Source organism: Hungatella sp. SB206 (genome assembly GCF_051132295.1).
GTDB lineage: Bacteria > Bacillota > Clostridia > Lachnospirales > Lachnospiraceae > Hungatella > Hungatella effluvii.
Genome location: NZ_CP096603.1, coordinates 6,745,387 through 6,803,057, shown reverse-complemented (window position 1 = coordinate 6,803,057; position 57,671 = coordinate 6,745,387). Strand labels below are relative to the sequence as shown.

Genomic DNA, 57,671 nt, shown 5'->3' with positions numbered 1-57,671 from the left:
ATAACACCGAACAGGTTAAAAATGAATATGTGACGCTTCATGTTCAATATGTGCTGGATTCATTTATGGAAACCTACAAGACGCGCAGTGGAATCAGGACGAAGTCCGATACCTATTATCTCATCCTGGATGAGGAGCTGGGAGCCATACCGGTGCGTTCCTCCGTTTCGAGGAGTGAAGAACTGGAACGGATTATGGATGAAACCTGGGATTATTTGAATGGGGTCCGCGAGGCGCCGCCTCAGGGAAGCACTATTACCGGAACCATGAAACGAATGAAGGATGAAGGCGAAAAGTATTACCAGAAAGCTCTGGATTACTACGGGCTGGAGGGCAGCGGCGGGAATTACTACCTGTGGGATGGACTGCTGGACAACCAGACGCCAAGCAGCGCCATGATGACGACTGCTTTGGGCACTGTCCTTATGTGCCTGGGACTCTTCATTTTGTCCAGGCTGTTCAAAAAAGGCCACATAAAGAGTATCCAGTCATTTTTAGACAGCCATCCGGAGGTAACCATGGATTATCTGGAATCTGATTTCCAGAGCGCGGAAAAACTGGCCGGCCGCTTCTGGGTCGGGAGGTATTTTACCTACGGGGCATACGATAAACCGGAGATACTGTCTAATGAGGAGATAACCAGGGCGTGGTATCAGGTGAGAAGTGTTGGGAGAAGTTCCGTCCAGGAACTGGTATGTCTTACCAGAGACGGCAGGGAACACAGCTTCTCCATGAACCAGAAGACAGCGAATCAGGTAATTTCGCAGTATCAGACTATTAATCCTGAACTTGCAAAGAAGATGGGACTCCGCGACAAGGCCGTAATGAGCGGCGGCCTGGAGGATAATTCATGACAATATACGGTATTTCCGTGGGTAAAGCCATCGGCGGGAGATAAGGAGGCAAAAAAATGGAAGATTATTTTAAGCGTATGAATGAGGAATACATAAAGAAGAATTACCCGGAGAGATCCGTTTTTAAAGCATACAAGAAAAGCATGGGAAGCCGCGGCAGGACCAGCTGTATTATTATGGGGCTTTTTATGGCAGGAGGCCTCGCAGGGCTGATCTGGTCCGTCAGGAAGACTCTGGAATTTATGCAGACCGGGGATGATGAGACCATGAAGGTTGGGATTGTGATTGGAATCTTCTTCCTGATCGTGACGCTGTTTTTCGGAGGAATCCTCTTTCTTGTGACAAAGGATATGAGAAGAAGCATGGAAGAATGGATCAGCAGAATTGCCGCGGCAGGTGGCTGCAGCGAGGGAGAGATGCGTGAGTTTGATAACCAGGCTGTAGAGCCGGACAGTCTGATCGTAAATCTTCTGGGAAAGATAAAGGCAGTAACAACAGGTCAGAAAAGCGGCATACTTACCAGGGATTATATTGCGCTTTACAACAGCACCAGCCTTGGCGTATTAAAAGTCAGCCGGATCACAGGCGCGTACTTAACGGACAATGTCTATGATGTGAAAGTAGGCAATTCCATAAAACAGGCCCATTATCTGACGATAAATCTCATCACTGCGGATAAAAAGAATATTTGGGCGGAAACCTCCAAGGAAGCAGGACGGGCACTGCAGGCCATTCTGATGGAACGCTGCCCGGAGATCGATACCGCCGGCGGGGCAGTGCTGCCGGAGTCAGAGATTGCGATGATGAAGAGATAGTGTTTGATAATCCACTTGCATTTCCGGCCTTTGTCTGCTATACTGTTACCCGGGAATGAGGTCTCCCATGGTAGTGTAATATTTACCAGAACCGCTTATGACAGCTGATGGCTTCTGCATTGTGCAGGAGTCACCAGCTTTTTTTGTGTCTGTCCTGCAGGTCAAACACGCCCTGAGAGGCAGCCATTTAGCGGTGCTGCGGGCGGAAACAAAATACAGGAATTCGGAGGTTGCAACGTATGCTTACAAGTTTATCACTGGTTTTTCTTCTGGGAATGCTGCTCAGCCGGGCATTTCAGAAAATCAGACTTCCCGGGCTGCTGGGAATGCTGCTGACGGGCATGATATTGGGGCCATATGCCTTAAACATGCTGGATGGATCTATTCTGGGTATTTCGGCGGATTTGCGCCAGATTGCGCTGATCATTATCCTGACGCGCGCCGGTCTGTCCCTGGACATTCAGGATTTAAAAAAGGTAGGGCGCCCGGCCGTGCTCATGTGCTTTGTGCCGGCCTGTTTTGAAATAATGGGAATGATCCTTTTGGCGCCGCGGCTTCTGGGAATCTCCGTATTGGACGCGGCCATCATGGGAGCTGTGGTGGGAGCAGTGTCTCCGGCCGTGATCGTTCCCAAAATGCTGAATCTGATGGAGAAAGGATATGGAGTTAAAAAGAGCATCCCGCAGTTGATTCTTGCCGGAGCATCGGTAGATGATGTGTTTGTCATTGTTCTGTTTACGGCGTTCACCGGGCTGGCGCAGGGCGGAACATTTTCACCGGCCAGCATCCTGTCGATTCCGGTTTCCATTGGAACGGGTATCGTGGCCGGCGGACTGGCCGGGATCCTTCTGGCACTGTTCTTCCAAAAGGTTCATATCCGGGATTCTGCCAAGGTGGTGATTCTCTTAAGCATCTCATTTCTGATGATTGAACTGGAGAACCGTTTGAAGGGATATGTGCCTTTTTCAGGTCTGCTGGCAGTTATGAGCATCGGCATTGCCCTGCAGAAAAAACGGTATGAGGCGGCGGCCCGTCTTTCCGTCAAATACTCCAAGCTGTGGGTAGCCACTGAAGTATTGCTGTTTGTTCTGGTGGGAGCAACCGTAGACATCAGCTATGCGCTGAAGGCAGGAGCCGCGGCCGTAATTTTGATTTTCGGCGTTTTGATTTTCCGTATGGCGGGCGTTTTTTTCTGTCTGCTGGGGACGGATATAAACCGGAAGGAACGGCTTTTCTGCATGATTGCTTATATGCCGAAGGCGACAGTCCAGGCTGCGATCGGCGGGGTGCCTCTGGCAATGGGACTGGGCTGCGGCAAGATTGTTCTTACGGTGGCGGTGCTTGCGATTCTGATCACTGCGCCGCTGGGAGCGTTTGGAGTCGAACAGACGTATAAGCGGCTGCTAAAGGCTGACTAAATGAGGATTTGAAAGGCAAAACCGGTATGAAGGGCAGGATTAGAGGAAATGTGGCCGGGATAGGATAAAGTAAATAGAAAGAAAAAATGGAATTGTGATGCTTTGCGGTAAATCGAAAGATTTCCGCAAAGCATTTTTTGTTTTTATGGAAGTTTTAAATCTGTGAAATCATAATTCCCAACATCCACCCCTCTGTTTTTCCAGTATACAAATTTTATTCTAAGAAAATGTATTAATTAGAAGTAAAATATTTAAAAGTAATATTTACTTATAAATATAGTGTAATCAGATAAAATATATAATATATGAGATGTTGACACAAAATTGAAAAGCTGATATTCTGAGAATACATTGAAAGATCTATATTTATACAGGGGTATATTTATGAAGAGAATATTGGGGTTTTATATTCCGGATAAGGAAGAACGAAGAAAACGGGATGATGAAGTGCTGCATCGTTATTTCCGCTACGGAGCAAGGCACAGGGACAGGGTAGGAGAGCTTTTGGAAGAACTGATTCCGGGAGAGAAGCGTGAACATCTGATTCTGTATTATATGCAGATCAAAGACCGGCTGGAAACAAACGAGGCGCGGACATTTGAGGAGGCGGTAAAGCAGATCAGGCGTAAGTATATTATTATTTCAGCGAATGATTCAGTAAACCGATATTACAAGGCGGTCATGGAAGCGGATGCGGCGATACATGAGGATCTGTGCTTTCCATGTGCAGACGAGATACGAAAGATGGTTGAACAGGATGGGAAAAATTATACTGTATGATCCGGAAAAACGGCTCGCTGGACTGGGGGATTCGTTTCCGGCCGGAGAAATGGCGGAGCACAGGACCTTACATACGTTTACGGCAGAAGACCAGCTGCTCTTTTACTTAGAAGAAGTGGACGAGGATGTGGATATTCTGATTGTAAATCTGGTGCGGCAGAAGGATAAGGGAGCAGGGCTTGCAAGAGCATGCAAAAATAGAATTCATCATTTAAAGCTTGTTCTTGTGATTGACCGGCTGGAATGGCCGGAGCATTTATTCGAACTGCAGCCGGACTCTCTGCTTTTCTTTCCCTTGGATCAGGATGATTTCCAAAGAACCATTCTCCGCCTGGAACAGATGGCAAAGCAGGAGTACAAGCGGTGCCTGACACTGGTGACGAAAGGGAAGATATACCGGATTCCATACCAGAATATTCTGTATGTGGAGAGCAGGGGGCATCAGCTTAGCGTAAAGACATGGGAAGAAGAGATACGGGCTTATGGGAAGCTGGATGATCTGCTGAAGCGGCTGCCGCCGTATTTTCTTCACTGTCATAAGAGCTACCTGATTAATTCGAACTACGTCCGTCAGCTGGAGATGTACCGGATACGTCTGGAGGGGAAAGAGGAATGGATCCCCGTCAGTCAAAAATATTATAAGATAATCAAAAATACCCTTCTTGCCGAGGCAGAATGATAAAAATGATGTTTCCGCCCTCGATTTTGCAAAACCCCCCATATAAAAATAACAGGATATATAATGACAACAGAATATAGTTTACCGAGGTTAGTAAATAAAGTTTACTTACTAAAAAGCGAGGAACGCCATGAAAGGGCTGAATCTGTACCTGATCAACGGGATGTATTGGATTACAGCATCTCTGTATCTGCCTTTTATTACGATGTATTTTTCACAGAAAGGGATGGATTCCATGCAGATCGGGATTCTGTCAGCACTCCTTCCGATTGCGTCTCTGACAGTACAGCCTCTATGGGCTGCACTGGCTGACCGGACAGGAAGACGGCGCCGTGTCCTGATTCTGCTGAATCTTTGCTGTGCGGCGGCAGTTCTGCTCTTTCCCGGAACGGGTTCCTTTGGTGAAGTCCTGGGAGCGGTATCCTGCTATGCTTTATTTAACAGTGCTGTGCTTCCGATCTGTGACGCATTGGTGGTGAGTCAGGCGGAAGAGAAAGGAATCAACTTTGCATGGGTCAGAATGTGTGGGACGGTCAGTTATGCAGCTATCGTTTTGGGTACGGGATTTTACTTGAAAAAACATATGAACCTCATGTTTTATGGAAACAGTGTATGCTTTCTGTTATTTACACTGCTCTGCCTGACGCTGCCAAAGGACAGAAAAACTTTGAAAGCGCAGGAGCAGGAGAGACGAGACCCGGAAGCTGATCAAACCGTAAAAAAGGCAGGGAAAGGTCCAACCTTCCAATCGAAGGAAATTTATCTGATCCTTCTCTTCGCCTTTGCCATGCAGTTTGGAATCAACTACTATTCGGCTTTTCTTGGGGTATACCTGCTGGAGCTGGGATACAGCCAGTCGCTTCTGGGCGTGCTGAACTGTATTTCGGCGCTCAGTGAGATTCCCGTGTTGCTGCTGATTCACCGGCTGTCACGCCGGTATAAGGAGACCGTGCTGCTGACGGCGGCTGTAGGCTGCATGGCCTTAAGACTTGTATTGCTGTCCGCCGGGAACGTAGCGCTTATGGCGGCGGCGCAGCTTTTGCAGGGGCCTTCGTATATGGTGTGCTACTTTGTCTGCGTCACTTATATCAACCGCATGGTGGTGCCGGGAAAGATATCCCAGGGGCAGAGCACGCTGGCATTCGTCCAGATGGGGCTGGGCAGTCTGAGCGGCAGCCTGCTGGGCGGAGTCCTGGCCAGTGTGTACGGGATAAAAGAAGGATTTTTGATTATAGCTTTTTTACTGCTGGCCATAACGGCCGCGGCAGGCATAACGGCAGGATGGAGAAGAACGTGAAATGAAGATCAGGAGAATGGGAACACTTCCGGATTGTACCGATGTTCAGGAAGTGGTGATTGCGAACGAATCCGGAATGGCGGCCCATATCATTACTTACGGTGCTGTCATTAAGAATCTGAAGGTTCCGGATGAGAATGGGAATATGGCTGACCTGGTGCTGGGACAGGATACGCTGGAAGAATACAGAAGGAATCCATCCTGCAGCGCGGCTGTTATAGGCCGGGTGGCGAACCGGATCAAGGGCGGTGAATTCCATGTGAACGGACGGGGTTACTGGCTTGAACGCAACGACCGGGGCAATTGTCTTCACAGCGGAAGCGCGGGCTACGCATCGAAGAATTTTAATATAGCAGCTGGCGGAGACGACTGGATTACGCTGTACTGGAAGGATTCCGCAGCAGATGGGTTTCCGGGGAGTGTCTCACTTGAAGTCACCTACCGTGTGACGGCCGATGATGCACTCGATATTCGTTACCGGCTCATACCGGAAGAGGATACGCCGGTAAACCTGACCAATCATGTTTATTTTAACCTGTCTGGCGGGGAGGATGCAACTGTTTTTAACCATGAGATGAGAATAATGGCTGATTTCTTTACGCCGGTAACCTCAGACAGGATTCCAACCGGAGAGATCCTGAAGGTAGCCGGAACGAACCTGGACTTCACCAATCGGAGAACGTTAGGCGAGGTGCTGAACGAAACGTTAGGCCTTGATGATAACTATGTGCTGCGCGGCTGGGGCTACCGGAAAGCAGCGGAGCTGTGGCATGAAAAGAGCGGAAGATGGATGGAGGTCTATACAGACCAGCCGGGGATTCAGATATATACGGGGAATCACTTTGACGGCAGCCTCGCCTGTAAAGGCGGAGTACGCTATGAAAAATATGCGGGTATCTGTTTCGAAACACAGGGATTCCCCAATGCAGTCAACTGCAGCCATTTTCCGGGCTGTATTGTAAAAAAGAACACGGTGTTTGCCTCAAGGACGACATACCGGTTTCATATCGGACCGCAGCCGGAAGGGAATGGAAAATAAAGTGAGGATGATTCACCATGCTGGATGCAAGAAAGGTGAAGGCAGAAAAGCCCAGGAATATCAAGCGAAGAAACCAGAAGGCGATTGTCGCACTGCTTCAGAACAATACGGAGATGACAATACCGGAGATCGCTGAGCGGCTGGAACTGAGCAGGACATCGGCCACTCAGATTGTAAATGAACTGTGCAAAGAAAAGGTATTGAAAAAGGTGGGTATCAGGGACGCGACGACCGCCGGGGGAAAGCCCCCCAGAGTTTTTTCCATGAATGCATCATTCCGTTACACCATTATTGTAACTATAGGGAACGATTTTATCAGTTGTAATATTTCCAATATGAAGTGCCGCGTCATTCAGAAAAGAGTGCAGGATATTGCTGATATCAGCAAGTGGAACGGCTGGAATCTGGCGATGGAGGTTACTGTGGCTGAAGTAAGGCTTCTGCTGAAAGAAAGCGGTATCCGCAAGGAACAGATTTGTATGATGGTAGTGGCATGCGGGGGCGTTGTTGACAGAAAAAGAGGAGTATGTTTGTTTCCTATTGGAACAAAGCGCAGGAACGATTTTCCCGTTTGCGAATTTCTTCGGACAGAACTTCAATTTTCATTTCCAATTATTATTGACAATGTGGGGCGTTTTCTGGGGTATGCAGAGTTGTTAGAGGACCCATCCCTGAATCACAAGACAGTGGCTGCATTATTTATGCACTCTGCGGGCAGCGTGGGAGGCTGTGTGATTGAGAAGGGGGAACTTTTGTATGGCAGGCACGGTTATCAGGGTGAATTTGGCCACCTTCTGGTAGAGACACATCAGGGAAGAGCGTGTGTCTGCGGAAACGACGGATGCCTGGAGAGTATGATGTCACCGGAATCCTTAAGAGCGATCTGGAAAAAGCATGAGGCGGCGTATCCGTCTGTCATCCTGGACCGGCGGAAAGCAGGGGATATACGGGAAGTCTTCCGGGAGGCCAATGGCGGTAATCCGCTGGCCAGGGTCATGGTGGATGAGTTTGCCGTATATGTGGCGAGAGCGATTTATAATATTGTTTTGATGTATGATCCGCAGCAGATTATTTTACAGGGGCTGCTGGCTTACGGGGGAGAATATTTTGAAAAGAAACTGAATGATCTGGTAAGGATTTTTCCTTCCTATGGCAACGCAGAGACAGGGATAGTCACATATTCGAAGATAAGCGATTCAGACGGAGGATTTATAACCGGGGCGGCACTATACGCGCTGAATACCTGTCTGTTTGGTGACAAATACCTTTTTGATATAGAGCAGTAAAGAAACTTTGGGGATTATTAAAATTCACATATAAGAAAAAGGAGGAGGCAGTTATGAGGTACAAGCATTTTAAAAACGCCGATGTATCCGTCTCGGCACTGGCGGTGGGCACCTGGGCGATCGGCGGCCAGAATTATGGCCAGGTTGACCGGAGTGATTCGGTAAGAGCGATCCGGACCATGATTGACCAGGGAGTCAACCTCGTAGACACGGCGCCGTGCTATGGAAACGGTGCGTCCGAGAAGATTGTGGGGGAGGCGCTTCGGGGGATTCCGAGAGATCAGATTCTTATTTCCACGAAATTTGGTCTGATCACAGACGTCTATTCCGGCGAATACATAAAACACGCCAGCTATAAGAGCGTCATGCGCGAGGTGGAAAGCTCTCTGATGAATCTGGAGACGGATTACATCGATTTTTACTACGTCCACTGGCCGGATGTGAACACGCCCATTGATGAAACCATGGCGGCATTAAACACACTGAAAAAACAAGGAAAGATACGGTTCATCGGCGTATCCAATTTCAGTGAGGAACAGATTCTGGCAGCAGAGGAATACGCCGATATCGATGTTCAGCAGCCCCCGTATTCCATGGTAAACCAGAAGTTTACCGGTCTGATGAAGTGGGGATATGAAAGAGGAATCGATTCTATGACCTATGGATCTCTCGGCTCCGGAATACTGACGGGTGCGATCCGTACCATGCCTGATTTCGAACCGGGTGATATGAGATTGACATTTTATGATTTCTTCAGAGAGCCGGTATTTTCTAAAATCATGGAATTTTTAAAGACCATGGACCGAATCGCCGAAGGTCACGGCGTCCCCGTGGCGCAGGTGGCGCTTAACTGGAGTACCCAGAAGGATTTCGTGGGAACGGCGCTCTGCGGTGTCAGAAATGAGCAGGAGGCAGCCCAGAACTGTAAGGCGTTTGAGTGGAAACTGGCCGAGGATGAGATCGCGGCTTTGGATCAGGAACTGGTAAGATTAAATATAGGTTTTTAAAATGGGAGGAAGCATATGAAAAAAACAGTTAAAAAGGCACTTGCATTATCCATGACAGCAGCATTATTTATGACAGCATGTTCCCAGAAGGCGGCGGAGACGCCTCCAGCCACGGCAGGAGGGGATACAGGGACGGCGGCTACAGAAGCGGCAGCCGCGGCCACGGAAGGCAAATCAAAGGCAGAGCGTCCGGTTGCAGGCATGACATGCTATATGTATTCCGATACCCATATTGCCAACGTACGCAATACTGTGTTAAAAGCAGCGGAAACAGGCACTGTTTCTGTCGAGACTTCCGATTCCCAGTTTGATGTGGGCCTTCAGATGAACGCCATGGACGCGTTTGTGACAAAAGGCTGTGAATATCTGGTGATTAATAATATCAATACCAATGCGAAGGATCAGGTTATCGATGTAGCACGCAAGGCGGATCTTCCGATTATTTTCTGGAACACAGATTCTCCTTCGGACGAGGAGATGGATTCTTACGGCCCCTGCTATTTTGTCAGCTCTGCGGCCGAGCAGTCCGGTGTGGTGCAGGGAGAGGCTGCAGCTAAATACTGGAAAGAGCATCCGGAGGCTGACCGCAATGGAAACGGCAAGATGGATTACGTCATGCTGATGGGACAGATCGGAAACTATGATACGGAGATGAGAACCAAGTATTCCATCGATACCGTCAAGGAAGCCGGAGTGGAAACCAACTGCCTGCTGGAGGTTGTCTGCGAATGGCAGAGAGCGAAGGCGCAGGATCAGATGGCATCCGTAATTTCCGCTAATGCGGATGATATTGACATTGTATTTGCCAATAACGATGACATGGCCCTTGGAGCAATTGAGGCGCTGAAGGCAGCCGGATACTTTACTGACGAAAGTAATTACATTCCGGTACTTGGCGTTGACGCGACCAAAGTGGGACTTCAGGCACTGGAGGACGGAACGATGCTGGCAACCTCATTAAACAATCCGGTAACCATGGGGAAATGTATCTATAAGATCCTGGAACTTCTGGAAGCAGGAGAAGAAATCACATCAGAAAATCTGGGATACGATATCGACGAACATAAACGGGTATGGCTGGATTATGTGGCGATAACCAAGGATAATCTTGAAGACGCGGATCTTTCAAAATACGAATAGTCGCCAGTCCTTTTTTGGTGGACCGGTATGATACATACCGGTCCACGCTCATTGTCACGGCTATTTCTGCGGACCGTATTCCGGACGGATGTGCCTGCAGGCCTGTCTGGCGGCTGCCGCAAAGGGATGACCGTATAAACAGAAGCAGGAGAAGACAGTATGGAAGATAAGAGTATCATATTGGAAATGAAAAACATCAGCAAAAGCTTTCCGGGTGTAAAGGCATTGAACGGCGTTTCTTTTACGCTGAGGCCAGGAACGGTACATGCTCTGATGGGAGAAAACGGCGCGGGAAAATCGACTCTGATGAAATGTGCTTTCGGCCTGTATGATCCGGATGAGGGAGAGGTGTATTTTAAAGGAGAAAAAGTACACTTTGATAATCCCCGCCAGGGTTTGGAAGCAGGAATATCCATGATTCATCAGGAACTGAATCCAATCCGCAGAAGGAGCATAGCGGAAAATATATGGGTAGGGCGGATGCCGGAGAAGAAGATCGCGGGACTCTCTTTTATAGACCATAAGAAGATGTATGAGGAGACGAAACGGCTTTTTGACCAGCTTCATATGAACGTAGACCCCAGAACACAGGCGATCGAACTTTCGTCATCTGTGCTGCAGCTTGGTGAGATTGCGCGCTCGATCTCTTATGGGGCGAAGGTCATTATCATGGATGAGCCCACATCATCTCTTACAGAGACGGAGACCGCTACGCTTTTTGAAGTAATCCGTAAGCTGACCTCGGAAGGAATTGCTATTGTATACATATCTCATAAAATTGATGAAATTCTCAAGATATCCGATGAAGTGACAATTATGCGTGACGGCTGCAAGATCGGAACGTGGCCGGCGGAAGAACTGACAGAGGAACTGATTGTTAACCGGATGGTGGGCCGTCAGATGGATAACTGGTTTCCGGAACTTGACAACAAGCCGGGAGACGTGGTTCTGGAGGTCAAAAATTTCACCTCCCCCAATCCAATGTCGTTTCAGGACTGCTCGTTTCAGCTGCGCCGCGGGGAGATTCTGGGGCTGGGCGGACTGGTGGGAGCACAGAGAACCGAGCTGATGGAGGCGCTGTTTGGAATCCGCGGCGTTCAGTCGGGCGAGGTCTATAAGGACGGAAAAAAGATTTCCATCAAATCATCGGCGGATGCCATTGCCAATAAAATTGGACTTCTGACGGAAGAACGAAGGGCGACGGGAATCATACCGGGGGCAAGTGTGCTGGACAATACAGTAATTGCAAAGCTTGGAGAATACAGCAATGTCATGGGAATGCTGGATTTGAAAAAATGCCGCCAGGATACGGACGAGTATATTAAAACCATGAATATAAAAACACCGACCAGGGACACGAGAATTGCCGATTTATCGGGTGGAAACCAGCAGAAGGTACTTCTTGCCAGGTGGCTGTTGACAAACCCGGATATTTTAATTCTCGATGAGCCGACTCGAGGAATCGATGTCGGTGCCAAATACGAAATTTATACCATCATGCTGAATCTGGCAAAGGAGGGAAAGTCCATTATTATGATTTCCTCAGAGATGCCGGAACTAATGGGAATGTCAAACCGGGTGATGATCATGTGCGAAGGGCATGTGACCGGTTTCCTGGAAGGACCGGACATTGATGATTCCAAGATTATGCAGTTTGCCAGCAAGGTGAGTTAAATATGCCGGGGACCGGCGGTGGGTACGTCCGGGCCCGGATAAGGAGAAAGGATTGGTTAATATCATGCAGACGAAGCAGTTTGATATAAAGAAATGGGCGCAGAACAATGCGATCTATCTTGTCTTAATCGCAATTATTATATTGATAACAGTAAAGAATCCGGCATTTCTGTCCCTCCGTGTATTTCGGGATATTTTAATGCAGTCTTCAACGAGACTGATTATGGCAATGGGGTGTATGTTTGTTATTCTGTCCGGTGGTGCGGATCTGTCCGGAGGCCGTATGCTCGGCGCGGCGGCTGTCCTGGCGGGGTCACTGGCACAGATGTCCACTTACGCCAATAAGTTTTTCCCAAATCTGCAGGAACTTCCGATTATCGTTCCTATCATTGCCTGTCTTCTGATGGGGATGGCTATGGGGCTGTTAAACGGAATCGTAGTGGCGAAGCTAAATGTTCCCGCTTTTATTGGCACGTTGGGCGTTCAGCTTATCATTTACGGCGGAATCTCCATTTACTATAACATGGAGCCAAACCGTTCCCAGCCGTTAGGCGGTTTTTTAAAGACATACTCAAAGCTGGGTACCGGTTCCTTCTTCGGTATACCATACATATTAATCATTGCGGTCGTTCTGATGATCGCCTGTCATATCGTACTGAATTATCACCGGTTTGGAAAGACGCTGTTTGCCGTGGGCGGCAATCAGGAGGCAGCCAGAGTCTCAGGAATCAACGTCCAGAGAATTATTATGATCGTCTATATTATCGCCGGAGCATTTTATGGACTTACAGGAGCGTTGGAAGCGGCCAGAACCGGCGGTGCTACGAACAATTATGGGCAGGGCTATGAACTGGATGCCATCGCTGCCTGTGTGGTTGGCGGCTGTTCCGTGGCCGGAGGTGTCGGCGCGGTTCCTGGTGTAGCGATTGGTGTTACGGTATTTACCGTAATTCAGTACGGAATGACCTTCGTAGGAATCAATCCATACTGGCAGAATGTTGTAAAAGGAGCAATCATCGTAATTGCAGTAGCTATTGACGTTCGTAAATATGCAAAGAAACGGTAAGCGTTTCTTCGCGGAGAGGATAACTTATGATTCGATATACACAGGACAGAACGATCGTACTCGGTATGGTTCCGGTCCGCAGGGATATGTTCCCGCCGGAACCGGCAATTGCTTTAAAGGACCGGGTGGTAAAGCGGTTTGAAGAGATGGCGGAAAGTAATGGAGATATCCGTCTGGTAACCATAGATGCGGTGGTCGACGGCGGTATGCTTTGGGATCTTCGTGATGTGGAAAAGGTCGTGGCTTTATTCCGGGCGGAGAAGGTAGATGCGATCGTCTTTCCGCACTGTAATTTCGGACAGGAGGAAGTGGTAGCAAAGACTGCTGCGGAGATCGGAAAGCCGGTTCTCTTATGGGGGCCTAGAGATCCTTCTCCGGAGACGGATCAGTCCGGCAAGACCGGCCCGAGAGATTTCGACACACAGTGCGGAATGTTTGCAACCTCCAGAGCTCTCAAGCGTTACCATGTTCCGTTTACCTACGTAGAAAACTGCTGGCTGGACAGCCAGGTGCTGGACCGTGGTTTTGAAGAATTCCTGCGGGTGGCTTCCGTTGTAAAGGCATTCCGTGGCATGCGGATCGGTCAGATCGGAGTGCGGCCGCGGCAGTTTTTATCTGTCAAGATTAATGAATCGGAGCTGCTTTCCAAATTCGGCATTGAGATTGTCCCGATATGGCCGGAGGAGGTAAAACGTACCGTTGAGAAATTAAAGAGAAACATGCCTCTTTCACCGGAAGGCTGTGAGCTACCTATGGGACAGCAGCCTCTTCCGTTAGAAGAGGGAATGTTACCGGATCCCCGGATTGCCAATATCGTGAAAGAGATTGAGGAAGCCGTGGACTGGTCTTCGATCGGCCACGAGGCAGTGGAGAAGATGGCATATTTAGAAGCTGCCATTATGGATCTTGCCTCAGTGAACCGATGTCAGGCGGTAGCGGTGGACTGTTGGGGCTTCTCCCAGGATTCCTATGGAATTCCAAGCTGTTTTGTGCTGGCGGAGTTGTTTGACCGGGGACTGCCTGCGGCATGTGAGACGGATATTCATGCGGCAGTTGGTGCGGTTCTGCTGCAGGCAGCAGCTAGATACGCCACTCCGGCGTTTATCGCTGATGTCACCATACGCCATCCGGAGGATGATAATGCGGAACTTCTCTGGCACTGCGGGCCTTTTGCAAAGTCACTTGTGAGGAAAGGAACGGTTCCGGCTGTCAGAGAGTGCAAGGGAATGTATGAGATCGAAGGCGGACCGCTTACTGTGGTACGGTTCGACCAGGATGATGGAAACTACATGCTTCTGGCTGATGAAGGCGAGGGAACAGAAGGTCCAAAGACGACTGGAAATTACGTCTGGTTCAAAGTGAAGAACTGGGTGAAATGGGAGAAAAAGCTTATGTATGGACCGTATATTCATCATGTAAGCGGAATTCACGGCAGCTTTGCAAAAGTATTAAAGGAAGCCTGTAAGTATCTGGGCCCGGTCGCACATGACAGCGTCGAGCCCGTGGAAGAGATGTAGGAGGGATATGGAATGCCGTACGTAAAAGTAAAAGAACTGCTGGCAATGGGAAAAAAGAACAATGCATGTGTGCTTGCGTTTGACGCCGCGGATGTCAATATGATTAAATCCGTGATTAAGGGTGCGGAGACCGCCGGAAGACCGGTGATTGTCATGTTGTATCCTGGTATGAGAAATATCATGCCCTTCGGTGTGTTTGCGGAAGTGACCAGATATTACGCAGAACGTGCATCTGTCCCGGTAGGGCTGCATCTGGATCACTGCAGCGATTTTGACATGATTCTTGAGGCGGTTCATGAGGGCTTCCCATCGGTAATGGCAGATGGCTCCGTACTTCCGTTTGAGGAGAACGCTGCATTTACAAAAAAGGTGGTGGAAGTCGCCCGGAATTTCGATGTTGATGTGGAAGGTGAGCTGGGACATGTGGGAACGGCAGCTGATTCCGATGAATTCAGCCGGAAGGAGTTTTTTACCAGACCGGACGAGGTCAGGGAGTTTGTGGAGAAGACGGGAGTCACCTCTCTTGCCGTGTCTTTCGGCAGCGCGCATGGGGTATATAAGAGCACACCGAAACTGGATATCGAACATTTAAAGACCTTGAGCGCCGCTACGGATATTCCTCTGGTTCTTCATGGCGGTACTGGTATTCCGGATGACCAGCTGGCGCAGGCCTTTTCCAATGGAATCAACAAGATCAACATCGGAACGGAATTTTTCAATTTAAATACGAGGTTGAATCAGGAATTCTATGCACAGGACTTTTCGAAGGCGGATCCCTTTGGTTTTCCGGAATATATACAGCCAAGGCTGACCGAATATATTGCGGGCAGGCTGGAACTTTCGAAAATCGTATTGTAAAAGGAGTCTGTCATGGAGAAGGTTTATGATGTAATTGGGGTGGAAAATCCAATCATGGATTTTGCAGTGAGCATTGACCGGCTGCCAAAAACGGATTCCATGAGTGTCATGCACGATTATTTATGGCAGTCCGGAGGAAACGCCTCTTCCGCCATTGCGGCGCTGGCCCGTCTGGGGGCGAAGTGCAGTATGCTGGGAGTGGTGGGTACCGACGAATTCGGTACATTCTGCCGTGATGATATGATCCGCCACGGTGTGGATGTCTCTCATTTGTATACACAGGAGGGAGGGACGACCTTTACTATCTGTCTGGCGGAGGAAGAGACAAAAGGCAGGAGCTTTCTGGGGAAAATGGGCGTAAACGGACCTCTGACCGACGTACAGGTTGATGAGTCCTACATCGCAGGAGCAAGGTATATACATACCAGCATGATTGAATGCTCTGCAAAGAAAAAAGCTGTTGAGTTAGCAAGAAAGAACGGGGTTCTCGTATCGGTAGACGGTGGGGCGTATACGGCCGAAGCGGACTTCCTGGTGACAAACTCTGATATATTGATTATATCGGAGGAATTCTACGGCGCGCTGTTTGACGACGGGAATTACGTGGAGAACTGCAGACGGCTGGTTGAGAAAGGGCCGCAGATCGTCATAGTGACGCTGGGATCCAAAGGCTGCGCAGGAGCGGACCGGTCAGGGAATACATTCAGGCTCCCTCCGTTTTCAGGACACAAAATCGTCGATACGACAGGAGCCGGAGATGTATTTCACGGAGGCTTCCTATACGCACACAGTCAGGGCTGGGAGCTGGAATACTGCGCAAAATTTGCAAGTGCGGTATCGTACATCAACTGTACCAGTCTGGGCGGCAGAGTGGGAATTCCTGACCGTGCCATGGTGGAACAGTTTTTAGAGGACAACACGATCGACTACTCCGGTATTGAACCGAGAAAGGCATTCTACCGGAGTGTGATGAAATTTAATAGGGGAAGAGATTTATGAATCGGATTTCTCGAGCTGCCGGAGGTTACAGGCAAAAGGCATTATCTTTGAGACGGAAAAGCTGTTTAGAAAGGAATTCTGGGAACACGGCATGAAGTTCGCATTCTTCCGCGGACCGGATGGGGAACGCCTGGAGATTGCAGAATATTAGGAGGGGCTTCAACATGGACAGAAACTTGTATCAGAAACTATTGGTAAGCTTGAAAGCCGGGGAAAGGCGGATCTGTGCAGACGGAGCAGAGATTGCGGTCCGCAGCTGTTATGACCGGGAGGAAGGCTGTCTCGATCCGAGGACGGAGGCTGCTGCGACGCTGACAAAGGAAGATTTCGAGACGCGGGCTGGCGAGATTGACCCGGAGCTGTTAAGAAATCAGGACAAGCTGCTTGGAATGGATAATCCGGAGGGGCATACCCTGCTGGAACAGCTGCGATATCAGTTCGGCTGGAGGACTCTGGACCGAAGTTCCGGAGTCAGAACCAGATTTGTCTCTATGGATCAGGATGGATACAGAGGTGTGAGGTGGATCTATACACCGGAGAACGGGAAAGCAGAAAAACCATGTCTGATATTTATCCACGGAGGAGGCTTCTTCGGAGGCGATACACTGACCGTGGAGAATCAGTGTAAGCGTTTTGCCGAACTGGCAGATGCCGTTGTTATCTCTGTAGATTATCCGCTGTCGCCGGAAGTGAAGTATCCGGTTTCATTTCACATGTGCTGTGAGACGGTCCGATGGGTATGGGAAAACGCGGGTATGCTCGGCGTGGACAGGACGAAGATCGGGATTTCCGGAGACAGTGCGGGCGGAACCATGGCTGTTACGGTAACTCTCTGGGACCGACAGGAAGGGATTAGCTGCATTTCCTATGCAGGCCTTATCTACCCGTCTGTCGTGTGGGACCCGGATATGAGTAATCCGTACTATGTCTGGAAGAGAGAAATGTTTGACAATCCTGGCGGTAACCGGATTATTGAGGAACAGATTGAGACGACCGGGGCGATGAAAAGAGAAGTATGCGGCTGGTATTTAGAGGATAATGAAGATATCCACACTCCGTATATCAATCCGGTCGAGGGTGATTTTAAGGGATTCCCGAAGACGTTAATTATGACTGCGGAATACGATTACTTAAGACCGGAGTGTGAGCTGTTCACGAAGATTCTGCAGGATGCGGGAGTGAGCGTACGCCATATCCGCTATGGAGGAATTGTTCATGGCACCTTTGACCGTCTGGGCTACGCCCCTCAGGTTGAAGATATGCTGATGGAGATGGCGGCGGATTTCGCCTGCCTGTGAAGGAGGGTACGTAATGAAAGAGATTAAGGTGCGGTGTCTGAGCGATGAGGCGTTTAGAAAATATGGTGTATATCAGAAACTGACAGCCGATGATGAAATGAAGAACAGAGTAATTCCGTGCGGAGATTTTTATCCCGATTTACTGACACTGGATTTTGGAAAAACTACCCTGCCTACGGTCTCCTGCTGTCATGTCTATAAACAGGATCGGATGGTCGTGGACTTTCTGGAATACCATAAATATACGTGTGAAGGCCTGATCCCCCTTGACGATGAGGTGATTATCTATGTGGGCGTACCGGAAATGGGAGAACTGAGGATTGAGAATCTGGAAGGATTTTATGTTCCCAAACACACCTTTGTAAAACTGAATCCCATGATCGTCCATGGAGGACAGTATCCGGTGAATGAACCGGAGGCTCATTTAATCTGTATGCTTCCAGGAAGGACATTTCAGAATGATATGGTGTACTTAAGGATTGAGGAAGAGGACAAAAAGGGCGTACTGATTATGTAGGAGGGAAATGCTCATGTATAAACAGAAGGTTATACTGGGGGTAGCTCCGGTTAAGAGAAGCTTTCTAAGCATGGAGGAAGCTGTTCGCCAAAAGAATCGTTTTATGGCGGTGATCAGAAGAACACTGTCCGAATCAGTGGATATCATTGATATCGATGATATCAGTGAGAACGGAATCTGCTGGAGGACGGAGGAGACACCCAAAATCGTGGAGAAATTTAAGACTGCCGGGATTGATGCGCTTTTCCTCCCGTTCTGTGATTTCGGAGAGGAACAGGCAGCGGCACAGATTGCGGCATCGTTTCATCTGCCGGTGCTGATCTGGGGAGCCAGGGACGAGAGGCCGAATACGGACGTAAGCCGGGGACGGGATACCCAGTGCGGAATGTTCGCTGCGACTAAGGTGCTCAGGCGCCATGGTGTGAAGTACAGCTACATTTATAACTGTGAGACGGAGAGCGATGCATTTGCACAGGGATATGACCGGTTTATCCGAACGGCGGCTGTGCTGAAGGCACTTCGGAACCTGCGTCTGGCAAAAATAGGCGACCGCCCGGTTCCGTTTATGAGCGTCATGACGAATGAAGCCGATTTGATCCGCCGCATGGGGGTTACTGTGATCCCCATCTCCCCTGCTGAGGTAAGCAGACGGGCAAAGGAGATCATGGAAAAGAAAACGGAGGATTTTCTTTCCTACTACAATGATCTGACTGAGCGTATGAACACAGTTGCGATGAGAGAGGAACTGGTGGAAATGGCAGCGGCCACGAAGCTGGCGCTTTCAGAGCTTATGCGGGAAAATGACTGTTCCGTGGGTGCGTTTGAATGCTGGTCCGCCTTTCCTTCCCTGATCGGTGTATGTCCGTGTGTGGCGCTGGGGGAGATGGCGGATGAAGGGTATCCTCTCGCATGTGAGGCGGATGTTAATGGAGCAATTACCCTTGCGATTCTGCGGGCATGCAGTCTGTATGAGAAGCCGCCGTTCCTGGCTGATTTGACAATCCGCAATCCGATTCATGACAATTCAGAACTGCTGTGGCATTGCGGCCCATTCCCCTATTCTTTAAAGGCGGAGGACAGCCCGGCCGCACTGGTGGACGGACAGGAGCGCTTTCGGATGAGGCCGGGTCATATGACCACATGCCGGTTCGATGACGCGGAGGGAAAGTACTATCTGTTTGCCGGGGAAGGCGATACGACGGAAGGGCCGGAAACCAACGGAACCTACGTCTATCTGAAAGTAGACGACTGGAAACGGTGGGAAGAGAAGCTGATGTTTGGTCCATACATTCACCATCTCGGCTGTGCATACGGCTCTTATAAGCCAGTATTAAGAGAGGTGGCCAGATATCTCGATATCATATTTGATGATGCGGATATCCGGGAAATTTATAGCCTGTAAAGGAAATGGTATTATGAAATCTATATAGGATGTCAATTAAATAATTCCCAAAACACAGAAAAGTTCCACTCTTCTCCAAAAAGAGCGGGGCTTTTCTTTATTTACAGAATATTTATAGCAATCACTGGAATCGCCTTGGAATGTTTATACGGAGTGATGATAGAATAAGAATCTGTTACAGAACAGATTAAGGAGGTAAAGGGCATGATGGACATTTGCATGATCGGAACTATTTTAGTCAGCTGTATTCTCATGAAATTGTTCGTAAACTGGTGCGATTCCCAGGTGGATCCGAAGCCAAAGAAATAAGGCGTGTAAGCGAATAAAAGGGAACACGCCCTAAAGATTTACGAATAGACAATTCAGCAGACAAGGAGTGAGCGGTATGGTGATTTTAGGCGTTATCATTGCGGGATTGGCGGCATATCTGGTGTATGCCCTGGTTAATCCTGAGAGACTGTAGGGCAGAAGATATGAGGAGGAATAACTGAAATGTTTCAGATTATGATGACATTGCTTATCTATATGATACTGGTAATCCCCATTGGAATTTATCTGTATCATGTGGCAGCGAAGCAAAAGACGTTTGCAGATCCGGTATTTGACAGGATTGACAATTTGATTTACAGGGTTTGCCGGATCAACCGTGAGAGTATGAACTGGAAGGTCTATGCACTGAACCTTATTATGGCCAACGCGGTAATGATTTTAATCGGATATGTGGTACTTAGAGCGCAGGGGCTGCTGATGCTGAACCCCAACGGAATCGGAGCCATGGAACCAACGCTCTCCTATAATACGATTATATCCTTTATGACCAATACGAATCTCCAGCATTATTCCGGTGAGTCGGGACTATCCTACTTAAGTCAGGTGGCCGTTATAATATTTATGATGTTTACTTCGGCTGCAACCGGTTACTCAGCCTGCATGGCATTTTGCCGCGGTCTGTCGGGGCGGCCTATGGGGAATTTTTATGAGGATATGGTCAGAAATACCACCCGTATTCTGATTCCACTCTCCTTTATTGTCGGCCTGATCCTGATCTGGCAGGGGACGCCGCAGAACTTCCAGACGAATTTCACCGTACATACGCTGGAAGGAAAATGGCAGGATATTGCTACCGGTCCGATCGCGGCTTTGGAATCCATTAAGCACGTCGGTACCAACGGCGGTGGATTTTTAGGGGCAAACTCTTCCACGCCGCTGGAGAATCCGACAATTATTACCAATCTGGCAGAGCTGTATTCCATGATGATACTGCCCGGAGCCTGTGTGATTGCTTTTGGACATATGATAGCTGACAGACCCCGGGGAACCGGTAAAAAAACTGTTTTTGGCAGTCAGGGCAGAACGGTATTTGCAGCAATGGCAATTATTTTCCTGATCGGCATCACCGTTTGCTATACAGCAGAGAAGGCAGGGAATCCCATTCTGGCAGGAGTCGGATTGAATCAGAGTATGGGCTCCTACGAGGGAAAGGAAGTCCGGTTCGGTATCGCCCAGTCAGCTCTTTTTACCACAACGACTACCTCGTTTACCACGGGAACAGTCAACAATATGCACGACACGCTGACCCCGCTGGGGGGCATGGTGCCGCTTCTGCACATGATGCTGAACTGTGTATTTGGAGGTAAGGGCGTAGGTCTTATGAACATGATCATGTACGTAATCCTTGCGGTTTTCCTGTGCGGATTGATGATCGGCCGTACGCCGGAATATTTAGGAAAGAAGATCGAAGGAAAGGAAATGAAGCTGGTTGCCATCTGTCTGATCGTGCATCCGCTCCTGATTCTTGGCTTCTCCGCACTGGCCGTTGCAACGCCGGGCGGATTGGCCGGTATCACAAACCCCGGATTCCATGGGCTGACACAGGTCTTGTATGAGTATGGTTCCTCCGCCGCCAATAATGGCTCCGGATTTGAAGGGCTCGCTGACAATACCGCATTCTGGAACATTACGGCAGGACTGGCCATGTATTTCGGACGTTTTCCGGCAATTATCATTCAACTGGCAATCGCAGGCAGTATCCTTGCAAAACGCAGGGTAAATGAGACAATCGGCACACTCAGAACGGATAATGTGATATTTACACTGATACTCGTATTTATCGTATATATTTTCGCGGCATTGACGTTCTTCCCGGCACTTGCCCTTGGACCGGTCGCAGAACATCTGACGAACTGGTTCCCGTTATAGAGTTGAGTTTAGGAGGCAATTTCAAATGTCAAAAAAGAGACAACAGTCAACAAAGTTTATAACGCGTGACATATTAAAGAGCTCCGTAATCGGAGCGTTTCAGAAGCTTGATCCCAGATATATGCTTAAAAACCCGGTGATGTTTGTGGTGGAAGCCGGATTTCTTATTACTCTGGTTCTCTGCTTCGTCCCCAACCTGTTTGGAGATGTGCAGGCACTTGCCGGTAAGCTTCCAGCAGCGTCCTTAAGAACCTATAATGTGATTGTGACGCTGATCCTTTTTATTACGGTCTTATTTGCTAACTTTGCCGAGTCGGTGGCTGAGGGACGTGGAAAGGCCCAGGCGGAGACGCTGAAGAAGACGAAGAAGGATACGGTCGCCCATTTACTCAGGGACGACGGCTCTGAAACGGAGGTTTCCGCTTCTGAGTTAAAGAAGGGGGACGTGGTCATTGTAAGAATCAATGAGCTGATTCCCAATGACGGAGAGGTAATCGAAGGAATTGCCTCCGTTGATGAGTCGGCCATTACCGGTGAATCCGCTCCGGTTACTCGTGAAGCAGGCGGCGATTTCTCATCAGTAACCGGCGGCACCACGGTGGTGTCCGACTGGCTGAAGATCAGGATAGCAGCGGAGCCGGGCGGCTCCTTTCTCGATAAGATGATTGCTCTGGTCGAGGGGGCATCCAGGCAGAAGACGCCCAATGAGATAGCTCTTAACACCTTGCTGGTCGGCCTGACCATCATATTTCTGATTGTCATAGTCTGCCTCTATCCATTTGCGGTTTACTCCGGTGTTCAAATTCCGGTTGCAACCCTTGTGGCGCTCATGGTCTGCCTGATCCCCACTACCATTGGCGGCCTGCTCTCCGCAATAGGCATCGCCGGGATGGACCGGGTGACGAGGTTTAATGTCATTGCCATGTCGGGAAAAGCGGTGGAAGCCTGCGGTGACGTAGACACCATGATTCTCGATAAAACGGGTACCATCACCTTTGGAAACCGTCTGGCTGCGGATTTTTATCCCGTGGAAGGCATAGACAAAATGGATTTAATCGACCTTTCCGTTCTCGCTTCCTTAGAAGATGCCACTCCGGAGGGAAAATCCATTACGGATCTGGGTTATAAAATGGGCAGCCGCGTTGAAAAATCGATGGCGGGAAAAATGAACTTTATTGAATTTACAGCTCAGTCAAAAATGTCCGGGGTGGACTTATCTGACGGCACCAGGATCCGTAAAGGTGCGGGAGAAGCCGTAAAAGAGCTGGTTTTGGCCGAAGGCGGCAGAATCCCGAAGGACCTGGATAAAATTGTGGAAGAGATCTCGAAACTGGGCGGAACACCGCTTACCGTCTGTGCCGATCATAAAATTTACGGCGTCGTCTATTTAAAGGATACGGTCAAACCTGGTCTGGCGGAACGTTTTGCCAGGTTAAGGGAGATCGGAATCAAGACGGTCATGTGTACAGGAGATAATCCCCTGACTGCGGCCACCATTGCGAAAGAAGCCGGCGTGGACGGATTCATCGCAGAGTGCAGGCCGGAAGACAAGATAACCGAGATTAAGAAGGAACAGGCAGAAGGAAAGATCGTAGCCATGACGGGAGACGGAACCAATGATGCGCCGGCCCTGGCTCAGGCGGACGTGGGGCTGGCAATGAACTCGGGCACACAGGCCGCCAAAGAGGCCGCCAACATGGTAGACTTAGATTCGGATCCGACGAAGATTCTGGAGGTGGTCGAGATTGGAAAACAGCTTCTGATCACGAGAGGTTCCTTAACGACTTTCTCTGTTGCAAATGACGTTGCGAAGTATTTTGCAATCATACCCGCCATGTTCCAGCTGGTGATTCCGCAGATGAACATGCTGAATATTATGAAGCTGACAACCCCGTACAGCGCAATATTGTCGGCTCTGATCTTTAACGCAGTCATTATCCCGAGCCTGATCCCCATCGCCATGCGCGGCGTGAAGTATAAACCGATGCGTTCGGAAAAAATGCTGTTGAAAAATATGGGAATCTACGGTGTCGGCGGAGTGATCGTGCCGTTTATCGGCATTAAACTGATTGATATGATTGTGGCCCCGCTGCTGGCCGTGCTGGGCCTGTAGACTAATGGGCAGAGAACGTATGGAAGGAGATTTGGATGAAATCATTTATGAATTATTTAAAAAATGCATTGATATGCACCATCGTCCTGGGTGTCCTGTGCAGCGTTGTCTATCCGGCGGCGCTGACACTGGCCGGGCAGGCATTTTTCCCGAAACAGGCAAACGGCAGCCTGATTACGGTCCAGGTGGGCGGACAGGAGCAGGTGGTAGGCTCAGAGTTTGTAGGACAGCAGTTCGAGGATTCCCGTTTTTTCCATGGGAGAGTGTCCTCTGTAAACTATAACTGCTACACGGACGAGGAGAAAGAGGACGGCAGCTACGGCGGCGTATCTTCCGGATCGTTTAACTACGCAAACTCCAACCCGGAATTAAAGGCACGTGTGGAAGAAGATATGGCAGCCTGGATGGAGGCGCACCCGGATGTGAAGCAGGAAGACATTCCTTCAGACCTCCTGACCGCTTCCGGTTCCGGACTGGACCCACATATAACGGTTCAGGGCGCGCAGGTACAGGTTGGGGCAGTGGCGAAGGCATCCGGCCTGACGGAAGAGGCGCTTAATAATATCATCGACCGAAACACAACAGGAAAGGTTTTGGGCATATTTGGGGAAGAGACAGTCAACGTGCTGGGATGCAACCTGGACATTGCGGAAGCATTGGGCATGATTACGAGAGAGCAGGGATAGGGTAATGCAGGAAAATGACACGCGCCCTGATCCGGAAGTGCTGCTGGCCAGGCTTAAGGAGGAAGAGCGGGAAGAAGGCGGCCGCGGAAAGCTCAGAATTTATCTGGGCTACGCGGCCGGTGTCGGAAAGACATATACCATGCTGCAGGCCGCCCATGAGGCTGCCGACAGCGGAGAAGACGTGGCAGCAGGTTACATAGAGCCTCATGTCCGCCGGGATACTCAGAAGATGGCCGAGAAACTTGAGACGATTCCGCCGCTGATGGTATCATACAGAGGAACAAAGCTGAGAGAATTCGATTTGGACGCCGCTTTAAAACGCCATCCCCGGATCTGCCTGGTGGATGAGCTGGCTCACACTAACGCTCCCGGTCTGAGACATATGAAACGCTACCAGGATATCGAGGAACTGCTGGACGCGGGAATCCATGTGTGGACGACCGTAAATATTCAGCATCTCGAAAGCTTAAACGACATTGTGGGAAGTATTACCGGAATTACCGTGCGGGAAAAGTTCCCGGACAGCGTGTTTGACTACGCCGATCAGGTTAAGGTCGTGGATATAGAGCCGGAGGAGCTGTTAATCAGGCTCTCAGAGGGAAAGATTTACAAAAAAGAGCAGGCGGAGCGGGCCGTAAACCATTTCTTTACGAGGGAAAAGCTGGCGGCCTTAAGAGAGATCGCACTCCGGCGCACGGCTGACCGGGTGAATCATCTGGCGGTGGAAGAGAAGAAAAATCATCAAAAGACGGGAGACTATTATACAGGAGAGCACATACTCACCTGTATTTCTCCATCCCCGACCTGCGCGAAGGTGATTCGGTCGGCGTCGAGGCTGGCATACGCATTTCACGCGGAATTTACGGCTCTCTATGTCGAAACGCCGCTGACGTCAGGGGCGTCTCTGAAAAATAAGAAGGCTCTGGAAGACAACATACAGCTGGCTAAGGCTTTGGGGGCGAAGATTGCCACGGTATACGGGGAAGACGTCGCATACCAGATCGCCGCCTACGCCAGGATGTCAAACGTATCAAAAATCGTCCTGGGAAGAACGAATCACCGGATCATCCTGGGGCAGACCAAGGGTACCCCGGCGGAACGGGTGGCGCAGTACGTCCCCAACCTGGATATTTACATCATACCAGATGCGACGGCGGCTGGAAAACGGCGTGCGCTGACGATGAGTGACTTCGGGCAGAAAATGACCGCGTATAAACATATTTACATGGATACGCTTAAGATTACGGCGTTTACCTGCCTGGCCACCTTTCTTGTGTTCCGGATATTTGGAATATGGATGGCGCGGGAACATGTGATCATGCTTTTGATTACGGCATTTATCATTGCAACGCTGCTCACAACCGTCAAGCGCCAGTCCCAGGAACTGATAAAAAAGTCTCATCGTCTGGAGATCCTCCTGGAAAATTCTTCCCGGCTCAGAAGGTGCGTCACGATCAGGGATGTAGAGAATGAGGTGGCGGAGCGAATCGTCCAGCTGATGGATTTATCGGTCATCTTTTATTTGCGGGGAGAAGGAGATCATACGCTTTCCTTCAATGGGCCTGATTTTTATCCGAAAAAGGGTGTGGCGGCGTCGGAACTGGATTTTTTTAAGGAGCAGCAGGAGACAGCCACAGCCGGATGGGTGATGAGCAATGGCAAACGGGCCGGATGCAGTACGAGCGCCCTGCCCAGCGCGAAAGCAATCTATCTTCCCGTGAGACTGGATGAGACCGTCTACGCGGTGGTGGGAATCTATCTGGAAGAGGGAAGGGGAATCGCTGAATTTGAGTATGGAATCATCAGTGCTATGCTGAATGAGGCAGCGCTGGCATTCTCGAAACGGTACGGTGATTTCTGGGGACATAATCCCGGTATGTAGGTGAAGCCGAAGAACGGGCAGGCGTCAGCCCCGCTCCGCAGAATGTGAAAAACTCCCGTTATAAAGCGGGAGTTTTCCTCTTATCTATATCAAAGCCTTCATGGAAGTCGGAAGTAAATCACGTTCTCTGTTTATTTGGAGGAACAAAAAACAGCACTTCATGATCTTACACTCTCTTACCGCTCCTGCGGCAGCAGGATAACAGCATACATGGAAAGCTAAGGCAGCAGTCACCCTGCGGAAAGCAGAGTCCGCGCCGGCAAGGAGGATCAAACCGGTAATGCTGTTGTGGCGGCTGTTGCGGAATCACTCACGATAAATCTTCTATAATGATCGGGAAGAAGATCCGCAGGGATTTGTCCTGCTGATATATAGTATGACAGGCTGTACCGTTTGGTTACGGTCGTTCTAAAGAAGCCTGTCCTTCGTCTGCCGCGCGCCGTGAGCCTCCCTCAATTGCCCCTGTTTTGGAGTGAGTATGGTGATTACCAGAAAAAATACTGTCAAATGCCTGCGTGATGTGCTATAATAGAAGTAAATCAAAATTGATGCCTTCGGATGCATTCACTTCTGAAGCATCTTTTTTTTATTCTCAGATGAGGTTTTGTCTCGGAATGATCGATTTGGCAGTATCTGTTGGTTGGTTTCAAAGGAGGTAATAATGTATCAGGTAAATGACCGTGTTGTCTATGGAAATTATGGGATCTGTGAGGTAAAGGCGATTGGAAAGCTGGAGATGGATTCAGCAACGAAAGACCGGCTTTACTATACGCTGGAACCGCTGTATTCGGAGAAAAATAAAATCTATACCCCGGTGGATAAAAAGGACGCTTCCATGCGTTGTGCGATAACGGAACAGGAGGCATGGAAACTGATTGACGGAATTCAGGGACAGGAGATGATACAGGTCGCTGATGAGAAGAGAGCGGAACACGAGTACAGAGAAATTATGAAGACAAATGAGTGCACGGGATGGAGCCGGATTATCAAGACCATCTATTTGAAAAACCGGAAACGCCTGGAGACCGGAAAACGGTACACGGCGAAGGACGACGTCTATTTACGTCTGGCCGAAGACTTTTTGTACCGGGAACTGGCTGCCGCTCTTAACGTAAATAGGGAAGATGTGGAATCAATCATATCGGACAGAGTAAAGCAGCTGAACTGATGTGATAAGACTCCCCCGCAGAAAAATATTTTTCTGTCAACTTTTTTGATGGCAAAAAAGCAAAATGCATGGTAAAATAAGAATAATTATGTGCAGTTAAATCCCCCGCAGCGAACTACGGGGGATTTGCCCCGTGAACGGCAGTGCCCGATAAAAAGGGGCATGCTGCCATCAGACGGAACGACAGGCTCGTTGCTCACGGGAATCAACAAAAGTCGAAACAGAGGGACAAGAACAATGAGGTTTATCGGAAGCAAGACATTGCTGCTGGATCATATCAGAGCGGTTGCAGAAGAAAAGGCGCCGGATGCCCGGAGCTTCTGCGATATTTTTTCGGGAACAGCGGCTGTGGCGAGACATTTTAAGCAGTGGTATGAGGTGTATTCCAACGATCTGCTGTATTTTTCATACGTACTGCAGCGCGCTACCATAGAGAATGACAGTGTGCCGGAGTTTGGACGGCTGAAGGAAGAACTGGGCATTACGGACCCAGTGGAGTACTTTAACGGAAAAGAGACCCGGGACATGGAGGACCTGGTGCAGGAGAGACGTTTCTTTCAGAATACGTACGCCCCAACAGGCGGCCGTATGTATTTAAACGATGACAACGCCCTGCGCATTGACTATGCCAGATGTACCGTGGAGGACTGGAAGAACGCGGGACTGCTGGATGAGAATGAATACTACTATCTTGTGGCCTGCATCGTGGAGGGAATCCCGTTTGTATCCAATACTTCCGGTACGTACGGTGCGTATCACAAAAGCTGGGAACGGCGCAGCTATAAGAAATATGAGCTGTTCCGGCTGGATGTGACGACGAATCACAGGGAGAACCGCTGTTACAACGAGGACGGGGCCGAGCTGTTAAAACGGCTGCAGGGCGATATTCTCTACGTTGACCCGCCCTACAATGAGCGCCAGTATCTTCCGAATTACCATGTTCTGGAGACGGCGGCCAGATATGACTACCCGGAGGTTACCGGCGTCACGGGTCAGAGGCCTTATGAGAATCAGAAATCGGAATTCTGCATGAAGAAGAATGTGACCGACGCCTTCGAACGGCTCATCAGCAACGCCCGTTTTCAGCACATCATTTTAAGCTACAGCACGGATGGTCTGATGACGACGGAGGACATCGAGAGAATCATGAAGACGTATGGAAAACCGGAGACATTTCACATTTATGAGATTCCATACAGGAGATATAAGAGCAGAAAGGTGAAAGAGACCGAACGCTTAAAGGAACTGCTCGTTTACGTAGAAAAGCAGGTGGAACCATGTATATAAAGAGCCCGCTGAACTATACCGGGGGCAAATATAAGATCTTAAAGCCGGTTCTGGGCGCATTTCCGCGGCAGATCGGCAGTTTTGTGGATCTGTTTGCCGGGGGCTTTAACGTGGGGATCAACGTGGAGGCGGACCGCATCTTCTGCAACGATCAGATCACGTATTTGATCGGGATGTTTGGCCTGTTCCGGGAGATGGAGACGGAGGTGCTTCTTACGCGCATCCGGGGCCTGATCGCTGCGTACCAGCTGACCCAGCAGAATAAGGAAGGCTACCTTGAACTGAGACGCCACTATAATGAGAGCAAAGATTTGACTGAGTTATTCGTTCTGACCTGCTATGCGTTTAACCATCAGATCCGATTTAATAACAGCCATGAATTTAACTCTCCCTTTGGGACGAACAGGAGCTCCTTCAACGGAAACATCGAGAAGAATTTAACCGCCTTCTGCCGGGCCTTAAAGGAGAAGGATATCGTATTTTCCACTACGGATTTCCGGGAGATGGATTTGGGATTCCTGGGAGAAAACGACCTGATTTACTGTGATCCGCCGTATCTTATATCTACCGGCTCCTATAACGATGGGAACCGCGGATTCCGGGACTGGCACGAGGAGGAGGAGGCGGCGCTCTTAGGGCTGCTGGACCGGCTGAACGGTCAGGGAACGAGGTTTGCGCTCTCCAATGTCCTGTATCACAAGGGACTCTCCAACGATCTTCTCATCGAATGGAGCCAAAATTACCATATCACCTACATCGATAAGAGCTACGCCAACTGCAACTATCATTTTAAGGATAGGGACGCGGTGACGGTGGAGGTTCTGATTACCAATTACGTGCCGGAGGGGGCAGGGGAATAGAAAGCGTCATGCTATGTGACGCTTTTTTTTTATTGACTTTTCGGAGGCCGTCTTCTATAATTACATTAACGATAACATTAACGTTAATGTAAAGGAGCGGAAATGAGAGAAGGAGTGGTTTTCGATGTGGAGGAGTTTAACGTTTTCGATGGTCCGGGCCTTCGGCAGACCGTATTTTTAAAGGGCTGTCCCTTGAGGTGCAGCTGGTGCCACAATCCGGAGGGGTTAAGCGGCGTTCCCCAGCTGATGGTCAGCACCGCCTCCTGCACTGGCTGCGGGAAGTGCAGGGAGGTGTGCCGCCATGAGACGTGTATCAGCTGCGGGGAATGTATTCCTGTATGTCCGCTGCATTTAAGGCGGATTGCGGGTGAAAGGATGACCTCGGGGGAATTAATCCGGCGGATCCGAAAGAGCAGTGATTACTACGCCCGGTATGGCGGCGGAGTGACATTTTCGGGAGGTGAACCGCTTATGCAGGCGGACTTTTTGACGGAAGTTTTATACGGTATTCCGGATGTGCACCGCGCCATAGAGACCTCCGGCTACTGTGAGGAGGACGTCTTTCGGCGTGTGACCGCCCATCTGGATTATGTGATGATGGACATCAAGCTGTTTGATGCCGTCCTTCACAAAAAGTATACAGGAGTGGACAATGAAAGGATCTTAAGAAATGCCCGGATACTCTGTGAGGGGGAGATTCCGTTTGTTATCCGCATCCCGCTGATTCCGGGCGTGAATGACAACGAGGAGAATTTTAGGAGTACTGCAAAATGGATCGCAGGGGCCAGGGCACTGATCAAGGTAGAGCTTCTGCCCTACCATAAGACGGCGGGGGCCAAGTATGCCATGGTGGAGAAGGAGTACAGGCCGGTCTTTGACCCGGAACAGGCCGTATGGGTGTCACAGAAAATATTTGAAGAATATGGAATAAGGAGCGAGGTATTATGACAGAGAGAATTGAGAGGATGCGTCAGTTTTTTGTGGTGGATAAGGGGCAGAAGGCCATGTGGCAGAAAGAGGAGAACCCTTACGTGCTGGCGGAGCAGTTTGCAGCGGAAAATACTCCGGATGTGGACCGGGCGGCCAGGCGGCTGATCTATGTACTGGATAAGGAAGAGCCGGTTTTATTCGAGGATGAGCGGATTGCATTTACCAGGACGGTGACAACGATTCCGGAGATTTTTACGGAAGCGGAGATGGAAGAACTTCGAAAGGAACACTGGATTCACGAAAAGGGAGACGTGTGTAATATCAGTGTCGATTATACGAAGCTGCTGAATCAGGGCTTTGATGCGAAAAAGGCGGAGCTGGAAGCGCTCAGACAGCAGTTTTCCCAAGTGGGGGAGGCAGCAAAGGCACATTATATAAAGCTACAGATCGATATTCTGGATCATGTGCTTTCCCTTGCTGCCAGATATCAGGAATTAGCCGAAAAGAAAGGGAATGATGTGATCGCCAGGACATTGAAAGCCGTACCGGCGCACGCGCCGCAGAGTTTTCTGGAGGCGCTTTCTATGTTTCGGATCATCCATTTTACGATGTGGTGCGGGCGGAACTACCACAATACGGTGGGGCGGTTCGACCAGTATATCTATCCCTACTTAAAGGCCGATCTGGATAAAGGACTGTATACGGAAGAGAGCGCGCTGGAGCTGCTGGAAGAATTCTTCTTAACCTTTAACCGGGACAGCGACTTATACCCGGGCATGCAGCAGGGAGACAACGGCCAGAGCCTGGTGCTCGGGGGCTTGAATGAAGATGGTTCGGACAGCTATAACCTTCTGTCAGAGCTGTGCTTAAAAGCCAGCCTTGAGCTGAAGGTGATCGATCCCAAGATCAATCTCCGCGTGCATGAGAAGACGCCGCTTGGCACCTACATACTGGGGACACAGCTGACCAGGCAGGGCCTTGGCTTCCCCCAGTATTCCAATGACGACGTGGTGATTCCGGGCCTCATGGAACTGGGGTATAAGAAAGAAGATGCTTACCGCTACGTGGTAGCCGCCTGCTGGGAATTCATCATTCCGGGCGCCGCCATGGATATACCCAATATCGAGGCGCTTTCCTTCACGAAGGCCGTCTCCGACGCGGCTATGGAAAAACTGGAGCAGTGCCGGTCCTATGATGAATTCGAGAAAGCGGTCCGGGATAAAATCGATGCACAGGCCGATGAATTATGTAAACGGGTAAACGGAGTCTACCTTTTTCCCGCTCCGTTTTTATCCCTGATGATGGATGGCTGCTGTGAAAATGGAACCGATGTGTCCCTGGGATGCAAATACAACAATTACGGTTTTCATGGAACGGGTATTGCCACGGCGGCGGATTCTTTGGCGGCTGTAAAGAAGTTTGTCTTTGAGGAAAAGAGCATGGATGCCTCTTCGCTGGTGAAAGCCCTTGGGAATGACTTTGAGGGCGAGGAACTTCTCTGCAACCGTCTGCGTTATGAGTCCCCCAAGATGGGCAACAACGACGATTATGTGGATGAGATCGCGGCCCGGCTGCTGAATGATTTTGCCGATTCCCTAAAGGGGCGGGTCAATGACAGAGGCGGCATTTACCGGGCGGGAACGGGTTCCGCCATGTATTACATCCGCCATGCCGAGAACCTGCCGGCGACGCCTGACGGAAGGCGAAAGGGGGAGGGCTTTGGCGCCAATTACTCTCCCAGCCTGTTTTCCAGATGCAGGGGTCCTGTTTCCATTATCCAGTCCTTCACCAAACCGGATTTAAAACGGGTGATTAACGGCGGCCCGCTGACGCTGGAGCTTCATGACACCGTGTTCCGGACAGAGGAGAGCTGTGCCAAGGTTGCGGTGCTGGTAAAGTCCTTCATGGATCTGGGCGGCCACCAGCTTCAGCTGAATTCCGTAAACCGGGATACCATGCTGGAAGCACAGAAGCACCCTGAAAATTATAAGAATCTGATCGTGCGTGTGTGGGGGTGGAGCGGTTATTTTGTGGAACTGGATAAGGAGTATCAGGATCATATTATTCAGAGGATGGAGCTGATGCTGGCTGTATAAATGACCGGCCATTTTGTTGGAGCAGCCCCCTCCGGCTGACTGCCGCGCCGAAGGGGGCAGTCAACCGGAGGGGCAAGTTAATTCCATTCCGCCATTAAAAGAAATTCTCTGATATTTTTATGCTTAATTCCATTCCGGCCAAAATCAAATTCATCCATGGAAACGACATATTTCGGATAGTTGTCACGGATCAGATCATATACTCCAAATTCCCGGCTTATGGTATCATCCGAAGCCAGCAGATAGGAAACCTGGATATATAATTTTTCTTTTTGCCGGGTGCCGATAAAGTCTACTTCCCGTTCTCCGGATTTCCCGACAGTTACCTGATAACCGCGTCTAAGTAATTCCATATATACAATATTTTCCAGAATCAGGTTAATGTCTTTCAGATTCTCACCGAAGATAGCTTCACGAATGCCGTGGTCTGCTAAATAATATTTTTCATTTACTGTAAGTATTTTTTTTCCCTGGAGATCCTGCCGGCGGACACGATAGAGGAGAAAGGCCTCCTCACAGGCTTTTATATAGTTTAAAATGGTTTCTGTTGATACGGTACGATACTCGCTTTTCAGATATTTTGATATGGCATTGGCAGAAAAGGTATTTCCCACATTAGCGGAAATGTATGCAATAATACGCTCGAGCATGTCTATGTCGCGTATGTTATTTCTCTTTACAACATCCTTCAGAACAACGGAATTGTAAATGTCTGTCAGATATTGCCGGCAGGGTTCCGCTTCAAAACGCAGATTGCTTAGATACGGCATTCCGCCCAGGGTCAGATAACTGGAAAATACTTTCTGCTCCGTCGCCTCCGGGTATATTTCCCGATAAAGCATTAAAAATTCACGATAGGAAAATGGATAAATAACAAATTCCACATACCGGCCAGCCAGGTATGTGGCCAGTTCACCTGAAAGGAGTTTTGCATTAGAACCGGTAATGTATATATCGCATTCTAATTCAATCCGGAGTGAATTGATGCAGCGCTCCCAGTCCCGGACTTCCTGTATTTCATCGAAAAAAAGATAGCTTTTTCCATCGACAGCGGATACTCTTTTTTTGATCTCATCGTGTAGCGCTTCGGCAGTACAATACGGAATATTATTCATATCCTCAAAATTGAATGATAGAAACTGCGCAGATGTCACCCCCTGCCGCAGCAGTTCCTCTTTAATTAATTCGAGCATAACAGACTTTCCGGACCGTCTCAGGCCAGTCAGCACTTTTATAATATCCAGCCCTATAAAGGGGCGGATACGACTCATATATAATTCTCTGTTGATCATAGGGCGAGAACCTCCTGGTAACATGATATTTCATTTTATCAGTTATAGTGAACAAAATCAATATAATTATATAGTATGGCCAGTATAAAAATAAAATACACTACAGTTCACAGCCTCCTACGGGAATTCTGACAAACGCCGTCGTCCCCCGGTCCGGCTCGCTGTCAATCGTAAGCATATAATTATCCCCATAGAGCAGCCGCAGCCTGTCGTTGACATTTTTCATGCCGTAGCCGCTCGTCTGTACGGAAAACAGATGGTCCACAGCGTCCTTTTCCATGCCGCAGCCGTTGTCCTCAATCCAGATGGAGATGAAGTCCATCGTCATGTACACCTCCTTTTTCACGGTGACAGTCAGTTTTTTATCTTTCTTCATACTGTTCTTTAAGCCGTGATCCAGCGCATTTTCCACCAGAGGCTGAAGGATGAAGTTGGGAAACGGGGCGCCGGATAAGGAAGTCTCAATGTTGTATACAACGTCTATGGACTCACTGTAGGAGAAAAGCTGAATTTTTACGTAGGCCTGGATATTCATCAGTTCATTTCCCAGTGTGGTGATATCTTTTCCCTTATTCAGAGCGGTTCGGTAAAAGGTGGACAGGAGTATGACCATCTCGCTGATATCGTTCTGCCCGGAAAGGATCGCCCGGCTGTTGATAAGTGATAAAGAGTTATAGAGGAAATGTGGATTAATCTGTGCGTACAGGATTTTCTGTTGATAATTCTTTTTTTCCAGCTCATGTTTTAAGTTCACCATAATATAATGGTTGATTTCCCCCATCATGCGTGAAAAGGTGTGAAAGAGCGTGCCGATCTCGTCGTGGCGTTCGCTCACCAGGGAAACCGACAGATCGTTCATATCCCCGGAACGCACCTCGTCGATCTTCTCGGTCAGGTTCTCAATCGGAGTGACGATGGAGACGGAGATGATTAAGACCATGACTCCGAGGAACAGCAGGATAATCCAGCCAAAGGCGTAGGTGCCGCGTGTGATCGCATTTACAGCTCTGTGGATCGAGGTATACGTCTTATAGTAGCAGATGTTCCAGCCGGTCTCCGGTATGGAGGAAGTCAGCTTTAGATACTGGGTATCGGACATTTCGGCCAGAAACGGAGTCAGCTCCTCCTCCGGCAGATCGGAGGTGGAAAAGATCAGGCCTCCATCCCGGGCTGTGACCACCACATCGTACTTATCCTCCGAGAGAGATAAAAATGGTTCGAAGAACAGGTCATAGTTGATTCGGAAGGAGAGATAGTTGGAGCTTTTGTACTGTCTGATATCCCCGATCAGTCTGGTGGAATAAAGATACGGCTTGCCGTCCTCCACGGCGGAGACCCAGGTGGGAATATACTGGTTATGCACCTGGGGAAACCAGTCCTTCTGATACAGGCTGTCCAGGTCCAGAATATAGTTGTTATAGGGATGAATATCGCCGGAAGAGTAGATCGTAATCGCCTCCAGATCAGGATACAGGGCGTAGTAGGTGAGAAAAAGGGGCTCGATGGTGTCGGAATACGCCTTGTACATTTTGAAGTAATCGTCATGGTAGCTGGTGTTTAATACCTTCATAATCGCGTTGTTGTTAAACATGAAATTAGAAAGGTTGTTATACGTGACAAGCTTATTGTCAACGGAGCTGACCGCCTGCTCCAGGGCGAGTTCGGTCAGGGAACGCTCTCTTTCCAGGATAATGCGGTTGGTGTAGCGGTTGGAAAGGATGATGTAGCACAGGAACGGAAGCGCGCCCATCAGAAGGAATATGATCAGGACTTTTCTGCGGATCCCCATGTCCAGAAAGCCCCTTCGGATTTGTTTCAGTGTATTTGTCATCAGTAAGTCTCCTTCTGGCGGTAGTTCTCCGGGCTTTCCCCATAGTAATCGCGGAAACGCTGGGAAAAGTAGGACGGATTGGGAAAACCGACGGACTCGGCGATTTTGTTGACTTTCATCTCCGTCTCCAAGAGCAGCCTGGCGGCCTGCTCCAGCCGGTATTCATTGATGAATTTCATCAGGTTGCACCCGGTCTCTTTCTTAAATACGGAACAGAGATAATTGGGGCTTATGTAAAAATGGCTGGAGATGTCGTTTAAGGACAGCGGCTGGGCGTAATTCTGGTAGATATACTGCCGGATCTTATCCGACTTCAGGCAGGTTCCCTGGCTCCTCTGGGCCTGGCTGCGGAGTCTTCCGGCCAGATCGTAGGTCATATCCATCAGCTCCACGATGTTGGTGGAGCCATAGATCTTTTCCGCTACTTTATTTAAATCCGGCTGCTGGTCATCCGGCAGATAGTGGATAATCTCCTTCATCAGCTCCGTAAAACAGTATTTGACGAAAATAAGGGAACGGGTCTTCTCGTGTTTTAAGGATTCGAAGAGATCCTCCAAATGAAGCATCAGGGAATCGTAGTCCTTCAGCCGCAGATCGTCGGACACAATATCAATGGAAATATGACCGGAGGAGGCGTAGGGGTGGTCCGGCCCATCCGGCAGGAAGATATTCTGTTCCGGGAAAAAAAAGTGGTTTTCCAGCCGTTCCTCCAGCTGCGTGTAAACCTGGCTGATGGAGCCGTTGTCAGGAAGCGTCTGAAACGCCACGCAGCATTTCTGATGAAATTCCTTTTCGGCACACAGGCAGACCGACTGCGCACTGGGAAAGAGAAAGGCCCCATCCTTGAAAAAAAGAATGCTGCGGGACGGATCAAGATTCAGATAGTCGAAGGGGGTGCTGAGAAGGTCTGCCAGCTTTTCCTGAAAGGAGATGCCTTCCAGACTGAAAAATTCATTGTCACATTCGACTAACATGAGGCCGGTATAGCGGTCCTTAAAGAAGGGCGCGCTGTCCGCAAGCATACTGGATTTACCGTTGACAGCCAGCCAAAGCATGTGATTTTTCAAAAGCTTTGTCTCACTGCGGCGCGTCCTGATCTGGCGGTTGGTCTCCTCCACACCGTTTATGACGCGGGTCATGACGGAGACGAATTCGTCCGGGATCACCGGTTTCATCAGATAGTCCTCCACTCCAATAGTGATGGCGGTTTTGGCATACTCAAAATCATTGAAGCCGCTGAAAATGATGATTCTCGTATTTGGTGAAAGCTTTCTCACCTCTTTGGACAGCCCCAGACCGTCGAGAAAGGGCATGCGGATATCCGTAAAGAGGATATCATAATGATTTTCAGGTTTTCTAAAAAGCTCCAGAGCCTCCTGACCGTTTACTGCCGTGGCAACCTCGAGAGGCAGTTCGTATTTTTTTATAAGAAATGTGATGCAGTCAACATCGAGAACAGAATCATCGACAACTAAAATCTGATACATGGCTAACACTCCTTCCATTCGTGTAATTCTACAATTTATTCTAGCAGATTTGCCGGAAGGAAAATAGTGGAAGGACATAAATGGATAATTTTGTGATAGGAATGCGAAAAACCTTGTATATACAGGGAAAATGAGAGGGGATATAATAAATACATGAAACAAAACACTGCTTAAGGCGCCGTAAGCAGCCGGGGTTGAAGACTAATAAAAACGGAGGTTACCATGAAAAGAAGGAATCAATTAGTATCATTGTTACTGACCGCATGTATGGCGGGGGGCTGTCTGGCAGGCTGCGGGGGCAATACGAAGGCGCCGGAAGAATCTTCTGTAAAAAATGAAACTACAGCGAAGGAAGTTCAAAATGAGACGGCCGGAGGGGCGGCCGCAGGCACGGAGGAGGTAGATCCCTACGGTCCGGTCAGCGAGGAGAAGACCGTAATCCATGTGGGAAGAGCGGAATCGGCCAACGTTACGTACCCGGACGGTGAAGATTCCCACAACAACTACATCGTAAAATATCTTCAGGATCAATTGAATACCGAATACATATATGATTTCTCCGTTGACGACGCTTCTTATCCGACGAAGGTCGCCATGGCCATTGCATCGGGAGATATGCCGGATGTTATGAACGTAACGTATACCCAGTTGGTTCAGTTAGTGAATGCCGGCGCAGTGGAGGACATGACGGACGCATTTGCAACGTACCGTTCCGACGCACTAAAGAAATGCTTTGATTCGACCAACGGCATGTCGGAAGGTCTTGCAACCTTTGACGGAAGGCTGATGGCGATTCCTGATATCCAGCCTGGTATGGACAGCGTTCCCCTCGTCTATATCCGCGGCGACTGGATGGAAGAGCTGGGACTGGAAGAGCCGAAATCACTGGACGACATTGTGAACATTGCCAGGACCTTTATGGAGAAGAATCCTGGCGGCAACGTCACGGATGGAATCGCTGTGGGCCTCTCCTCCGATAAGAAGCTGGTTCAGAAGAACGGCGGTACGTGGCATGTAAACGGACTGTTTACCTTATTTGATGCCTATCCGAAGATGTGGATCAAACAGGATGACGGCTCCGTGGTATACGGTTCCATCACGGAAGAGGCCAAGACGGCTCTCGGAGAGATCAGAACGCTGGTAGAAGAGGGCGTTATCGATCCTTCTTTCGCAGTCAGAGATTCTGAGCAGTGCGTGGAGATGATCAGCAACGGCCAGGCAGGTATCTTCTTCGGCGCATGGTGGTCAAACCAGTGGCCGGTAGTATCCATGCTGGAAGGCGCGGCTGACTCCGTAAAATGGAATTCCTATGTAGCGCCATTGAACACGGAAGGCAAACTGAATGTCCCGATGAAGAGCCCGACTACCACTTATATTGTCGTGAAAAAAGGCTGTTCGGAAGAGATCAAGGAAGCAGTTGTAAAGACCGTGAATTATCAGTATGATTTAGACCAGTCCCAGGCTGAGAATGTCCGTCCAAACGGTATGGATTCCCCATTCTCCTGGCACTATTATCCCATCAATGTCCTTCACTGCGACTATGATGCCAAGGAAAAACAGATCCAGTCAGTGATGGACTGCATCGACGGAAAAGTGGCTTACGACGATTTAAGCGGCGACGGAAAGACCTGGTACAACGGTTATACCGCGGTTTTAAAAGACGGCTTCAGAAAGACCGTGGAGAAAAATATTTCCACTGCCAACGGCTGGGGCTGGGCCAACGGCGCCTGGACCGTGCAGAGTCAGGCCGACAAGCTGAATCTTCAGTATGCCGCAAGCTACGCGGATTCACCTTCCATGGAATCCTTATGGGCGACTCTGGAGACACAGGAGGATGAATTCTATTTACAGGTACTCACCGGAAATACCTCTGTTGATGAATTCGACAAATTCGTCAGCCAGTGGAAGGCTCTGGGCGGTGATACGATTACACAGGAAATGACGGAACTGTCTGGTGCCAATTAACGACGCCGGGTAAAGGAGAATCAGAAAACCGGAGGCCCAAAACCTCCGGTTTTCAAAATCGGGATGAACAGGAAGGAAGTTTCGTATGGGAAAAGTAGCAGGAAGGAAGAGAAGAAGAAAGGAAGGGAGACACGTAACCATAAGGCAGACATACCAATACCATCTGCTGATGCTGCCGGGCTTTATCATATTGTTTATTTATACGATTATTCCGTTTTTCGGAAATATCATGGCATTTCAGAATTATCAGCCGATTATGGGATTTTTAAAGTCCAAATGGGTGGGGCTTGCCAATTTCAAGCACATGCTGCTGCTGCCCGATACAGCCAGAATATTCCGGAACTCGTTCACCATAGCGGTGGGGAAACTGGTGCTCACGATGGTGCTGTCCATATTCTTCGCCATTCTTTTAAATGAGATCACCAGCGTGAAGTTTAAGAAATCGGTCCAGACCATCTGTTTCCTGCCGCATTTCCTGTCATGGGTGATCCTGGCAACCATATTCAAGAATCTCCTGGACACGGGAGGAATCTTAAATCAGGGGCTTATGAGTCTCGGAATCTTAAAAGAACCGTTAATGTTCCTCGGCTCCAATAAGCTGTTTCAGGGCGTGGTGATCAGCACAGATGTGTGGAAGGAGTTCGGCTACGGGGCCATTATCTTCATTGCGGCCCTCATGGGCATCAATCCGGAACTCTATGAAGCGGCCTCGGTGGACGGCGCAGGCAGACTGGCGAAAATATGGCATATTACGCTGCCCAGCATCCGCGTCACCATCGTCATGGTAGCTACCTTAAATATCGCTAATATCCTAAACGCAGGCTTCGACCAGATCTATAACTTGTACAGTCCGGTTGTGTACCAGAGCGGAGATATTATCGATACATACGTATACCGGTTGAGCTTCGTCAACGCCCAGTACTCACTGGCCACCGCCATCGGGCTCTTAAAGTCGGCGATCAGCTTCATTATGATTGTCACGGCGCATAAGATGGCTAAGAAATTTGCCAATTATCAGATCTTTTAGGGGGGGATAAACCATGAAAAAATATAATACATGGCAGAACCGGGTGTTTGACTTTTGTGTCTTTCTGCTTCTGCTTACCCTGGGACTCAGCTGTTTAATCCCTCTTTTGCATGTCATTGCGCTGTCGCTCAGCAGCAAGACGGCCGCCCTGTCCGGGAAGGTGACGCTCTGGCCGGTGGAACTGACCTTTACACCGTACAAGGTCTTAATGACCGATCAGAAGTTCATGCAGGCCATGTGGATATCCGTACAGCGGGTGGTCTTAGGCGGCGCGATCAATCTGGTTCTTACGGTAATTACTGCATTTGCCCTGTCCCAGGACGAATCGGATTTCCCGGCCAGAAAGGTGTATATGTGGTTCATGATCTTCGCCATGCTGTTCGGCGCGAGCCTCGTCCCGTGGTACTTCGTCATAAAGGCGACCGGGCTTATGGATACCATATGGGCGCTGGTGATTCCCGGAGCACTTCCGGTTTACAACACCATTCTCCTGATGAATTTTTTCAGAAATCTTCCGAAGGAGATCAAGGAGTCGGCCATGCTGGACGGAATCACCCCGTTCCAGATGATGATGCGTATCTTCGTGCCGTTAGCCAAGCCGGCAATCGCCACTGTGACCGTATTTTCCGTGGTGTTCCACTGGAACAACTTCTTCGACGGCCTTCTGCTGATGAATACGCCCAGCAACATGCCTTTACAGACCTATATCCAGACCCTGACCAATACGACAGTCAGCGTCATGAGCTCTTCTTTAACTCCGGCGGAAATCGAAGCGCTCACCTCGCTTAAGACGTTCAACGCGGCGAAGATCGTCGTGGCGTCCCTGCCGATCGTAATATTCTATCCATTTATGCAGAAATTCTTCGTCTCCGGCCTGACGCTGGGGTCGGTGAAAGAGTAGGCGCATCAAATATAAGGAGATTTCATCGTATGAGAATCAATCGTATGGCAAGCGTGCCCCTGCTGGTGCACGATCCCTATTATTCCATCTGGTCGCCGGCTGACTGTCTCTATGACACGGACACCGCTCACTGGAGCGGAAAGGAAAAACGGCTTTACGGCCACGTCACTGCGGATGGAGAACGCTTCCGCTTCCTGGGCGGAGAGGACGGCTGTCCGGTCATCCCCCAGACGAGCCTGGAGGTTACTCCGACCGCGACCACCTGTACCTTTGAAAATGAGAAGCTGAGGCTTTCCGTCCGTTTCCTGTCACCGCTTCTGCCGGAGGATCCGGTTCTGGTCTCCAGACCGTGTACCTACATCGATTTTACCGTAGAGAGGAAGCAGGAGGTCTCCGTGAAGATCAATTTTACCGTCACCGGCGACCTGGTCTTCGATACACCGGGGAAAATCATCGGCGGAAGCCATGAAAATGAGATGTATCATTTCCATTATGGTACTATGAGAAAGGCGTTTCAGACACCTTTAGGCCACAGCGGGGACCGGATTACCATAGACTGGGGTGATATGATTCTGGCTTCGGAGGACGAGGCCGTCACGATCATCTTCGATCCGGAGCACAGCCTGCTGAATGCGTCTGCGGAGCTGGGGACCGATCAGACGGCGTGTACGGTGATCGCCGCCTATGACGATCTGCTCTCCATCTTTTACTTCGGTTCCTGGCAGAAGGCCTATTGGACAACGAGGTATGAGACCATTTTCGACGCGGTTGGAGAGAGCTTCCGCGATCGGGAAGAGGTGACCGAAAAGGCGGAGGCATTTGACCGGAGTCTGGAGGAGCAGGCCAGGAATACAGGCGGGGCCGACTACATGTTTCTCTGCAGTATTTCTTACCGCCAGGTCATGGCAGCCCATAAGCTGATCGCGGACCAGGAGGGGAATCTAATCTTCCTTTCCAAGGAAAATGACTCCAACGGGTGTACGGGGACCGTCGATATCAGCTATCCATCCGCCCCCATGTTCCTGCTCTTTAATCCGGAATACGTGAAGGCCATGCTGCGTCCGGTCTTCCGTTTTGCCGGCTGTCCGGTGTGGAAGTACGACTTTGCGCCGCATGACGTGGGCCGGTATCCGTACGCGGCGGGCCAGGTCTATGGACTTAGAAAAGAAGGGGAGAACCGGGAATTCTGCTATGATAACGGCGCCATTTTCCCGTTTTACTACGAGTATCCCGCGGGGCTGTCCGTCTACGATGTGAGGGACCAGATGCCGGTGGAGGAATCCGGAAATATGATGATTTTGACGGCGGCGGTGTGTGAACTGGAACGCTCGGGGGCCTTTGCTGCGCCGTATTACGAGGTGCTGAAAACATGGGCCGGATATCTGCTCGCATACGGTGAAGATCCGGGAGAACAGCTCTGTACCGATGATTTTGCCGGCCATCTGGCTCACAACGTTAATCTGTCGGCCAAGGCGGTTATGGGAATCGAGGCATTCAGCAGAATCGCCGCCTGTCTCGGAGAGGAAGAGGAGGCGAAGCGGTACCATGAGGAAGCCGTGAGGATGGCACAGAGCTGGGAGACCCGCAGCGCCGCCGGCGATCACTACCGTCTGACCTTTGACTGTGAAGAGTCCTGGAGCCTGAAATACAATCTGGTGTGGGACCATTTCTTTGGAAGTGGCCTCTTCAAACCAGAGGTATTTGAGACAGAGACGGCGTTTTATCTGAAGAAACTCAGCACCTTCGGCGTGCCGTTAGACAGCCGGAAGACGTACACGAAGAGCGACTGGATTCTCTGGTGCGCCTCGTTTGCACCCGATCGGGAGGCATTTTACCGTCTGACAGCTCCGGTAGCGGAGTATGCCAGGTCCACAGAAGACCGGGTACCGTTTTCCGACTGGTACGATGCGGAGAGCGGGAGATACTGTCATTTTATAGGAAGAAGCGTTCAGGGCGGCTTATATATGCCGATGCTGATAGAGAAGAGGAAGAAAAAACAGGAGGCTTAAAGCATGAAAAAAGCGGTAATTAAGATTGACAGGGATTATAAAATCGGCCCGGTCGACAACCGGATCTACGGTAATTTCATCGAGCATATTGGCAGAGCGGTCTATGGCGGAATCTATGATCCGGGCCATCCGCTGGCGGATGATATGGGATTTCGAAAGGATGTGATCGCACTCACAAAGGAACTGAAGGTTCCCATTGTGCGGTATCCGGGCGGCAACTTCGTCTCCGGCTACAACTGGGAGGACGGAATCGGGCCGAAGGAGCTGCGGCCGAGAAGAACGGAGCTGGCATGGTTTGCCATCGAAGACAATCAGGTGGGGACGGATGAGTTCTGTGAGTGGAGCCGCCGTGCAGATACGGATGTGATGATGGCCGTGAACCTGGGGACGAGAGGCGCGGACGCCGCCCGCAATCTGGTGGAATACTGCAACTTCCCGGGAGGCACCTACTGGAGCGATCTGCGAATCAAAAACGGTTATTGCGATCCCCACGGTGTGAAGCTCTGGAATCTGGGAAATGAAATGGACGGCCCGTGGCAGATCGGCCACAAAACGGCAGAAGAGTACGGACGCGCGGCCTGCGAGACAGCCAAGGTCATGAAATGGGTGGACCCGTCAATTGAGCTGGTGGCCTGCGGAAGCTCCAACTCGGGTATGAACACGTGCTATGAGTGGGAGGCCACAGTGCTGGATCATACCTATGACTTTGTGGATTACGTTTCCATGCATCAGTACTACGGAAATGAAAAAAACGATACGCCCAGCTTCCTGGCCAATACCATGGATATGGACCGTTTTATCAACCACATCGTCTCTGTCTGCGACTACATACAGGCGAAGAAGCGCTCCAAAAAGGTTCTGAACATCTCCTTTGACGAGTGGAATGTCTGGTATCACGCATTTGAGGAGAATGCCAAAGCGGAGAAATGGAGAGAGAAACCGGCTTACAATGAGGATCAGTATAACTTCGAGGACGCCCTTTTAGTGGGCGGCATGATGATTACGCTCCTAAAGCACGCCGACAGGGTAAAGGTTGCCTGCATGGCTCAGCTGGTCAATGTCATCGCGCCGATCATGACGGAAAACGGCGGAAGAATCTGGAAACAGACCATCTACTACCCATACCTTCACACTTCTCTCTACGGCAGAGGAACAGCCTTAAATGTGCTGGTGGACGCTCCTAAGTACGACTGTAAGGAGTACACCGATGTGCCGGCTCTCGAGAGCATTGCAGTGGAGAGCGGGGATGGAGCATATGTGACCATATTCGCCATGAACCGCGGCGAGGATGACCTGGAAGTGACCTGCTGTCTGCGGGATTATCCGGGCTGCCGTGTGGAAGAGTTTATCACCATGGCGGGATACGATTTGAAGCAGTATAATACGGCGGACCAGCCGGACCGCGTGATTCCGCAGTCCTCCAGTGCCTATGAGATGGAGGGAGACTGCCTTACGGTTACGTTCTCGTCTTATTCCTGGAATGTTGTGAGGGTGAGAGTGGGGAAATAGATTTAATGAATTGAAGAAGTATCATAATTTACAAAGGCGGCAGCACCATATTCATATAATTGGTTCTGCCGTCTTTTAATCTTATCCTTTCTATTAAATGGTAAAAAATGGATATACCGGCAAAACGAAAAAAGCGGTCTTCTGTATGGTATAGTTATGATACCGGAATACAGAAAACTGCTTTTTATATCTTCGTCTGAATTCTGTCCATCACACATTTATGCTCTTTGTATATCTGTTGAATAATATGAATACTGCTGGATAATGGTTTGCTCAGATACTTATTTTTGTGATAGAGCAGGAGTGTTTTTCTGGTTCCCTGAAATTCCATGACAGGAAACACATGCAGTGATTCAAAACATTTTGGCTGAGTATCATACAAGTGCTTTAAAAGCATGGGGGTACTGAAAAATACACCATATCCTTCCGCGCAGAGAGATACAAGAGAGCTGGTCAGTGATGTTTTTATGCGCATAAACGGCGGTGTGCCATTCTGGACGAGCTTTGATACGATCGCCTCGTGCAGGCGGCTGGAGGCAGGATGTAAAAACATTGGAACATGGGAAAAATCGGATAAAGACACACCCTCCATAAAGGCTGTTTTACAGGCTGGATATTGATCACTGAAATATTTGCGGAGCAGCCCATCCGAGATAATCAGATATAGATCTTCCGTTTCCAAAGGGACGATTTCACATAAATCTGAATCAAAATACTCATATTTTGAGACGAGTGGGAGTGCAAGGTCAATCTCGTTATTTTTAACAGCCGCAGATAAATCAGGAGATGTTTTTTCAACCAGATGTATGGTCATGTTCGGATATTCGCTGGAAAAATGCGGAGTAAATTCGCAGACAAATGCTGTCGACCTGTTTGGCGGCAGTCCAATGGTAATTTCGCCAACAAATTCGTCCTGCATGGTAATAAACTGGTTCAGCAGCTGATTCTCCCGGTCTATAATATCTCGTGCTGCCTCCAAAAGCATCTGTCCGGAGGGCGTCAGCTTCAGAGATGGTTTGCGTTCAAAAAGTTGTACCTTATAGGTACTTTCGAGATGCTTGATGTGAAGACTTACAGCCTGCTGAGAAGTATAAAGAGCTTCAGCGGCCTTTGTAAAGCTCATTAGTTCCGTCACCTTGATAAAGCATTGAATATCGGTCATATTCATAATTAGGTTCTCCTTGCATAAAGACAAGTTTTTTGTTGTGACTTTGACAAAAAAAACAATATTTTCTTTTAATTTTAAACGAATTATAATGGAAATACAATAAAAATTTTTGTTGATAACAGAGAATGAGAAGGAGAAGATTATGATAGTCGGTTTTATCGGTTTTGGCGAAGCGGCATCGTCCATCGCGCTGGGGCTGCGCGGAGAAGGTATCGACAGAATGGTGTGCTATGATGCCATGCAGGATGATGAACGTATGAGTGAAATCATGAAGGAGAGGGTAGCAGCCTGTCAGGGAGAAAAAGTGGAGAGTGCTGCAGCGGTATGCCGGAAATCGGATGTGGTGATTTCAGCGGTTCCTTCCAACTATGCGGTATCCGCTGCTGAAGATGCAGCGGCGGGAATTAAAGAAGGACAGCTCTTTCTGGATGTGTCTACAGCGACACCTATAGAAAAGAAAACGATCAGTGAGATGGTAAAGGCCAGGGGAGGCCGGCTTATTGACGGAGCGATGATGGGGGCATTGCTAAAGAGTAAGCATCAGGTGCCGATGTTGTTGAGCGGCGATGGTGCGAAAGCCTTTCGGGATAAAATGGAGCCATACCATATGTGCCTGGAAGTCGTGGAGGGGGAGGCCGGGACTGCGACGAGTATTAAGTTCATACGCAGCATTACAGCAAAAGGACTTAGCTGTTTGCTGATTGAATCACTGCAGGCGGCACAGCGGTTTGGCGTGGAGCAGACGATTGTAGACTCGTTTGTGGATACTTTTGGGCCAGAATTCATTGGAATTATCAACGGATATGTCTCGGGGGCGATTATTCATGCGGAACGGCGTGAACATGAGCTGAAAAATGTTGTTGATTTCTTACAGAGTGAAATGCTGCCATATACAATGGCCGAAGCTACTCGGACAAAGCTGCAGTGGCTGGCCGATCATCATGTAAAGGATAACTTTGAATCCGGTGTTGCCCGTGATTGGAAAAAGGTATTGGAGGGATGGAAGCTGTAGCACATACCGGTAAACGTGTTCAAAAGGAGAAGTGAGTGATTTGATAAAGATTAATGTTCCGTTTAGAGACAAAGAATGCAGTCTCAAAGCTGGTGATCTGATTGAGATGAGCGGAAAAATATATTGCGGCTGTGATGCGGTACTTCCACATGTCGTGGAGCTGGCGAAGAGAGGGGGGCTATCGGAGCGCGGTATTGACCTGGAGGGGGCTGTAATTTTTCATACTGCTGTAAGCTGTGCCGGCATAGCGCCAACTACTACGAGTAAGCCGGAAATTGAGGGATCGATTATACCATTATCAGAAAAAGGAGCTAAGTTCCATCTTGGAAAAGGCAGGCTCCTTCCTGAGACCATTGAGGGTTTAAAAAAAAATAGGGCGTATTTTCTGATTACTCCGCCGGTATCTGCATTACTGACTGCTTCGATGAGTGAATGCCGCGCGGTACTGCATCCGGAATTTGGGATGGAAGCATTCTATGAGATCACGGTAAAAGATTTTCCGGCAATTGTTGCAGTGGCTGACGGAGAAAGTGTTTTTTCGAATTAGGGGGGCATATGGTATTTTTAAATAAAGTGACAGATGATGTCGCTCGGATGGTGGTAGATGCAAGCTCTCACTGGCGAGACGATCAGGTTGCCTGCTGGAAACAGGCATGTGCAGAGGAAGAGATTCCACATGCAAAATGGGCAATGGAAAATTTTATTAAAAATGCAGCTGTTGCAGATAAAAAACATTGTGCATTATGTGATGACACAGGGACGCCGCACCCGTTTCTGGAAATTGGAGATGAAGCCGTCCTTCCGGCTGGATTTTTGGCGGCAATGGAAGAGGGGATTAGAAAGGGATTAAATGACCTGCCGGCGCGTCCGATGGGAGTATGCGGAGACGAATTAGAGCGCATTTCACAGTGCAAAGGCCTATATGACGAGCCTGGTATGTTAAAACCCGCTCCTACACAAATCCGCCGTATGGCGGGAAGTAAAATTCGTTTCACCGTCCTGATGCTTGGAGGAGGACCAGAGATCAGGAGCAGAACCCAGGCTTTATTTCACATGCATTCTCTGGATCATGTAGTTGAGGAGATGATTGCATGGGCGGTTCCGCAGGTAGCAGCGCTTGGATGCCAGCCGTGTACACTGTCATTTGGCCTTGGGCGTACGGCTGTGGAAGCCTCTTCACTCTCTCTTGAGGCAATGAAAGACGGACGCTATGATATGCAGAGTGAGATAGAGAAACGCATCACGGACGCAGTCAACGGAAAGGGGATTGGACCGATCGGTTTGGGTGGTGCCAGTTCGGTGCTTGCTACATTTATTAAAATTGGAGACATGCGTGCGAGCGGCTTCCGGGTGGTTTCGATGCGCCCGAACTGCTGTATGGAGATTCGTAAAGCATCCTGTGAATGGGAGACTTTATGATAACGGAAACAAAGTCACTGCACTAAGCTCGTGAAAGACCTCACTAAGTGCCAGTGACATGTATCGCACGTAAGCGGCTAAAAGACAGCCGCTAAGTGCTCATAACAAGGAGGAGAGTATGAGAGAACTAATTCAAGGGGCATATGATCTTCATGTGCATACAGCCCCGGATGTGCTGCCAAGAAGACTCGACGATTTCGAGATGGCACAGCGGGTAATGGACAGTGGGATGGCTGGATTTGCAATGAAGTCTCATTACTTTTGTACGGGAGAACGCGCTGCAATGACCAGGAAGCTTTATCCCGCATGCGATGCAGTGGGGACAATTACACTAAATGGTTCGGTAGGGGGAATCAATCCTGCAGCTGTGGAGATGGCAGCACGCGCTGGTACGAAGCTTGTCTGGTTTCCAACCAGTGATTCTGCGCATGAGCAAAATCTTACATTGGGTGGAGACCGGAATCCGGATAAAAAACTTCCGTACTGGGCGCAGGTAGTTCTGCAGATGCGTGAAGAGGGAATTGACAATCCTGTTATCCGCGTGGTCGGTGAAGACGGGAGGCTGACAGAAGCGACGCATCAGGTTCTGGAGGTGATTGCAAGACATCAAATGATCCTGGCAACGTCGCATCTTTCACATGAGGAGACATTTGCTCTTGTAAGGGCGGCGAAAGAACACCGGGTAGAGCATATTATTATTACACATGTGGACTTCCCAACCACATTTTACACGGTAGAAGAACAAATGGAACTGCTGCGCTGCGGTGCTTATATGGAACATTGTTTTGTTACATACAATTCTGGAAAAGTAGCCTTTGAAGTAGTGTTGGAACAGATACGTGCGATTGGAGCCAGCCATATCATTCTCTCTACGGATTTAGGACAGAAAACAGGAATATATCCGGATGAGGGTCTGGAGCAGTTTGTGACATGCCTGTATGATCGGGGTATTTCAGAAGGGGATATAAAGAAAATGACAAGTCATAATCAGCGGATACTGCTAGGAAAAGCATAACTGACATCACACGCAGTATTTATTACAGAGAGAACAGGGGGTTTCAAATGAAGAGAAAAAATACAGGTTTGGCGATGCTGGTGTTGGCAGCTGTTTTCATGACTGCGGCATGCAGCCCGACAGGTGTAAACAGTACAACGGGGAAATCCGGCAGTACGGCGGCCGAAGGTGCTTCAAGTGGCGGAACACATTATGACCTGACACTGGGAACCGCGGCCAGTACTGGTACTTATTATGTTGTCGGCGCTGCAATTGCTAATGAAGTCAATACAAAGAATCCCGACTTAACGGTTGTGGCACAGACTACAAATGGAGGGGTGGAGAATGTAAACCTTTGTATGTCAGGAGAGATGGATCTTGGCATGACAAATGCAGATGCTGCCTACTGGTCATCGCATGGCGGCGGCAGTGGTTTTTATGAAATCTATGCAGAACCAGGCAATGTAAAAGGCGTTATGCGTCTGTATGAGAGCCAGGGGCATATGATTACAACGGCAAATTCAGGCATAGAGACGTATGAGGATTTAAGGGGCAAGACAGTTTGTCTTGGACCGCCAAGCAGTACGATTCCCGCTATGTCTATCGCAATTTTGGAAGCCTACGGTATCAATACTGATTCGGATATCAAAGCGGTTTACTACTCCATTGACGAGGGGCTCGAGAAACTGACGGATGGTGTGATTGATGCTACATTTTTTGTCGCCTCGGCACCAGCATCTGGTCTTACGAGTGCTTCTGCTACCTCTGATTTAAAGTTTGTTGACGCAGGAGAGGAGATCCTTAAGCAGGTAGTAGAGAAGTACCCATACTATACCGCTGCGACTACAAAAGAGGGGGCATATCCAAATATGAATTCCGTGAGTACACTGAAAATATATACGGAAATCATTGCATCCGGAGATGTTCCTGAAGAGGCGGTCTATCAATTTGTGAAAGGGGCACTGGAAGGACAGCCTGATTATGTAGACGCACATGTGGCATGTCAGGAAATAAATGCGGAGACTGCAGCTTCTGCGGCGGCCAAACTGCATCCTGGTGCGGCGCGTTACTACAGGGAGCTGGGATTGATTGACTAGAGCGTTAACTTGTGAAAGGAATTGTTTATGACAGAAAAATTAAAACACCAGAAGATGGTAGATATGATCGCACTTGGCATGTCTGTAGTACTTTGCCTGTTCCATATGTTTTCTGCCTCCTACGGAACTTGGACCTCCTACGTCCTGGCGGCGGTTCACTGGGGCTTTATTGGAAGTTATATTGTGCTCAGGAAGCCCACAAAACTTAAGTATATCGGACCAGTGTACGATGCCGTTATTATTATGCTGACGATTTATACCTGTTATCATCAGGTTGCCATGCAGGAGCGTCTGGTCACGCAGGCAGGACTTTATACCACAGAGGATATCATTGTAGCGGTAATAGCTGTACTGCTTGTGCTGGAAGTCGGACGGCGGGCTGTAGGGAAGATTCTCCCTTTAATCGGGGTTGCGTTTCTTCTGTACTGCTATTTTGGGAATATGGTACCAGGGCTGATGAAGACAACCAGGTTTACAGTGAACCGAATTGCGATTTTTATCTATACCTCCAGTGATGGAATCTTTGGACAGACCCTGTACGTGAGTGCGAAGTATATATTCCTGTTCATTTTGTTCGGGAGCATTCTGGAACTTACAGGCGCCGGCGCATTTTTCGTGGATCTGGCATTTGCGTTTGTGGGTAAGGCGAGGGGAGGCCCGGCACAGGCTGCGGTTTATTCCAGTATGCTGATGGGAACTATCAATGGTTCAGGGGCCGCAAATGTAGTAACGACAGGTACCTTTACCATACCACTGATGAAAAAAATTGGCATTCGGCCGAGTACTGCGGGCGCCATAGAGGCAGTTGCATCGTCTGGCGGCCAGATTATGCCGCCGGTTATGGGGGCTGTGGCATTTCTGATGGCTGAGATGACAGGGATCGACTATGCCAAGATTGCATTGGCGGCGTTGGTTCCGGCAATTCTTTATTATATGACATTGTCATTGTCAGTATATTTGATTGCCCGCAGAGATAATATTGCGGCCGGCAATCCTGAGGATATTAAAAAACCGTGCGAGGTATTGAAAGAGGGCTGGTTGTTTATTGTTCCTTTGTTTGTACTGGTGGCACTTATCATTTCAGGCATGAGTGTTCAATTATCTGCGTTTTACAGTATTATCGTAACATTAATTGTTGGTTTTATTAAAAACCGCAGGAATATGACTGTTGGAAATATATTAGGAGCCTGCGAGAATTCGGTGAAAAGTATCGCCCCGGTAGCGGCTGCATGTATATTGGCAGGTATCATCATGGGCTCCATGAGTCTTACCGGTTTTGGACTTAAGATCAGCAGCCTGATCGAAATGATATCCGGAGGAAATTTATTGTTTGCACTATTGCTTTCCATGGCAGCCAGCCTTCTGCTTGGTATGGGACTTCCGACATCGGCGGCATATATGGTATTGGCGGTATTGGTTGCTCCTGTATTGCTGAACCTTGGAGTGAGTAAAATGGCGGCACATTTGTTCTTGCTGTATTTCGGCGCGATTTCTACAATTACACCTCCTGTTGCACTGTCGGTATTTGCTGCTTCCGGAATATCAGGGGCGGGGGTATGGGAAACTGGCTGGGATGCGCTGAAGCTTGCATCAACCGGATTTATTATTCCATTTATCTTTGCCTTTGATAATAGTCTGCTGCTGATGGGAAATCCGGGAATGATTGTGATTGCAGTAGTCACCGCAGTCATAGGCTGCATGATTTTGTCAGTGGCAGTGTCGGGATGGCTGGTACATAATTTGAATGTAGGTACAAGACTGCTTTTGCTGGTTGCGGGTGTGTGTATGATTATTTCAAATCCGTTATGGATTAATGCGGCAGGTTTGGCGCTTGCCGTTATCGTAATAGTTACGGTTTTAAGAGCAAATCAAAAGAATACAAAAACTGAGGGGGTATGTTAATTATGAAAAATTATTATGAGTTACCGGAATTAATTTCTGAAGATCTTATTGAGCGCGCATCTAAGCTGAGCTCAGCAAATATTTGTGATGGTCTAAGCAAGCTTGGACTTCTTGCGGGCCGTTGTATGAGCGGACAGATTAAACCGGTTTCAGATAAAATGAGTGTTGTCGGGACCGCTTGTACTGTGGAAACAAAAGATGGTGACAATCTGCCGCTGCATGTTGCAATTTATAACTGCAGGCCCGGATACGTAATTGTTGTAAGTGGAAAGGCCTTTGAAGAGAGGGCTTATATGGGTGACTTGATGGGCGGCGCGGCAGAGGCAATCGGTGTGTCAGGTATTATCGTCGACGGATATATACGTGACAAGACAGGTCTTGATGAAATCGGAATGCCGATGTTCAGCAGAGGTTATAAGCCGGCGAGTCCGGCAAAAAAAGGACCAGGAGGATTAAATATCCCGGTCGAATGTGGCTCTGTCCTGGTAAACCCGGGAGATTTAATTGTTGGAGATTATGACGGAGTGGTGGTTGTACCGAGAGAAAAAATAAAAGAAGTTTTAGAGGCGGCAGAAGTAAAAGTTGCTTACGAGGAAAAAAGGATGGCCGCTATCAATGAGTACAGGAGATGCAAGACAGAAGGTTCTGATTTGCCGGATTTGACACCTGCATGGGTTAAAGAAATGATGGAACAGAAACGGGAGGCGTAATTATGCCGCGAATTCAGATTCAAATGCTTAAGGGACGAACAGCAGAGCAAAAACGGCGACTTGCTAAAGGTGTAACAGAAGCGGCGTCGGAAGCGCTTGGAATATCACAGGAGCGCATTTCACTCATTATGCTGGAGGTGGAAGAAGACCAACTGGCACACGGTGGCCTGTTATGGTGCGACAGAGAGGTGAAGCCTCCGATTTAATGATGGGGATAATACCTGTTTTCCTTTTTTATGGGGAGTGCAATTAAATTTGTCCGTTTCGGCTGGAATAATGACTCTGCCCTTGTGTTTCCACATGGAACAGGATATAATTTTTATATCGTATGTGGTGTGTAAGGAGGATTTCAATGCAGAAAAAGCCTTTGCCTGTAGGAATTGATGATTTTGAAAAGTTAATTAGAAATAATTACTACTATGTAGATAAAACTCTTTTTATCAAGGACCTGCTTGATAAAAAGGGGGAGGTAAATTTGTTTACCCGGCCGAGAAGGTTTGGCAAGACCTTAAATCAAAGCATGATCCGCTTCTTTTTTGAGAATACCGGAAGCCTGGAAGGAAATGAAGCGAATCAGGCCCTTTTCAAGGATCTGCAGATCATGAAGCAGGGAGATCGTTATACGCAGGAGATGAGCAGTTATCCGGTTATCAGTCTGTCTCTTAAATCCTCTAAGCAGCCGGATTGGGAATTGGCCTATGGCTGTTTGAAGGAGGAGATAGGAAGAGAATACTTAAGACACCGGATTGTGCTTGATTCTTTGAAGGTACCAGAGCAGAAAAGAAGATATGAGGATATTATGAATCTGAGTGGAAGCCAGCAGGACTTTGCCACATCGATTCGCTTTCTTTCCGAGTGTCTGTATCAACACTGGGGGAGAAAAGTCATCATTCTGATTGATGAGTATGATGTACCGCTTGAAAATGCCTGGTTTTCAGGATTTTATGATAATATGATAGGATTTATCCGATCGGTGTTTGAATCTGCGCTTAAGACGAATCCCTGTCTGGAATTTTCTGTTGTTACAGGCTGTTTGAGAATTACAAAGGAATCTATATTTACTGGACTGAATAATTTGAAAATGATTTCTATATTAAGCCGTTCCTATGATGAGTACTTTGGTTTTACTCAGAAGGAAGTTGACCGAATGCTGCAGTATTATAATCTTGATACGAAAAGGGATCAGATTAAACAGTGGTATGACGGGTATATGTTCGGTGATACAGAAGTCTATAATCCCTGGAGTGTGGCAAACTATGTGGATGCACTGACTGTTTTTACCGATGAACTGCCGACGCCTTACTGGGCAAATACAAGCTCCAACAGCATTGTTCGCAGTCTGGTAGAACGGGCGGATATCTCTGTAAAGGAAGAACTGGAGATTCTGTTAGCCGGCGGAACGATAGAAAAACCTGTCCACGAAGAAATTACGTATGACAGCGTATACGATTCAGAGGATAACTTATGGAATTTTCTGTTTTTTACGGGGTATTTAAAACAGATATCCAGGAAGATGGAGAATGAAACCCAATACCTGACAATGGCGGTTCCAAATCTGGAAGTTAAGTATATTTTTAATAATACAATCACCAAATGGTTTCGCGATCAGATAAAAGTAAAAGATTTATCGCAAATGTATGCGGCCATGCTGGAAGGGGATGCCGATCAGTTTCAGGCAGAGTTATCCGGCCTGCTTCAGGAGAGCATCAGCTATATGGATACCCAGGAAGCTTTTTATCATGGCTTCATGATGGGTGTATTAAATAATCTAAGGGATTATCTGGTAAAGTCGAACCGTGAGAGTGGAAATGGGCGTCTGGATATACTGGTACGCAGCCACAATGTGTCAAAAACGCCAGTCATCATGGAACTGAAAGTATCCGAGACCTATAAAGGCATGGAAAATGCCTGTGACACAGCAATGCAGCAGATTGAAGAAAAAAAGTATGATTCCAGCCTGCCTGAGGAGGGATACACCGATGTTCTGCTCTATGGCATTGCATTCTTCAGGAAGCAGTGCAGAATTAAGGTACATCGCAAACGATTTTAAAAAGTACCAGTTCAGACGGCGGGAAAATTATGATTGCGTAAGGACATATGGAACTGCAGTTTCGCTTTGTAGAGGAAACTGCAGTTCCTGTTTTTTAACAGATAATATTCCCAATCTGCGCTCTAATTTAAAGCGTACTTCCGGCTTTCTGCTTGACGCACAGTGGAAAAAAAGATATACTTTCATTAACGTTAATGGAAAGGAAGTACATCATGAAAAGAACCATATTTGGAGCAGCAGAAGGAGCGCAGGAAGTCAGCCTTTTTACACTGAAAAACAGAAACGGCATGGAGATCACCATGTCGGATTTAGGAGCTGTGCTGACCAGAGTTATCGTGCCGGACCAGGAGGGCCATCCGCGCGACGTAGTATTGGGATACGAGAGCCCGGAGGAGTACCGGAAGAATACGAATACATATTTCGGCTCAACAGTAGGGAGAAATGGTAACAGGCTGGAAGGCGCCGCAGTCACACTGGAAGGGAAAGTCTATCATATGACGCCCAACGAAGGGGAGAACAATCTTCACAGCGGCCCTGATGGATATCAGATCCGTATGTGGGACGTGAAGGAGACGGCAGAGGACAGAAATGAGGTTACGTTTGTCCTGGAGAGCCCCGACGGTGACCAGGGCTTCCCGGGTAACTTAAAGCTGGAGGTCACCTATGCGCTGACCGATGAGAATGAGATCCGCATCACCTATAAAGGCGTGTCGGATGCAGAGACTGTCTTTAACCCGACGAATCACAGCTATTTTAATTTAGGCGGCCACGACAGCGGCACGATTTTGAACCATGTGCTGACTCTGATGGCAGATTCCTATACGCCGGTCAGAGATTCCGCCTCGATTCCCACCGGTGAGAAGGCGGATGTGACGGGGACACCCATGGATTTCCGACAGGGGAAAGCGATTGGCCTCGATATCGATGCAGATTTTCAACAGTTACAGTATACCGGAGGATATGATCACAATTTCGTAATCAATCAGAATGCCGTTACAGACGATACCACCACAGGTCTTTATAGAGCCGCTGTCGTTGTCTGTTCTGAGAGTGGGATTACCATGGAAGTGGATACGGACAGACCGGGTGTCCAGCTGTACGCAGGGAATTTCCTGAAAGAGGAGCCTGGAAAGGGCGGCGTGAAGTACGGAAAAAGATGTGGATTCTGCCTTGAGACCCAGTATTTTCCCAATGCAGCCAATGAACCGGCTTTTGCATCTCCCATCATAAAGGCCAATGAGCCGTGCGTGACGGAGACCGTATACCGCTTTAAAAGCCAGGGGCTTAAACAGGGCGGAGAAGGCAGATGAAGAAGAGAAGACCGGCCGTCACGTTAAAGGATATTGCTGCGAAGACCGGTTACAGCGTCAATACGGTTTCTAGGGCGCTGAGGGATAAAGACGATATCGCAGCCCCGACAAGAGAGATGATTCAGAAGACTGCGCAGGAAATGGGACATGTAAGCAACACGCTGGCGGCTTCCCTGCGTCTGGGATATACGAATACCATCGCGGTGATTTTAGGAGACATCTCCAATCCTCATTTTTCCATTATGATGAAGGAGATCGAGGGCCATGCGTGGAAAGCCGGATACACCTCCATTCTGTTTAACACCAATGAGAATGAGGAGCTGGAGCTGGCGGCGATTCAGTCCGCCCTCAATAAAAATGTGGACGGCATTATCATCTGTCCGGCGCAGAAGACACCGGACAACTTAACTTATTTAAAAGAGTCGGGCGTTCCCTTTGTGCTGATCGGGCGCCGTGACGAGGCATACAGCTACGTGGTCTGCAACGATGAACTGGGCGGGTATCAGGCGACGAAGGAATTACTCTCGGCCGGCCACCGGGATATTCTGCTCCTTCATGGGGCCACCTATATATCCAGCGCCAGGGAGCGTCTGGAGGGCTACTGCCGGGCGTTTCGCGAGGAGGGGGTTCCCGTGAATGAGCGGCTGATCCGCCAGGTTCCGGTGGTTTCCGACGGATGCGAGGCTGTTTTGACGGACTTAGAGAACGAGGGACAGGAGTATACTGCGATCTTTGCCTTCAGCGACATGCTGGCCTGGGAGGCCTGGTGCTGTCTGTTAAAACGCGGCAAAATGGTGCCAAAAGACTGTTCCATCATTGGCTTCGACCATATTGAGTCGCGGTTAAAGCTGCCCCTGGGCCTGACCTCTGTCAGCTCCTATAAGGGCAGGATGTCCGCCATGGCCGCACAGATTCTGGTGGAACAGATACAGGGAAGTGCAGAGATCAGGCAGGCGGTGATCGATACAGCGATTGCGGCGGGCGAGACGGTCAGAAATAGAAACGAGTATAATTAGGCGAGGACAAATAAATGGGGATTATGCATTCGGAATACAGAGACAGAATCAATCATTGGATCAGGACCCTGAAGGAAGATTTTTATACCCCGGCAGGTACGCTTG

At 49.0% G+C, this 57,671-nt stretch carries 49 protein-coding genes and 1 riboswitch (2 of these 50 only partly in view); of the genes, 45 read left to right on the top strand and 4 right to left on the bottom strand.

Annotated features, from left to right (window positions below; translation table 11 throughout):
- From M1L66_RS30255 to M1L66_RS30120, 28 genes are all read left to right on the top strand, one after another.
- Positions 1–854: the 3' portion of a DUF6709 family protein gene (locus M1L66_RS30255; RefSeq protein WP_434689340.1), read on the top strand. It extends 175 nt beyond the left edge of the window; only the last 854 of its 1,029 coding nucleotides appear in the window; its start codon lies beyond the left edge, outside the window; its stop codon occupies positions 852–854.
- 56 nt (positions 855–910) lie between these two features.
- Entirely contained in the window at positions 911–1,669 is a 759-nt protein-coding gene (locus tag M1L66_RS30250) for a hypothetical protein (protein WP_434689339.1), read from the top strand.
- 42 nt (positions 1,670–1,711) lie between these two features.
- A riboswitch (Fluoride riboswitch) is annotated at positions 1,712–1,793 on the top strand.
- 115 nt (positions 1,794–1,908) lie between these two features.
- A complete protein-coding gene (locus M1L66_RS30245; protein ID WP_434689337.1) occupies positions 1,909–3,087 on the top strand; it encodes a cation:proton antiporter in 1,179 nt (392 codons plus the stop codon).
- A 384-nt stretch (positions 3,088–3,471) separates the two neighbouring features.
- Complete coding sequence (locus tag M1L66_RS30240) at positions 3,472–3,867, top strand: hypothetical protein (protein ID WP_187020406.1); 396 nt, start codon at positions 3,472–3,474, stop codon at positions 3,865–3,867.
- Entirely contained in the window at positions 3,845–4,546 is a 702-nt protein-coding gene (locus tag M1L66_RS30235) for a LytR/AlgR family response regulator transcription factor (RefSeq protein WP_187020405.1), read from the top strand. The genes M1L66_RS30240 and M1L66_RS30235 overlap by 23 nt, the downstream gene beginning before the upstream one ends.
- A gap of 130 nt (positions 4,547–4,676) precedes the next feature.
- Complete coding sequence (locus M1L66_RS30230) at positions 4,677–5,843, top strand: MFS transporter (RefSeq protein ID WP_434689334.1); 1,167 nt, start codon at positions 4,677–4,679, stop codon at positions 5,841–5,843.
- 1 nt (position 5,844) lies between these two features.
- Positions 5,845–6,882, top strand: coding sequence for an aldose epimerase family protein (locus M1L66_RS30225; RefSeq protein ID WP_434689332.1), 1,038 nt, complete (start codon positions 5,845–5,847; stop codon positions 6,880–6,882).
- Positions 6,883–6,899: 17 nt separating this feature from the next.
- Positions 6,900–8,168 (top strand): ROK family transcriptional regulator, encoded by a 1,269-nt coding sequence (locus tag M1L66_RS30220; protein WP_434689330.1) that lies wholly within the window; start codon positions 6,900–6,902, stop codon positions 8,166–8,168.
- 53 nt (positions 8,169–8,221) lie between these two features.
- Complete coding sequence (locus tag M1L66_RS30215) at positions 8,222–9,175, top strand: aldo/keto reductase (RefSeq protein WP_187020399.1); 954 nt, start codon at positions 8,222–8,224, stop codon at positions 9,173–9,175.
- Between the two features lie 15 nt (positions 9,176–9,190).
- Positions 9,191–10,315 carry a galactose ABC transporter substrate-binding protein gene (locus M1L66_RS30210; RefSeq protein ID WP_434689329.1) on the top strand — a complete coding sequence of 375 codons (1,125 nt, stop codon included), beginning with the start codon at positions 9,191–9,193 and terminating at the stop codon, positions 10,313–10,315.
- 159 nt (positions 10,316–10,474) lie between these two features.
- Positions 10,475–11,989, top strand: coding sequence for a sugar ABC transporter ATP-binding protein (locus tag M1L66_RS30205; protein ID WP_434689327.1), 1,515 nt, complete (start codon positions 10,475–10,477; stop codon positions 11,987–11,989).
- 52 nt (positions 11,990–12,041) lie between these two features.
- Entirely contained in the window at positions 12,042–13,055 is a 1,014-nt protein-coding gene (mglC, locus tag M1L66_RS30200) for a galactose/methyl galactoside ABC transporter permease MglC (RefSeq protein WP_002604934.1), read from the top strand.
- Positions 13,056–13,081: 26 nt separating this feature from the next.
- Positions 13,082–14,572 (top strand): L-fucose/L-arabinose isomerase family protein, encoded by a 1,491-nt coding sequence (locus tag M1L66_RS30195; RefSeq protein WP_187020394.1) that lies wholly within the window; start codon positions 13,082–13,084, stop codon positions 14,570–14,572.
- Between the two features lie 12 nt (positions 14,573–14,584).
- Positions 14,585–15,430 (top strand): class II fructose-bisphosphate aldolase, encoded by an 846-nt coding sequence (locus M1L66_RS30190; protein ID WP_187020392.1) that lies wholly within the window; start codon positions 14,585–14,587, stop codon positions 15,428–15,430.
- 12 nt (positions 15,431–15,442) lie between these two features.
- On the top strand, positions 15,443–16,429 hold the full coding sequence (locus M1L66_RS30185) for a carbohydrate kinase family protein (protein ID WP_434689324.1): 987 nt from the start codon (positions 15,443–15,445) through the stop codon (positions 16,427–16,429).
- A 164-nt stretch (positions 16,430–16,593) separates the two neighbouring features.
- Complete coding sequence (locus M1L66_RS30180) at positions 16,594–17,727, top strand: alpha/beta hydrolase (protein ID WP_434689322.1); 1,134 nt, start codon at positions 16,594–16,596, stop codon at positions 17,725–17,727.
- A gap of 13 nt (positions 17,728–17,740) precedes the next feature.
- Positions 17,741–18,244, top strand: a complete 504-nt coding sequence (locus M1L66_RS30175; RefSeq protein ID WP_434689320.1) for a hypothetical protein — start codon at positions 17,741–17,743, stop codon at positions 18,242–18,244.
- A 13-nt stretch (positions 18,245–18,257) separates the two neighbouring features.
- Positions 18,258–19,646 (top strand): L-fucose/L-arabinose isomerase family protein, encoded by a 1,389-nt coding sequence (locus tag M1L66_RS30170; RefSeq protein WP_434689318.1) that lies wholly within the window; start codon positions 18,258–18,260, stop codon positions 19,644–19,646.
- Between the two features lie 385 nt (positions 19,647–20,031).
- Positions 20,032–20,109 carry a K(+)-transporting ATPase subunit F gene (gene kdpF, locus M1L66_RS30165; RefSeq protein WP_117502747.1) on the top strand — a complete coding sequence of 26 codons (78 nt, stop codon included), beginning with the start codon at positions 20,032–20,034 and terminating at the stop codon, positions 20,107–20,109.
- A 29-nt stretch (positions 20,110–20,138) separates the two neighbouring features.
- On the top strand, positions 20,139–21,845 hold the full coding sequence (gene kdpA, locus M1L66_RS30160) for a potassium-transporting ATPase subunit KdpA (RefSeq protein WP_434689316.1): 1,707 nt from the start codon (positions 20,139–20,141) through the stop codon (positions 21,843–21,845).
- 25 nt (positions 21,846–21,870) lie between these two features.
- A complete protein-coding gene (kdpB, locus tag M1L66_RS30155; protein ID WP_187020383.1) occupies positions 21,871–23,958 on the top strand; it encodes a potassium-transporting ATPase subunit KdpB in 2,088 nt (695 codons plus the stop codon).
- Positions 23,959–23,993: 35 nt separating this feature from the next.
- Positions 23,994–24,644, top strand: coding sequence for a potassium-transporting ATPase subunit KdpC (kdpC, locus tag M1L66_RS30150; protein ID WP_434689314.1), 651 nt, complete (start codon positions 23,994–23,996; stop codon positions 24,642–24,644).
- A gap of 4 nt (positions 24,645–24,648) precedes the next feature.
- Positions 24,649–26,526 (top strand): sensor protein KdpD, encoded by a 1,878-nt coding sequence (locus tag M1L66_RS30145; RefSeq protein WP_434689312.1) that lies wholly within the window; start codon positions 24,649–24,651, stop codon positions 26,524–26,526.
- A gap of 661 nt (positions 26,527–27,187) precedes the next feature.
- Positions 27,188–27,694 carry a CarD family transcriptional regulator gene (locus tag M1L66_RS30140; RefSeq protein ID WP_434689311.1) on the top strand — a complete coding sequence of 169 codons (507 nt, stop codon included), beginning with the start codon at positions 27,188–27,190 and terminating at the stop codon, positions 27,692–27,694.
- 237 nt (positions 27,695–27,931) lie between these two features.
- A complete protein-coding gene (locus M1L66_RS30135) occupies positions 27,932–28,981 on the top strand; it encodes a DNA adenine methylase (RefSeq protein WP_187020377.1) in 1,050 nt (349 codons plus the stop codon).
- Complete coding sequence (locus M1L66_RS30130) at positions 28,972–29,841, top strand: Dam family site-specific DNA-(adenine-N6)-methyltransferase (RefSeq protein WP_187020375.1); 870 nt, start codon at positions 28,972–28,974, stop codon at positions 29,839–29,841. Before M1L66_RS30135 ends, M1L66_RS30130 begins: the two co-directional genes overlap by 10 nt.
- 102 nt (positions 29,842–29,943) lie before the next feature.
- Positions 29,944–30,789 carry a glycyl-radical enzyme activating protein gene (locus M1L66_RS30125; RefSeq protein ID WP_434689308.1) on the top strand — a complete coding sequence of 282 codons (846 nt, stop codon included), beginning with the start codon at positions 29,944–29,946 and terminating at the stop codon, positions 30,787–30,789.
- Positions 30,786–32,867, top strand: coding sequence for a pyruvate formate lyase family protein (locus tag M1L66_RS30120; protein WP_434689306.1), 2,082 nt, complete (start codon positions 30,786–30,788; stop codon positions 32,865–32,867). The genes M1L66_RS30125 and M1L66_RS30120 overlap by 4 nt, the downstream gene beginning before the upstream one ends.
- 77 nt (positions 32,868–32,944) lie before the next feature.
- Here M1L66_RS30120 and M1L66_RS30115 read toward each other — a convergent pair whose 3' ends face one another.
- The 3 genes from M1L66_RS30115 to M1L66_RS30105 form a co-directional block, all read right to left on the bottom strand.
- Positions 32,945–34,159, bottom strand: coding sequence for an ATP-binding protein (locus M1L66_RS30115; protein WP_187020371.1), 1,215 nt, complete (start codon positions 34,157–34,159; stop codon positions 32,945–32,947).
- A gap of 100 nt (positions 34,160–34,259) precedes the next feature.
- On the bottom strand, positions 34,260–35,990 hold the full coding sequence (locus M1L66_RS30110; RefSeq protein ID WP_187020369.1) for a sensor histidine kinase: 1,731 nt from the start codon (positions 35,988–35,990) through the stop codon (positions 34,260–34,262).
- A complete protein-coding gene (locus M1L66_RS30105; protein ID WP_187020367.1) occupies positions 35,990–37,477 on the bottom strand; it encodes a response regulator transcription factor in 1,488 nt (495 codons plus the stop codon). The genes M1L66_RS30110 and M1L66_RS30105 overlap by 1 nt, the downstream gene beginning before the upstream one ends.
- Before the next feature lie 222 nt (positions 37,478–37,699).
- Between M1L66_RS30105 and M1L66_RS30100 the strand changes: the two genes are divergently transcribed.
- From M1L66_RS30100 to M1L66_RS30080, 5 genes are all read left to right on the top strand, one after another.
- Positions 37,700–39,442 carry an extracellular solute-binding protein gene (locus tag M1L66_RS30100; protein WP_187020366.1) on the top strand — a complete coding sequence of 581 codons (1,743 nt, stop codon included), beginning with the start codon at positions 37,700–37,702 and terminating at the stop codon, positions 39,440–39,442.
- 85 nt (positions 39,443–39,527) lie between these two features.
- A complete protein-coding gene (locus M1L66_RS30095) occupies positions 39,528–40,469 on the top strand; it encodes an ABC transporter permease (protein WP_434689303.1) in 942 nt (313 codons plus the stop codon).
- 13 nt (positions 40,470–40,482) lie between these two features.
- Entirely contained in the window at positions 40,483–41,370 is an 888-nt protein-coding gene (locus M1L66_RS30090) for a carbohydrate ABC transporter permease (protein WP_434689301.1), read from the top strand.
- Between the two features lie 29 nt (positions 41,371–41,399).
- Positions 41,400–43,379, top strand: a complete 1,980-nt coding sequence (locus tag M1L66_RS30085; protein WP_434689299.1) for a glutaminase domain-containing protein — start codon at positions 41,400–41,402, stop codon at positions 43,377–43,379.
- 3 nt (positions 43,380–43,382) lie between these two features.
- The gene (locus tag M1L66_RS30080) at positions 43,383–44,888 is read left to right on the top strand and encodes an alpha-N-arabinofuranosidase (protein WP_434689297.1); all 1,506 of its coding nucleotides are present in this window, start codon (positions 43,383–43,385) and stop codon (positions 44,886–44,888) included.
- A 184-nt stretch (positions 44,889–45,072) separates the two neighbouring features.
- Here the strand turns inward: M1L66_RS30080 and M1L66_RS30075 are convergent, their stop codons facing one another.
- Complete coding sequence (locus tag M1L66_RS30075; RefSeq protein ID WP_187020361.1) at positions 45,073–46,242, bottom strand: LysR family transcriptional regulator; 1,170 nt, start codon at positions 46,240–46,242, stop codon at positions 45,073–45,075.
- On the opposite strand from M1L66_RS30075, the gene M1L66_RS30070 reads away from it, so the two are divergent.
- From M1L66_RS30070 to M1L66_RS30015, 12 genes are all read left to right on the top strand, one after another.
- Positions 46,199–47,068 (top strand): DUF1932 domain-containing protein, encoded by an 870-nt coding sequence (locus M1L66_RS30070; protein ID WP_434689295.1) that lies wholly within the window; start codon positions 46,199–46,201, stop codon positions 47,066–47,068. The genes M1L66_RS30075 and M1L66_RS30070 overlap by 44 nt on opposite strands.
- A 31-nt stretch (positions 47,069–47,099) precedes the next feature.
- Positions 47,100–47,615, top strand: a complete 516-nt coding sequence (locus M1L66_RS30065) for a fumarate hydratase C-terminal domain-containing protein (RefSeq protein WP_434689293.1) — start codon at positions 47,100–47,102, stop codon at positions 47,613–47,615.
- Between the two features lie 8 nt (positions 47,616–47,623).
- The gene (locus M1L66_RS30060) at positions 47,624–48,487 is read left to right on the top strand and encodes a fumarate hydratase (RefSeq protein ID WP_187020356.1); all 864 of its coding nucleotides are present in this window, start codon (positions 47,624–47,626) and stop codon (positions 48,485–48,487) included.
- Positions 48,488–48,605: 118 nt separating this feature from the next.
- Positions 48,606–49,502, top strand: a complete 897-nt coding sequence (locus tag M1L66_RS30055) for a DUF6282 family protein (protein ID WP_434689292.1) — start codon at positions 48,606–48,608, stop codon at positions 49,500–49,502.
- Positions 49,503–49,549: 47 nt separating this feature from the next.
- Positions 49,550–50,578, top strand: a complete 1,029-nt coding sequence (locus M1L66_RS30050; protein WP_434689290.1) for a TAXI family TRAP transporter solute-binding subunit — start codon at positions 49,550–49,552, stop codon at positions 50,576–50,578.
- Positions 50,579–50,605: 27 nt separating this feature from the next.
- Positions 50,606–52,480 (top strand): TRAP transporter permease, encoded by a 1,875-nt coding sequence (locus M1L66_RS30045; RefSeq protein WP_187020351.1) that lies wholly within the window; start codon positions 50,606–50,608, stop codon positions 52,478–52,480.
- Between the two features lie 2 nt (positions 52,481–52,482).
- Entirely contained in the window at positions 52,483–53,190 is a 708-nt protein-coding gene (locus M1L66_RS30040; protein WP_434689287.1) for an RraA family protein, read from the top strand.
- A gap of 2 nt (positions 53,191–53,192) precedes the next feature.
- Positions 53,193–53,396 (top strand): 2-hydroxymuconate tautomerase, encoded by a 204-nt coding sequence (locus M1L66_RS30035; RefSeq protein WP_006774379.1) that lies wholly within the window; start codon positions 53,193–53,195, stop codon positions 53,394–53,396.
- A 146-nt stretch (positions 53,397–53,542) separates the two neighbouring features.
- Positions 53,543–55,240, top strand: a complete 1,698-nt coding sequence (locus tag M1L66_RS30030) for an AAA family ATPase (protein ID WP_434689284.1) — start codon at positions 53,543–53,545, stop codon at positions 55,238–55,240.
- 212 nt (positions 55,241–55,452) lie between these two features.
- Positions 55,453–56,550, top strand: a complete 1,098-nt coding sequence (locus M1L66_RS30025; RefSeq protein WP_434689282.1) for an aldose epimerase family protein — start codon at positions 55,453–55,455, stop codon at positions 56,548–56,550.
- On the top strand, positions 56,547–57,566 hold the full coding sequence (locus M1L66_RS30020) for a LacI family DNA-binding transcriptional regulator (RefSeq protein WP_434689280.1): 1,020 nt from the start codon (positions 56,547–56,549) through the stop codon (positions 57,564–57,566). Before M1L66_RS30025 ends, M1L66_RS30020 begins: the two co-directional genes overlap by 4 nt.
- 14 nt (positions 57,567–57,580) lie before the next feature.
- Positions 57,581–57,671: the beginning of an alpha-mannosidase gene (locus tag M1L66_RS30015; protein ID WP_434689278.1), read on the top strand. 3,158 nt of this gene lie beyond the right edge of the window; 91 of the gene's 3,249 nt are visible here — the first part of the coding sequence; its start codon is at positions 57,581–57,583; its stop codon lies beyond the right edge, outside the window.

Excerpts from the sequence above, each read along its gene's own strand:
- M1L66_RS30250 (WP_434689339.1), top strand. The coding sequence starts at position 911 with ATGGAAGATTATTTTAAGCGTATGAATGAGGAATACATAAAGAAGAAT.
- M1L66_RS30245 (WP_434689337.1), top strand. The coding sequence starts at position 1,909 with ATGCTTACAAGTTTATCACTGGTTTTTCTTCTGGGAATGCTGCTCAGC.
- M1L66_RS30240 (WP_187020406.1), top strand. The coding sequence starts at position 3,472 with ATGAAGAGAATATTGGGGTTTTATATTCCGGATAAGGAAGAACGAAGA.
- M1L66_RS30235 (WP_187020405.1), top strand. The coding sequence starts at position 3,845 with ATGGGAAAAATTATACTGTATGATCCGGAAAAACGGCTCGCTGGACTG.
- M1L66_RS30230 (WP_434689334.1), top strand. The coding sequence starts at position 4,677 with ATGAAAGGGCTGAATCTGTACCTGATCAACGGGATGTATTGGATTACA.
- M1L66_RS30225 (WP_434689332.1), top strand. The coding sequence starts at position 5,845 with ATGAAGATCAGGAGAATGGGAACACTTCCGGATTGTACCGATGTTCAG.
- M1L66_RS30220 (WP_434689330.1), top strand. The coding sequence starts at position 6,900 with ATGCTGGATGCAAGAAAGGTGAAGGCAGAAAAGCCCAGGAATATCAAG.
- M1L66_RS30215 (WP_187020399.1), top strand. The coding sequence starts at position 8,222 with ATGAGGTACAAGCATTTTAAAAACGCCGATGTATCCGTCTCGGCACTG.
- M1L66_RS30210 (WP_434689329.1), top strand. The coding sequence starts at position 9,191 with ATGAAAAAAACAGTTAAAAAGGCACTTGCATTATCCATGACAGCAGCA.
- M1L66_RS30205 (WP_434689327.1), top strand. The coding sequence starts at position 10,475 with ATGGAAGATAAGAGTATCATATTGGAAATGAAAAACATCAGCAAAAGC.
- M1L66_RS30195 (WP_187020394.1), top strand. The coding sequence starts at position 13,082 with ATGATTCGATATACACAGGACAGAACGATCGTACTCGGTATGGTTCCG.
- M1L66_RS30190 (WP_187020392.1), top strand. The coding sequence starts at position 14,585 with ATGCCGTACGTAAAAGTAAAAGAACTGCTGGCAATGGGAAAAAAGAAC.
- M1L66_RS30185 (WP_434689324.1), top strand. The coding sequence starts at position 15,443 with ATGGAGAAGGTTTATGATGTAATTGGGGTGGAAAATCCAATCATGGAT.
- M1L66_RS30180 (WP_434689322.1), top strand. The coding sequence starts at position 16,594 with ATGGACAGAAACTTGTATCAGAAACTATTGGTAAGCTTGAAAGCCGGG.
- M1L66_RS30175 (WP_434689320.1), top strand. The coding sequence starts at position 17,741 with ATGAAAGAGATTAAGGTGCGGTGTCTGAGCGATGAGGCGTTTAGAAAA.
- M1L66_RS30170 (WP_434689318.1), top strand. The coding sequence starts at position 18,258 with ATGTATAAACAGAAGGTTATACTGGGGGTAGCTCCGGTTAAGAGAAGC.
- kdpF (WP_117502747.1), top strand. The coding sequence starts at position 20,032 with ATGGTGATTTTAGGCGTTATCATTGCGGGATTGGCGGCATATCTGGTG.
- kdpA (WP_434689316.1), top strand. The coding sequence starts at position 20,139 with ATGTTTCAGATTATGATGACATTGCTTATCTATATGATACTGGTAATC.
- kdpB (WP_187020383.1), top strand. The coding sequence starts at position 21,871 with ATGTCAAAAAAGAGACAACAGTCAACAAAGTTTATAACGCGTGACATA.
- kdpC (WP_434689314.1), top strand. The coding sequence starts at position 23,994 with ATGAAATCATTTATGAATTATTTAAAAAATGCATTGATATGCACCATC.
- M1L66_RS30145 (WP_434689312.1), top strand. The coding sequence starts at position 24,649 with ATGCAGGAAAATGACACGCGCCCTGATCCGGAAGTGCTGCTGGCCAGG.
- M1L66_RS30140 (WP_434689311.1), top strand. The coding sequence starts at position 27,188 with ATGTATCAGGTAAATGACCGTGTTGTCTATGGAAATTATGGGATCTGT.
- M1L66_RS30135 (WP_187020377.1), top strand. The coding sequence starts at position 27,932 with ATGAGGTTTATCGGAAGCAAGACATTGCTGCTGGATCATATCAGAGCG.
- M1L66_RS30130 (WP_187020375.1), top strand. The coding sequence starts at position 28,972 with ATGTATATAAAGAGCCCGCTGAACTATACCGGGGGCAAATATAAGATC.
- M1L66_RS30125 (WP_434689308.1), top strand. The coding sequence starts at position 29,944 with ATGAGAGAAGGAGTGGTTTTCGATGTGGAGGAGTTTAACGTTTTCGAT.
- M1L66_RS30120 (WP_434689306.1), top strand. The coding sequence starts at position 30,786 with ATGACAGAGAGAATTGAGAGGATGCGTCAGTTTTTTGTGGTGGATAAG.
- M1L66_RS30115 (WP_187020371.1), bottom strand. The coding sequence starts at position 34,159 with ATGATCAACAGAGAATTATATATGAGTCGTATCCGCCCCTTTATAGGG.
- M1L66_RS30110 (WP_187020369.1), bottom strand. The coding sequence starts at position 35,990 with ATGACAAATACACTGAAACAAATCCGAAGGGGCTTTCTGGACATGGGG.
- M1L66_RS30105 (WP_187020367.1), bottom strand. The coding sequence starts at position 37,477 with ATGTATCAGATTTTAGTTGTCGATGATTCTGTTCTCGATGTTGACTGC.
- M1L66_RS30100 (WP_187020366.1), top strand. The coding sequence starts at position 37,700 with ATGAAAAGAAGGAATCAATTAGTATCATTGTTACTGACCGCATGTATG.
- M1L66_RS30095 (WP_434689303.1), top strand. The coding sequence starts at position 39,528 with ATGGGAAAAGTAGCAGGAAGGAAGAGAAGAAGAAAGGAAGGGAGACAC.
- M1L66_RS30090 (WP_434689301.1), top strand. The coding sequence starts at position 40,483 with ATGAAAAAATATAATACATGGCAGAACCGGGTGTTTGACTTTTGTGTC.
- M1L66_RS30085 (WP_434689299.1), top strand. The coding sequence starts at position 41,400 with ATGAGAATCAATCGTATGGCAAGCGTGCCCCTGCTGGTGCACGATCCC.
- M1L66_RS30080 (WP_434689297.1), top strand. The coding sequence starts at position 43,383 with ATGAAAAAAGCGGTAATTAAGATTGACAGGGATTATAAAATCGGCCCG.
- M1L66_RS30070 (WP_434689295.1), top strand. The coding sequence starts at position 46,199 with ATGATAGTCGGTTTTATCGGTTTTGGCGAAGCGGCATCGTCCATCGCG.
- M1L66_RS30075 (WP_187020361.1), bottom strand. The coding sequence starts at position 46,242 with ATGGACGATGCCGCTTCGCCAAAACCGATAAAACCGACTATCATAATC.
- M1L66_RS30060 (WP_187020356.1), top strand. The coding sequence starts at position 47,624 with ATGGTATTTTTAAATAAAGTGACAGATGATGTCGCTCGGATGGTGGTA.
- M1L66_RS30055 (WP_434689292.1), top strand. The coding sequence starts at position 48,606 with ATGAGAGAACTAATTCAAGGGGCATATGATCTTCATGTGCATACAGCC.
- M1L66_RS30050 (WP_434689290.1), top strand. The coding sequence starts at position 49,550 with ATGAAGAGAAAAAATACAGGTTTGGCGATGCTGGTGTTGGCAGCTGTT.
- M1L66_RS30045 (WP_187020351.1), top strand. The coding sequence starts at position 50,606 with ATGACAGAAAAATTAAAACACCAGAAGATGGTAGATATGATCGCACTT.
- M1L66_RS30040 (WP_434689287.1), top strand. The coding sequence starts at position 52,483 with ATGAAAAATTATTATGAGTTACCGGAATTAATTTCTGAAGATCTTATT.
- M1L66_RS30035 (WP_006774379.1), top strand. The coding sequence starts at position 53,193 with ATGCCGCGAATTCAGATTCAAATGCTTAAGGGACGAACAGCAGAGCAA.
- M1L66_RS30030 (WP_434689284.1), top strand. The coding sequence starts at position 53,543 with ATGCAGAAAAAGCCTTTGCCTGTAGGAATTGATGATTTTGAAAAGTTA.
- M1L66_RS30025 (WP_434689282.1), top strand. The coding sequence starts at position 55,453 with ATGAAAAGAACCATATTTGGAGCAGCAGAAGGAGCGCAGGAAGTCAGC.
- M1L66_RS30020 (WP_434689280.1), top strand. The coding sequence starts at position 56,547 with ATGAAGAAGAGAAGACCGGCCGTCACGTTAAAGGATATTGCTGCGAAG.